This window comes from Janthinobacterium sp. SUN128 (genome assembly GCF_030587275.1).
Classification (GTDB): Bacteria; Pseudomonadota; Gammaproteobacteria; order Burkholderiales; family Burkholderiaceae_D; genus Janthinobacterium; species Janthinobacterium lividum.
The window spans coordinates 568,830-624,148 of record NZ_JAPWHY010000002.1; the positions used below are offsets into that span (position 1 = coordinate 568,830).

At 61.8% G+C, this 55,319-nt stretch carries 42 protein-coding genes, 1 rRNA gene and 1 pseudogene (1 of these 44 only partly in view); 17 read left to right on the forward strand and 27 right to left on the reverse strand.

The features are described from left to right. Both O3297_RS22485 and O3297_RS22490 read left to right on the forward strand, forming a co-directional pair. Positions 1-204: the 3' end of a LysR family transcriptional regulator gene (locus tag O3297_RS22485; RefSeq protein WP_034754583.1), read on the forward strand. Its footprint begins 735 nt before the window's first position; 204 of the gene's 939 nt are visible here — the last part of the coding sequence; its start codon lies off the left edge, out of view; its stop codon occupies positions 202-204. Positions 205-277: 73 nt separating this feature from the next. Further along, a complete protein-coding gene (locus tag O3297_RS22490; protein ID WP_305050197.1) occupies positions 278-2,032 on the forward strand; it encodes an allantoate amidohydrolase in 1,755 nt (584 codons plus the stop codon). A 2-nt stretch (positions 2,033-2,034) separates the two neighbouring features. On the opposite strand, the gene O3297_RS22495 is transcribed toward O3297_RS22490, so the two are convergent. From O3297_RS22495 to O3297_RS22525, 7 genes are all read right to left on the reverse strand, one after another. Then, positions 2,035-3,270, reverse strand: coding sequence for a Zn-dependent hydrolase (locus tag O3297_RS22495; protein WP_305050199.1), 1,236 nt, complete (start codon positions 3,268-3,270; stop codon positions 2,035-2,037). 10 nt (positions 3,271-3,280) lie between these two features. Beyond that, the gene (gene hydA / locus O3297_RS22500; RefSeq protein WP_305050201.1) at positions 3,281-4,672 is read right to left on the reverse strand and encodes a dihydropyrimidinase; all 1,392 of its coding nucleotides are present in this window, start codon (positions 4,670-4,672) and stop codon (positions 3,281-3,283) included. 16 nt (positions 4,673-4,688) lie between these two features. Next, on the reverse strand, positions 4,689-6,173 hold the full coding sequence (locus O3297_RS22505) for an NCS1 family nucleobase:cation symporter-1 (RefSeq protein ID WP_305050203.1): 1,485 nt from the start codon (positions 6,171-6,173) through the stop codon (positions 4,689-4,691). A 143-nt stretch (positions 6,174-6,316) separates the two neighbouring features. Further along, positions 6,317-7,597: an NAD-dependent dihydropyrimidine dehydrogenase subunit PreA gene (preA, locus tag O3297_RS22510; RefSeq protein WP_305050204.1), complete on the reverse strand. Its 1,281-nt coding sequence runs from the start codon at positions 7,595-7,597 to the stop codon at positions 6,317-6,319. Beyond that, positions 7,597-8,964 carry an NAD(P)-dependent oxidoreductase gene (locus O3297_RS22515; RefSeq protein ID WP_305050206.1) on the reverse strand — a complete coding sequence of 456 codons (1,368 nt, stop codon included), beginning with the start codon at positions 8,962-8,964 and terminating at the stop codon, positions 7,597-7,599. Before O3297_RS22515 ends, preA begins: the two co-directional genes overlap by 1 nt. A 46-nt stretch (positions 8,965-9,010) precedes the next feature. Further along, positions 9,011-10,513, reverse strand: coding sequence for a CoA-acylating methylmalonate-semialdehyde dehydrogenase (locus O3297_RS22520; RefSeq protein ID WP_070280891.1), 1,503 nt, complete (start codon positions 10,511-10,513; stop codon positions 9,011-9,013). Positions 10,514-10,556: 43 nt separating this feature from the next. Continuing rightward, a complete protein-coding gene (locus tag O3297_RS22525) occupies positions 10,557-11,873 on the reverse strand; it encodes an aspartate aminotransferase family protein (RefSeq protein WP_151092840.1) in 1,317 nt (438 codons plus the stop codon). A gap of 199 nt (positions 11,874-12,072) precedes the next feature. On the opposite strand from O3297_RS22525, the gene O3297_RS22530 reads away from it, so the two are divergent. Both O3297_RS22530 and O3297_RS22535 read left to right on the forward strand, forming a co-directional pair. Next, positions 12,073-13,530: a PLP-dependent aminotransferase family protein gene (locus O3297_RS22530; protein ID WP_305050209.1), complete on the forward strand. Its 1,458-nt coding sequence runs from the start codon at positions 12,073-12,075 to the stop codon at positions 13,528-13,530. Positions 13,531-13,540: 10 nt separating this feature from the next. Next, positions 13,541-14,239: a TetR/AcrR family transcriptional regulator gene (locus tag O3297_RS22535; protein ID WP_099389594.1), complete on the forward strand. Its 699-nt coding sequence runs from the start codon at positions 13,541-13,543 to the stop codon at positions 14,237-14,239. 13 nt (positions 14,240-14,252) lie between these two features. Here O3297_RS22535 and O3297_RS22540 read toward each other — a convergent pair whose 3' ends face one another. Continuing rightward, positions 14,253-15,188: a choice-of-anchor A family protein gene (locus O3297_RS22540; RefSeq protein WP_305050211.1), complete on the reverse strand. Its 936-nt coding sequence runs from the start codon at positions 15,186-15,188 to the stop codon at positions 14,253-14,255. Between the two features lie 310 nt (positions 15,189-15,498). Here O3297_RS22540 and O3297_RS22545 point away from each other — a divergent pair, with 310 nt between their 5' ends. The 4 genes from O3297_RS22545 (at position 15,499) to O3297_RS22560 (ending at position 18,151) form a co-directional block, all read left to right on the forward strand. Next, positions 15,499-15,981, forward strand: coding sequence for a hypothetical protein (locus O3297_RS22545; RefSeq protein ID WP_034785567.1), 483 nt, complete (start codon positions 15,499-15,501; stop codon positions 15,979-15,981). A 142-nt stretch (positions 15,982-16,123) separates the two neighbouring features. After that, the gene (locus O3297_RS22550; protein WP_305050212.1) at positions 16,124-16,393 is read left to right on the forward strand and encodes a hypothetical protein; all 270 of its coding nucleotides are present in this window, start codon (positions 16,124-16,126) and stop codon (positions 16,391-16,393) included. Between the two features lie 160 nt (positions 16,394-16,553). Further along, complete coding sequence (locus O3297_RS22555) at positions 16,554-16,976, forward strand: VOC family protein (RefSeq protein WP_034785571.1); 423 nt, start codon at positions 16,554-16,556, stop codon at positions 16,974-16,976. An 11-nt stretch (positions 16,977-16,987) separates the two neighbouring features. Continuing rightward, positions 16,988-18,151 carry a dipeptidase gene (locus O3297_RS22560; RefSeq protein ID WP_305050214.1) on the forward strand — a complete coding sequence of 388 codons (1,164 nt, stop codon included), beginning with the start codon at positions 16,988-16,990 and terminating at the stop codon, positions 18,149-18,151. Here O3297_RS22560 and O3297_RS22565 read toward each other — a convergent pair. The 7 genes from O3297_RS22565 to xapA all read right to left on the reverse strand — a co-directional run bounded on the left by O3297_RS22565 (position 18,148) and on the right by xapA (position 26,757). Further along, on the reverse strand, positions 18,148-19,359 hold the full coding sequence (locus O3297_RS22565; RefSeq protein ID WP_099389596.1) for a nucleoside deaminase: 1,212 nt from the start codon (positions 19,357-19,359) through the stop codon (positions 18,148-18,150). The two genes, O3297_RS22560 and O3297_RS22565, sit on opposite strands and share 4 nt — an antisense overlap. Positions 19,360-19,369: 10 nt before the next feature. After that, positions 19,370-19,777, reverse strand: coding sequence for a cytidine deaminase (locus O3297_RS22570; RefSeq protein WP_034785574.1), 408 nt, complete (start codon positions 19,775-19,777; stop codon positions 19,370-19,372). Positions 19,778-19,859: 82 nt separating this feature from the next. Next, a complete protein-coding gene (gene deoA, locus O3297_RS22575; protein WP_099389597.1) occupies positions 19,860-21,182 on the reverse strand; it encodes a thymidine phosphorylase in 1,323 nt (440 codons plus the stop codon). 74 nt (positions 21,183-21,256) lie between these two features. Beyond that, a complete protein-coding gene (locus O3297_RS22580; RefSeq protein ID WP_370385439.1) occupies positions 21,257-23,638 on the reverse strand; it encodes an aldehyde dehydrogenase family protein in 2,382 nt (793 codons plus the stop codon). Between the two features lie 12 nt (positions 23,639-23,650). Further along, positions 23,651-24,610 carry a deoxyribose-phosphate aldolase gene (gene deoC, locus O3297_RS22585; protein ID WP_046685481.1) on the reverse strand — a complete coding sequence of 320 codons (960 nt, stop codon included), beginning with the start codon at positions 24,608-24,610 and terminating at the stop codon, positions 23,651-23,653. Next, entirely contained in the window at positions 24,607-25,800 is a 1,194-nt protein-coding gene (locus O3297_RS22590) for a phosphopentomutase (protein WP_034785578.1), read from the reverse strand. Before O3297_RS22590 ends, deoC begins: the two co-directional genes overlap by 4 nt. A gap of 117 nt (positions 25,801-25,917) precedes the next feature. Further along, a complete protein-coding gene (xapA, locus tag O3297_RS22595; protein WP_034785579.1) occupies positions 25,918-26,757 on the reverse strand; it encodes a xanthosine phosphorylase in 840 nt (279 codons plus the stop codon). A gap of 541 nt (positions 26,758-27,298) precedes the next feature. On the opposite strand from xapA, the gene O3297_RS22600 reads away from it, so the two are divergent. The 7 genes from O3297_RS22600 (at position 27,299) to O3297_RS22630 (ending at position 35,418) form a co-directional block, all read left to right on the forward strand. After that, positions 27,299-28,456 (forward strand): carbohydrate kinase, encoded by a 1,158-nt coding sequence (locus O3297_RS22600; RefSeq protein WP_070260158.1) that lies wholly within the window; start codon positions 27,299-27,301, stop codon positions 28,454-28,456. 2 nt (positions 28,457-28,458) lie between these two features. After that, positions 28,459-29,388 carry a pseudouridine-5'-phosphate glycosidase gene (locus O3297_RS22605; RefSeq protein WP_034785582.1) on the forward strand — a complete coding sequence of 310 codons (930 nt, stop codon included), beginning with the start codon at positions 28,459-28,461 and terminating at the stop codon, positions 29,386-29,388. An 85-nt stretch (positions 29,389-29,473) separates the two neighbouring features. Continuing rightward, positions 29,474-30,376 (forward strand): LysR family transcriptional regulator, encoded by a 903-nt coding sequence (locus O3297_RS22610; protein ID WP_034785584.1) that lies wholly within the window; start codon positions 29,474-29,476, stop codon positions 30,374-30,376. 383 nt (positions 30,377-30,759) lie between these two features. Continuing rightward, positions 30,760-31,755 carry a BMP family protein gene (locus tag O3297_RS22615; RefSeq protein ID WP_034785587.1) on the forward strand — a complete coding sequence of 332 codons (996 nt, stop codon included), beginning with the start codon at positions 30,760-30,762 and terminating at the stop codon, positions 31,753-31,755. Between the two features lie 81 nt (positions 31,756-31,836). After that, a complete protein-coding gene (locus O3297_RS22620) occupies positions 31,837-33,366 on the forward strand; it encodes an ABC transporter ATP-binding protein (RefSeq protein ID WP_070260161.1) in 1,530 nt (509 codons plus the stop codon). After that, positions 33,363-34,442, forward strand: a complete 1,080-nt coding sequence (locus O3297_RS22625) for an ABC transporter permease (protein WP_034785591.1) — start codon at positions 33,363-33,365, stop codon at positions 34,440-34,442. The genes O3297_RS22620 and O3297_RS22625 overlap by 4 nt, the downstream gene beginning before the upstream one ends. 4 nt (positions 34,443-34,446) lie before the next feature. Beyond that, the gene (locus O3297_RS22630) at positions 34,447-35,418 is read left to right on the forward strand and encodes an ABC transporter permease (RefSeq protein ID WP_034754516.1); all 972 of its coding nucleotides are present in this window, start codon (positions 34,447-34,449) and stop codon (positions 35,416-35,418) included. Positions 35,419-35,838: 420 nt separating this feature from the next. Here the strand turns inward: O3297_RS22630 and O3297_RS22635 are convergent. Further along, positions 35,839-36,423, reverse strand: a pseudogene (locus tag O3297_RS22635) (NUDIX domain-containing protein); the annotation flags it as partial. Between the two features lie 75 nt (positions 36,424-36,498). Here O3297_RS22635 and O3297_RS22640 point away from each other — a divergent pair. Continuing rightward, complete coding sequence (locus tag O3297_RS22640; RefSeq protein ID WP_305050221.1) at positions 36,499-37,263, forward strand: DeoR/GlpR family DNA-binding transcription regulator; 765 nt, start codon at positions 36,499-36,501, stop codon at positions 37,261-37,263. Between the two features lie 35 nt (positions 37,264-37,298). Here the strand turns inward: O3297_RS22640 and O3297_RS22645 are convergent, their stop codons facing one another. The 10 genes from O3297_RS22645 to puuE form a co-directional block, all read right to left on the reverse strand. Beyond that, the gene (locus O3297_RS22645) at positions 37,299-38,369 is read right to left on the reverse strand and encodes a S1/P1 nuclease (protein WP_305050222.1); all 1,071 of its coding nucleotides are present in this window, start codon (positions 38,367-38,369) and stop codon (positions 37,299-37,301) included. Positions 38,370-38,371: 2 nt separating this feature from the next. After that, positions 38,372-39,601, reverse strand: coding sequence for a phospholipase D-like domain-containing protein (locus tag O3297_RS22650; protein WP_070280858.1), 1,230 nt, complete (start codon positions 39,599-39,601; stop codon positions 38,372-38,374). Positions 39,602-39,619: 18 nt separating this feature from the next. Next, positions 39,620-41,317, reverse strand: a complete 1,698-nt coding sequence (locus O3297_RS22655) for a bifunctional UDP-sugar hydrolase/5'-nucleotidase (RefSeq protein ID WP_305050223.1) — start codon at positions 41,315-41,317, stop codon at positions 39,620-39,622. Positions 41,318-41,471: 154 nt separating this feature from the next. After that, positions 41,472-44,909 (reverse strand): TonB-dependent receptor, encoded by a 3,438-nt coding sequence (locus tag O3297_RS22660; protein WP_305050225.1) that lies wholly within the window; start codon positions 44,907-44,909, stop codon positions 41,472-41,474. A 793-nt stretch (positions 44,910-45,702) separates the two neighbouring features. Beyond that, positions 45,703-47,190 carry an adenosine deaminase gene (locus O3297_RS22665; RefSeq protein ID WP_305050227.1) on the reverse strand — a complete coding sequence of 496 codons (1,488 nt, stop codon included), beginning with the start codon at positions 47,188-47,190 and terminating at the stop codon, positions 45,703-45,705. A gap of 43 nt (positions 47,191-47,233) precedes the next feature. Continuing rightward, positions 47,234-48,550, reverse strand: coding sequence for a guanine deaminase (gene guaD / locus O3297_RS22670; RefSeq protein WP_305050228.1), 1,317 nt, complete (start codon positions 48,548-48,550; stop codon positions 47,234-47,236). Positions 48,551-48,559: 9 nt separating this feature from the next. Then, positions 48,560-49,627: a xanthine dehydrogenase accessory protein XdhC gene (gene xdhC / locus O3297_RS22675; RefSeq protein WP_305050229.1), complete on the reverse strand. Its 1,068-nt coding sequence runs from the start codon at positions 49,625-49,627 to the stop codon at positions 48,560-48,562. Positions 49,628-49,636: 9 nt separating this feature from the next. Further along, complete coding sequence (gene xdhB, locus O3297_RS22680; RefSeq protein WP_305050230.1) at positions 49,637-51,982, reverse strand: xanthine dehydrogenase molybdopterin binding subunit; 2,346 nt, start codon at positions 51,980-51,982, stop codon at positions 49,637-49,639. Between the two features lie 10 nt (positions 51,983-51,992). Then, on the reverse strand, positions 51,993-53,459 hold the full coding sequence (xdhA, locus tag O3297_RS22685; RefSeq protein WP_305050231.1) for a xanthine dehydrogenase small subunit: 1,467 nt from the start codon (positions 53,457-53,459) through the stop codon (positions 51,993-51,995). 99 nt (positions 53,460-53,558) lie between these two features. Then, on the reverse strand, positions 53,559-54,512 hold the full coding sequence (puuE, locus tag O3297_RS22690; RefSeq protein ID WP_305050233.1) for an allantoinase PuuE: 954 nt from the start codon (positions 54,510-54,512) through the stop codon (positions 53,559-53,561). Positions 54,513-54,633: 121 nt separating this feature from the next. Between puuE and uraH the strand changes: the two genes are divergently transcribed. Then, the gene (gene uraH, locus O3297_RS22695) at positions 54,634-54,987 is read left to right on the forward strand and encodes a hydroxyisourate hydrolase (RefSeq protein WP_034785620.1); all 354 of its coding nucleotides are present in this window, start codon (positions 54,634-54,636) and stop codon (positions 54,985-54,987) included. Positions 54,988-55,206: 219 nt separating this feature from the next. On the opposite strand, the gene rrf is transcribed toward uraH, so the two are convergent. Next, positions 55,207-55,319, reverse strand: a 5S ribosomal RNA gene (rrf, locus tag O3297_RS22700).

A 55,319-nucleotide genomic window follows, 5' to 3' on the forward strand; every position in this document is an offset into this window, starting at 1 on the left:
CAGACGGACCTGGTACTCACCACGGGCCGGCAATTCATGCGCTTCTATGAAAAGACGCTGCCGCTGAAAACGTATACCGTGCCGTTGAAATTCCCGCCGATGCGCTTTTACCAGCTGTGGCACCAGCGCGTACACCAGGCGCCCGAGCACAAATGGCTGCGCGACCAGGTCAGCGCGGCCGCCAAGGCGCTGGTGCAGCGATAGCCGCTATCAGCACGCGCATATAATGGACGCAGGAACGGGGCGCTATCATCACCGCTTGCATGATCGGAAAACCATGACCACCCTTTCAGACCTGAGCGCCGGCAGCCCGGCAGACTTTATCGCACGGCTGCATGGCATCTACGAACACTCGCCCTGGATCGCCCAGCGCGCGGCCCCCGCCCGGCCGTTTGCCAGCCTGACGGCACTCAAGACGGAGCTGCAGCGCGTGCTGGCGCATGCCTCGCCCGAAGAGCAACTGGGACTGATACGCGCCCACCCGGAGCTGGCCGGCAAGGCCGCCATCGCAGGGCAGCTGACGGCGGAATCGACGCGCGAGCAGGCCAAGTCCGGCCTGAACCTGTGCAGTGCCGAGGAATTCGCCACCCTGCAGCGCCTGAATACCGAGTACAACGCCAAGTTCGGCTTTCCCTTCATCCTGGCCGTCAAGGGCCCGACAGGCGAAGGCTTGACGCGCCAGGACATCATCGCCACGTTTGCGCGGCGCCTGAAAAACCGGCGCGCCGATGAACTGGCCGAGTCGCTGCGGCAGATCAAGCGCATCGCCGAGCTGCGCCTGAATGACTTGTTCGACGTGCGCCTGGACTTCGGCCCGGCTATCATGCAGCAGGCCGAAACGCTGGCTGGCTGGAGCGACAGCGATTACAACCTGACGTGCGCCTACCTGACGCCGGCGCACCAGAAAACCGCCGCGCAGCTGGCCGAATGGATGCGGGATGCGGGCATGCAGGTGCACATCGACGCCGTCGGCAATGTCGTCGGGCGCTATCTGTCCGACGCGCCCGACGCAAAAACCCTGATGACGGGATCGCATTACGACACGGTGCGCAACGGCGGCAAGTACGATGGCCGCCTGGGCATCGTGCTGCCCATCGCCGTCGTGCGTCACCTGCATGAGCGGGGCGAAAAACTACCCTTCCACTTCGAGATCGTCGGCTTCGCCGAGGAGGAAGGCGTACGCTTCAAGAGCACGTTTTTGGGCAGCACGGCTGTCACGGGCAAGTTCGACGTGTCGCTGCTGGAACAGGTGGATGCGGATGGCGTGAGCATGCGCGACGCGCTGGCGGCCGCCGGCCACGAGGCAAGCGCCATCGGCGCCATCGCGCGCGATCCCGCCGACTTGCTCGGTTATGTGGAAGTGCATATCGAGCAGGGTCCCGTACTACTGGAACGCGACCTGCCGCTGGGGATCGTCACGGCGATTGCCGGCAGCTCGCGCTATCTGGTCAATCTTGGCGGCGTGGCCAGCCACGCGGGCACCACGCCCATGACCATGCGCAAGGATGCCGCCAGCGCGGCAGCCGAAATCATCCTGCTGGTGGAACAGCGCTGCAACCAGGGCGAGGCGCTGGTGGGTACCGTAGGGCAGCTGCACGTGCCCAACGGCTCCGTCAACGTGATCGCCGGCGCCTGCACCCTGTCGCTCGACATCCGCGCGGCCGTTGACGCGGTACGCCAGGCGGCCGTCGACGATATTCTCGATGGCATCGCCGCCATCTGCGCGCGGCGCCAGATCGACTATCAGCTGGAACTGCTGCTGTCGGCGCGTGCCGCGCCATGCGCGCCATGGCTGATGGCGCAGCTGGCGCAGGCCGTGGAATCGGTCGGCATCGAACCGTATGCGCTGCTGTCTGGCGCCGGCCACGACGCCATGGCCATGGCCGCCATCACCGACGTGGCCATGCTGTTTACCCGCTGCGGCAATGGCGGCATCAGCCACAACCCGCTGGAAACCATGACGGCGGACGACGCCGACATCGCGGCGCGCGCGCTGCTGGCGTTTTTGCGCGGCTTCCAGCCCAAGCCCTGAGCTTACACGGCCACGGCCCGCTCCAGCATCGCGTGCAGCAGCACATTGCAGCCCGCTTCCAGGTGCTCGGGCTTGGCGTCCTCGATTTCATTGTGGCTGATGCCGTCCTTGCACGGCACGAAGATCATGCCGGCCGGCGCCAGCCGGGCCGCGTAGATGGCATCGTGGCCGGCGCCGGACACGACGTCCATCACCGAGTAGCCCAGCTTTGCCGTGGCATTGCGCACGGCGTCCACGCAGTCGGGATGGAACGGGCATGGCGGGTAATAAGAGACTCTTTCCAGTGAAATGCCCAGCCCCGTACTGTCGCGCGTGGCATCGATGAAGGCCGTGATCTCGCCATGCATGGTGTTGAGCAGTTCGTCGTTCACATTGCGCAGGTCGATGCTGAATGTGACTTCGCCGGGGATCACGTTACGGCTGTTCGGGAAGACCTGCACCATGCCCACCGTGCCGCGGCCATACGGCGGGTAGCGGTTGGCAATCGCCACCACTTCCTGCATGATCGTCGTGGCCACCTGCAGCGCATCCTTGCGCAATCCCATGGGGGTGGGGCCAGCATGCGCTTCCATGCCCGTTACCACGCAGTCGTACCACGACAGGCCCATCACGGCCGGTACCACGCCAATGACTTTATCGGCGTCTTCCAGCACGGGTCCCTGCTCGATATGCGTTTCAAAGTAGGCGCCGATGGGATGGTCTCCCGGCACCTGCTCGCCCTTGTAGCCGATGCGCGCCAGTTCCTCGCCCACGGTTTTCCCCTCCGTATCCTTAGCCGCATACGCCGTCTCCAGCGAGAAGGCGCCGCAAAATACGCCGGAACCCATCATCACGGGCACGAAGCGCGAGCCCTCCTCGTTGGTCCAGAAGGCCACCTCGATGGGCGCCTGGGTCTTGATTTTCAAGTCGTTCAGGGTGCGCACCACTTCCAGGCCAGCCAGCACGCCGTAATTGCCATCGAACTTGCCACCCGTGGGTTGCGTGTCGATATGGCTGCCCGTCATCACGGGCGGCAGGCTGTTGTCGGCGCCGTCGCGGCGCATGAAGACATTGCCGATCTGGTCGATCGTGATGCTCATGCCCGCTTCGCGCCCCCATCCCACCACCAGGTCGCGGCCCTGCTTGTCCAGGTCCGTCAGGGCCAGGCGCTTGACGCCGCCCTTCGCTGTCGCGCCGATCTGCGCCAGCTCCATCAGCGCAGCCCACAGGCGCTCGCCATTGATACGCAATGCATCCATCGTCAACTCCTTATGCGGTGGTGGCGGAAAAGGCGGGCCGTTCGACATAGCGCCCAGCCCCTTCGACGGCCGTCAGTTCGCCCTGGTGGAAGACCACCTTGCCGGCGGCAATCGTGGTGCTGGGGATGCCGCGCACGGTGCGCCCTTCGAAGACGTTGAAGCCTCCCCTGGCGAACTGCGTGGCGGCGGAAATGGTGCGCGTGCCTTGCGGATCCCACAGCACGATGTCGGCATCGCTGCCAGCGGCGATGACGCCCTTGCGCGGATACATATTGAAGATCTGCGCCGCATTGGTGGAGCTCACCTTGACGAATTCGGAGGGCGTCAGCATGCCGGAATTGACGCCGGCGTCCCACACGACTGCCATGCGTTCCTCTACGCCGCCGCAACCGTTCGGGATGCGCGTAAAGTCCTGCTTGCCCGCCGCCTTCTGTTCGGCGCAAAAGGTGCAGTGGTCGGTGGCCGTCGTCTGCAGGTTGCCGCTTTGCAGGCCGTGCCACAGCGCCGATTGATGGTGCTTGTCGCGAAACGGCGGGCTCATGACGTGGCCCGCCACGTAGTCGAAATCGCCGCTCTGGTAGACGCTGTCGTCGATCACCAGGTGGCCCGCCAGCGCTTCGCCATACACGCGCTGGCCGTTGGCGCGCGCCCGCGTGATGGCGTCGAGCGACTCGGCGCACGAAACGTGCACGATGTACACGGGGGTATTGAGTACGTTGGCAATCGCGATGGCGCGGTTGGCGGCCTCCGCTTCCACGGCCGGCGGTCGCGACCGCGGATGCGCCTGCGGCCCGGTAATCCCCTTCTTGAGCAAAGCTTGCTGCAATTGAAAAACCAGCTCGCCGTTTTCCGCATGCACGGTGGGCAGCGCCCCCAGTTCCAGCGAACGGGTAAAACTTTTCACCAGGGTTTCATCGTCGGCCATGATGGCGTTTTTATACGCCATGAAATGCTTGAAGCTGTTCACGCCATGCTCGCGCACGAGGGTGCCCATCTCTTCATGTACCTGCTCGCTCCACCATGTGATCGCCACATGGAAGGTGTAGTCGCCAGCCGCCTTGGCCGACCATTCGCGCCACTGGTGATAGGCCTCGATCAAGGATTGCTTGGGTGCCGGGATGACGAAGTCCATGATGGTGGTCGTGCCGCCGGCCAGTCCCGCCGCCGTGCCCGTGAAAAAATCGTCGGACGTCACGGTACCCATGAAGGGCAGGTTCATGTGCGTGTGCGTGTCGATCCCGCCCGGCATCACGTACAGGCCGCCCGCGTCGATTACCGTGGCGCCGGCGGGTGCCAAAAGGTTCTCGCCGACGGCGGCGATGGTATCGCCCTCGATCAGCACATCGGCGCGGAAGGCGCGGTCGGCGTTGACGACGGTACCGCCACGTATCAGTGTAGCCATCTTGTCTCCTTTGTGATTACGACTGCGGCGCCTGCTGCACGTGCGCCACGGCCTTGCCCTTCATCATGACGCCGTACACGACGGCGGCGATGGCCACGCCCACGAACCAGGCGTAGGTGTAGATGGTTTTAAAGCCTTCGGCCACGTCGGGAAACGCCGTGGGAAAGGCCGCGTTCAAAAAGCCCGGGATATTCGGCAGCACGGCGATGACAAAGGCGATCAGCGCCGCCATATTCCAGCCATTGCCATACGAGTAGACGCCGTCGTCGCGGTACAGCTGCCTGACGTCGAGCTGCGTCTTGCGCACAAAATAATAGTCGACGATGAGGATGCCGGCGATGGGGCCCAGCAGGGCCGAGTAGCCGATCAGCCATGTGAAGATATAGCCCTGCGTCGACTCGAGCACCTTCCACGGCATCATGACGATGGCGATGAAGGCCGTGATGTAGCCCCCCATCTTGTAGGAAATCTGCTTCGGCGCCAGCGAGGAAAAGTCGTACGCCGGGCCCACCAGGTTGGCGGCCAGGTTGACGCTGACCGTGTCGATCAGGAGGATGATCAAGGCGATCAGCACGGCGGCGCCCGTCATGCGGCTGGCCAGGTCGACCGGGTCCCAGATGGCCTTGCCGTACATGACGACGGAGCCGGCCGTGACGATCACGGCCAGCATGGCCAGCAATCCCATAGGCACCGGCAAGCCGATCGACTGGCCGATCACCTGGTCGCGCTGCGTCTTGGCAAAGCGCGTGAAGTCGGGGATGTTCAAGGCCAGGGTGGCCCAGAAACCCACCATGGCCGTCAGCGACGGCCAGAAGACGCTCCAGAACTGGCCCGCCTTTTTACCGCCGGGGATGAATTGCGATGGCTGGTCCAGCAGGCTGGCCACGCCGCCGGCCTTGCTGTGCACCCAGTACAGCAGTACGAAGCAGATGAGGATTTTCAGCGGCGCAGTGTAGGTTTCGAGTTTGCGGATCGACTCCATGCCATGCAGGATGTAATAGAACTGGATGGCCCAGAAAGCCAGGAAGCACAATAGCTGGCTGCCGTTGATGCCCAGTCCTGCGATCTTATCGCCGCCCAGTTCATGGCCTACCAGCACGCCCATCAGGGTATAGATCATCTGCCCGCCGAACCAGGTCTGGATGCCATACCAGCCACAGGCGACGATGGCGCGCATCAGGGCCGGCAACCGCGCGCCCATGGTGCCGAACGAGGCACGCGCCAGCACGGCATACGGGATGCCGTACTTGGTGCCCGCATGGCCGATCAGCAGCATCGGCAGGAGCACGATGGCATTGGCGAGAAATACCGTGAGCACGGCCTGGTAACCGGACATGCCGCTGTCGATCAGGCTGGCCGACAGGGTGTAGGCGGGAATGCACATCACCATGCCGACCCACAGCGCGGCGAAGTGATACCAGCGCCAGGTGCGCTGCGCCGCCGTGGTGGGCGCCAGGTCTTCATTCCAGAGTTGCGTGTTGCCTGAATAGTCGTGGTTCACAGGGTTGCTCCATCGGTTAGACCGCTGGCACGCGAAGGCGCCAGGGATACGGCAATGTGGAAACGGCTCGGCTTTTAAGTAATCTAGCTTACTGCAAAGACGCGCCGCTGTTTATAAAAATAAACGCACGCAATAACCGTGCCCTATGCTGTCTCCGCCAACGCGCGGGGATTCCTGGGATCCTGCGTCCAGTTCATGTACGGCTTGCCCGTGGCCTGCGGCACCATCGTGATGCAGCCCTGCACCGGACAGGTGATTTCGCACAGATTGCAGCCCACGCACTCCTCCTTGATCACCTCATACGTGCGCGTGCCGGCGGCGTCGATCAGTTGTGCAATCGACTGGTGCGAGGTGTCTTCGCAAGCCACGTAGCACTTGCCGCATTTGATGCAGTCGTCCTGGTTGATCTGCGCGATGACCTGGTAATTCATGTCCAGGTATTTCCAGTCCGTCGTGTTGGCCACGGCCTTGCCGGAAAAGTCGCTGATGCGCTCGTAGCCCTTCTCGTCCATCCAGCGCGACAGGCCATCCTTCATCTCCTCGACGATGCGGAAGCCATGCAGCATGGCGGCCGTGCACACCTGCACGCAGCCCGCGCCCAGGGCGAGGAATTCGGCCGCGTCGCGCCAGTTGCCGATGCCGCCGATGCCGGAAATGGGCAAGCCGCGCGTCTGCGGATCGCGAGCGATTTCCGCCACCATGTTCAGCGCGATCGGTTTGACGGCGGCCCCGCAATAGCCGCCGTGCGTGCTGGCGCCGCCGACAATCGGCAAGGCCACCATGCGGTCCAGGTCCAGCGAGGTGATGGAATTGATGGTGTTGATCAGCGAGACGGCGTCCGCGCCGCCCGCCTTGGCCGCGCGCGCCGGCATGCGCACGTCCGTGATGTTGGGCGTGAGCTTGACGATGACGGGAAGACGGCTGTGCTTCTTGCACCAGGCGGTCACCATCTGCACGTACTCGGGCACCTGGCCCACGGCCGCGCCCATGCCCCGCTCCGGCATGCCGTGCGGGCAGCCGAAATTGAGCTCGATGCCGTCCGCCCCCGTCGCCTCCACCTTGGGCAGGATATCGGCCCAGTAGTGCTCTTCGCAGGGCAGCATCAGGGAGACGATCATGGCGCGGTCGGGCCAATCCTTTTTCACCTGCGTGATTTCGCGCAGGTTGATCTCCAGCGAGCGGTCGGTGATCAGCTCGATGTTATTGAAACCGACCACTTCGCGGTTCTTGCCATACAGGGCCGAGTAGCGCGACGAGACGTTGACGGCGGCCGGGTCTTCACCCAGGGTTTTCCACACGACGCCGCCCCAACCCGCTTCGAAGGCGCGCACCACGTTGTAGGCCTTGTCGGTCGGCGGTGCGGACGCCAGCCAGAAGGGATTCGGCGCCTTGATGCCGCAAAATTCGATGCTGAGATCAGCCATTATGCAGCCTCCACTTTATTCAACAAATCGGAATGGATGGCCAGTGCGGCCAGCTTGCCATGCTGGACGGCTTGCACCGTCAGGTCCTGTCCCGGCGCCACGCAGTCGCCGCCCGCGTAGATCCCCGGCAGCACCGTGCGAAAACCCGCATCGACGGCGATCTTGTCGCCTTCGCGCTGTAGCAGCGACGCCATCGGATCATGCAGCACGTCGGTGTCGAGGCTCTGGCCGATGGCCTTGAAGATGGCGTCGGCCGCCACGTCGAACGTTTCACCCGTCCCCGCCAAACGCGTGCCCTGCATGCGCGTCTTCTCGAAACGCATGCCGGCGACCTTGCCGTCAGTATCGAGCAGCACCTGCTGCGGCTGGGCCCACGTCAGCATGCGCACCTGGTTGGCCTTGGCGATGTCCTGTTCATGGTGGGTGGCCGTCATGGCGTCGAAACCGCGCCGGTAGACGAGGGTGACTTCCTCGGCGCCCAGGCGTTGGATCTGCACGGCCATGTCGATGGCCGTATTGCCGGCGCCAATCACAATCGCCCGTTTCGGCACGGGCAGCGCGGCCAGGTCGTCGGCCTGACGCAGCGCGGCGATGTAATCGACGGCGGCCAGCAAGCCCGGTGCGTCCTCGCCCGTCAGCCCCAGCTTGCGGCTGGCGCCCAGGCCCAGGCCGAGGAACACGGCGTCATACTGCGCGTGCAAATCGCGCAGCTGCAGGTTCTCGCCCAGCGTCTGGCGACATCGGATCTCGATACCGCCGATATCCAGCAGGAAGTCGATTTCCTTTTGCGCGAAATCGTCCGTCAGCTTGTATTTGGCGATGCCGTACTCATTCAGGCCACCCGCCTTGCCTTCCTTTTCAAAGATCACCACGTCGTGGCCCAGCATGGCCAGGCGGTGCGCGCACGACAGGCCCGCCGGTCCCGCGCCGACGATGGCTATCGTCCTGCCGGTGCTTGCCGCCCGTTTGAACGGGTGGCTTGCGAAATGCATGTGGTCGACGGCGTAGCGCTGCAAGAGGCCGATCTTGACGGGCTGCCCCTCCGCGTCGTGGTTGCGCACGCAGACATCTTCACACAGGATTTCCGTGGGACAGACGCGGGCGCAGCTGCCGCCCAGGATGTTCTGTTTCAGGATGCCTGCCGCGGCACCGTTGATGTTTTTGTCGTGGATATTGCGGATGAAGCTGGCCACGTCGATTTCCGACGGACAGATGCGGCTGCACGGCGCGTCATAGCAGTACAGGCAGCGGGCGCTTTCGATGGCCGCCTGGCGCGCGCTCAAGGGAGGTGCCAGGTCGGTGAAATGGCCTGCCAGTTCCTCGTTGGGCAGGGCGGGATGCGGCAAATAGTTCAAAGACTCGATCATCGCGTATTCCTCTTGTTATGTGCGGCCGGCTTGTAGTTTGAAACCTTTACTTCATCTGGGGAAAAGCAAATTCCACACCAGCACTTGCCGTATTCGGCCAGCGCTGCATCACGGCCTTGTGGCGCGTGTAGAAACGCACGCCTTCGGGGCCATAGGCGTGGTGGTCGCCGAACATGCTGCGCTTCCAGCCGCCGAAACTGTTGAAGGCCATCGGCACGGGCAAGGGGATGTTGACGCCCACCATGCCGACCTGGATCTGGCGCACGAATTCACGCGCTACGCCGCCGTCGCGCGTGTAGATGGCCACGCCGTTGCCATACTCGTTGGCGTTGATCAGCTCCACCGCATGCACCACGTCAGGACACCGGAGCACGCACAGCACGGGACCGAAAATCTCTTCCTTGTAGATGCTCATGTCGCGCGTCACATGGTCAAATAAAGTACCGCCGACAAAGAAGCCATTCTCGCGTCCCGCCACCACATGGTTGCGGCCATCGACCACCAAAGTTGCGCCTTGCTCCACACCCGAGGCGATGAGTTTTTCGATGCGCTGCTTCGCGGCCAGCGATACGACCGGCCCCATTTCCGCACCGTCGGCCATGCCGTCGCGCACTTTCAGTGCGGCCGTGCGCGTTGCCAGTGCATCGATCAATTTGTCGCCCGCGTCGCCCACGGCCACGACGACGGAGATGGCCATGCAGCGCTCGCCCGCCGAACCGTAGGCCGCGCCGATCAGCGCATCGACCGTCATGTCCATGTCCGCATCGGGCATCACCACCATGTGGTTCTTCGCTCCGCCCAGCGCCTGCACGCGCTTGCCGCTGGCGCTGCCGCGCGCATAGATGTATTCGGCGATCGGCGTGGAGCCGACAAAGCTGATCGCCTGCACGACCGGGTGGTCGAGCAAGGCATCGACCGTGACCTTGTCTCCCTGTACCACGTTGAAGACGCCGTCGGGCAAGCCCGCTTCTTTCAGCAGTTTCGCGTGCAGCAGGGAGGCCGATGGATCCCGCTCGGACGGTTTCAGGACAAAGGTATTGCCGCAGGCGATGGCAACGGGGAACATCCACATCGGCACCATCACGGGGAAATTGAATGGCGTGATGCCGGCCACCACGCCGAGCGCCTGGCGCATGGACCAGGCATCGATGCCGCGCGAAATCTGGTCCGTGAATTCGCCCTTTAACAATTGCGGAATGCCGACGGCAAATTCCACCATCTCGATGCCGCGCGCCACCTCGCCCTGCGCATCGGCAAAGGTCTTGCCATGCTCGCGCGTGAGCATGGCGGCAAAGTCGTCCGTGTGCTGCTGGCATAACTGCAGGTAGCGGAACAGCACCCGCGCGCGCGTCAAGGGCGGCGTGGCCGACCAGGAAGGAAAGGCGGCGGCGGCGGCCTGCACGGCCGCGTCCACGTCCTCCACGGTGCCCAGCGCGACGCGGGCGACGGGTTCGCCGAGCGCGGGGTTATACACGTCGCCATAGCGGCCGCTCTGCGTGTCGACCTTGGCGCCGTTGATGTAGTGAGTGATGGTGTCGAGAGTGTTCATGGTATTCCTTTGTCAAACCCAAAAACAAGTGCCGGGTCACAGTTCAATCAAGATTTTTGAGTACCTTGGCCAGCTTGCCAAACAGCTCGTCGACATGCTGTTTTTCCAGCACCAGCGGCGGCGACAGGGCGATGATGTCGCCTGTCGTGCGTATCAGCACGCCGTCGGCGAACGCCTGCTTGAAGGCGTTGAAGGCGCGCGTGCCGGGTTTGCCGGCGATGGGATCGAGCTCGATGCCGGCGATCAGGCCGATGCTGCGCAAGTCGATCACATGCGGCAGGCCCTTCAGGGAATGCACAGCGTCGCTCCAATACGCCTGCATCGCTTTAGCGTGGCCCAGGATGTCCTGTTCCTCGAACACTTGCAGGGTCGCCAGCGAGGCGGCGCAAGCCAGCGGGTGGCCGGAATACGTGTAGCCGTGGAACAGTTCGATGCCGGCCGGCGCGTCCATGAAGGCGTCGTGGATGTATTGTTTGCTGAACACGGCGCCCATGGGCACCATGCCGTTGGTCAGGCCCTTGGCCGTCGTCATCAGGTCCGGCTCGACATCGAAATAGTCGGCAGCGAACGGCGTCGTCATGCGGCCGAAACCCGTGATCACCTCATCGAAGATCAGCAGGATGCCGTGCTTGGTGCACAGTTCGCGCAAGCGTTTCAGATAGCCTTTCGGCGGGATCAGCACACCCGTGGAACCGGCCACCGGTTCGACGATGACGGCGGCAATCGTCGAGGCGTCGTGCAGGGCGACGATGCGTTCCAGTTCATCAGCCAGGTGGGTGCCGTATTCGGGCTCGCCCACCGTGTAGGCGTTCTTGTCCAGGTTATGCGTGTGCGGCAGGTGGTCCACGCCCGGCAGCAGCGGGCCGAAGGTCTTGCGGTTGCCGCCGATGCCGCCCACGGAAATGCCGCCAAAACCCACGCCGTGGTAACCGCGTTCGCGGCCGATCAGACGGGTGCGCGCGCCCTCGCCGCGCGCCCGGTGATAGGCCAGCGCGATCTTCAACGCCGTGTCGACGGCTTCGGAACCGGAGTTCGTATAAAACACGTGGCCGAACTTGTGGCCCGTGTAGTCCATCAGCTTTTCCGCCAGGTCGAAGGCGGCCGGATGGCCCATCTGAAAGGTCGGCGCGAAGTCCAGCTGGCCCACCATGTCGCGGATGGCACCGACGATTTTCGGCTGCGCATGGCCGCACGGCACGCACCACAGGCCGGCCGTGCCATCGAGGATGGCGTTGCCATCGACGTCCTTGTAGTACATGCCTTCAGCCGACACGAGCAGGCGCGGGTTGGCCTTGAAATCACGGTTGTTCGTAAACGGCATCCAGAATGCCGACATCGATTCCGGCCTTGTTTCGTTCATGACCTTCTCCTTGGGATGGGCTGGCGCGGAGCCAGGATCGTTTTTGACGAAGCGTAAAATAATTTACCAGTTGGCAAAAAGCTGATGTAATAATAGACAGGCCATCCCCAATGGCACAGATACACAAACGGCAAAGTACCCCAACCGTACAGGTCGGAAAACCACTACAGTTTTGTGCAAGGCAGCATAAGGAGCCACCGTGAAGCACAGCGACAGCACAGACGATGCCCCCGAGCAAGCAAGCGGCTGGCCCGTGCTGGACATCGACCGCCAGAAAAAGGGCGGCCTCGTCGAGCAGATCGTCATCGCCATCAGCGTCATGGTGGGCAGCCGCGCCCTGCGCATCGGCACGCGCATGCCGTCCGTGCGCCAGTTCGCCCGCTGCAATGGCGTGTCGACGTTTACCGTCGTCGAATCGTACGACCGCCTGGTCAACCTGGGCTTGCTGTCGTCGCGCCGCGGTTCCGGCTATTTCGTCGCGCGCCACGATGTCGCCGCCTCGCCGCAGGCGGCCGTACACGCGAGTCCCACCGCCATCGATGCCCTCACGCCGGACCTGTATTCGGGCGTGTCCGATGCCCTGCCCGTGGGTGCGGGCTGGCTGCCGCCCGAGATGTATGGCGAAGCGACCGTGCTCGATGCCGTGCGCCAGGCCATGCGCATTCCCGCCAGCAGGCTGCGCGGCTATGGCCATCCTCTCGGTTTTCCCTCGCTGCGCCAGCACCTGGCCGCCAGCCTGTCGGAAGAACTGTTCCAGGTGGAGCCGGACCAGATCTTGCTGACGCATGGCGCCACGCATGCCTTCGATTTGATCCTGCGCAGCCTGACCAAGCCGGGCGACACGGTGCTGGTGGAAGACCCCGGCTACAGCAATCTGCAGTCGCTGATCCGCCACCACGGCTGCATCCCCGTCGGCATCAGCCGCGGCGAGGCGGGCCTCGACCTCGATGCGCTGGCCAGCGAGGCCGCGCGCACCCAGCCCAAGCTGATGTTCGTCAACACGGTGCTGCAAAACCCGCTCGGCACCTCGCTCAGCCAGGCGCAGACGCACCGGCTGCTGGCACTGGCCGAGCAATTCGATTTCTGGCTGGTGGAGGACGATATCTACCGCGAACTGGCGGCGCGCGGCGACGCATCGCTGGCGGCCATGGATGGCTTGCGCCGCGTGATCCGCGTGGGCAGCTTTTCCAAGACCCTGTCGCCCGTGCTGCGCGTGGGGTCGATTTGCGCCTCGCCTTCGCTGGTGGCCGAACTGGTACGCGTGAAAATGCTGGCGGGACTGACGACGTCGGAAATCAACGAGCGCGCCGTCTACCACGCCATCTCCGCGCGGCCCTACAAGCGGATGGTCGAGCGGCTGGTGGCGCAGCTCGATGCGGCCCGCGAGCGCAGCATCGACTGCCTGGCGCAGGCGGGCATGGCGCCCGTGGCACGGCCCCGCGGCGGCATGTTCGTCAGCGCCGGCTGGCCCGACGTGCAAACACCGGAATGGAATGGCAAGATCATCGCCGACATGGCCTTGAAGGCCGGCATCCTGCTCTCGCCGAACGAATTTTTCATGCTGCGCGCGCCCGAGACGGTGTGGTTCCGCTTCAACGTGGCCTACACCGATACCCCCGTGCTGCAAGCGTTCCTGCAATCGATCCGCCCACGCTAAAGAACTTGCCATGGCCAGCGAAAAATCCCCTGCCCTTCCCGTGAAAAATGCCGGCGGCCGGCGCCTGCAAAACCGCGACCGCCTGGAAGCGGACATCCTGGAACAAGCCGTGCGCGCGTTCGCGGAAAGCGGCTATGAGGGCGCGTCGATCGCCACCATCGCCGAACGGGCCGGCCTGTCGAAGCAAAACCTGATGTATTACTTCCCGTCCAAGCAGCTGCTGTACCAGCGCGTGCTCGACGATGTGCTCGACGACTGGCTGGCGCGCATGGAGTCGCTGGCCAATGAACACGACGAACCGCGCGACGTGCTGCGCGCCTACATCGGCGCCAAGCTGCGTTTTTCGCGCGAACAGCCGTGGGCTTCGCGCGTGTATGCGCTGGAAGTGATCAATGGCGCGCCCCTGTACGGCGCGCAGATACGCGACCGGGTCGTGCCCCTGCTGCGCAAGGATATCGCCGTCTTCGAAGCCTGGATCGCGGCCGGCAGGATAGCACCCGTCAACGCCACGCACTTGATGTTCGCCATCTGGGCCATGACGCAATCGTATGCGGATTTTTCAGCGCAGATGGCCCTGGTGCTGGAGCGCAAGCAGCTCACGCGCAAGGATTACGAGGATGCGGAAATCCTGATCGCGCACATGGTGCTGGCGGCCGTGTCCATGCCGCCCGCAGGCGAAAAAAAACCGCCTTGCAAGGCGGTTTCCTGAACAGCGCAAACGCTTATGCTGCCGTCTTGCCCTTGCGGCGGCGCGCCATGAAGCCAACCAGGCCCAGGCCTGCCAACAACATCGCATAGGTTTCCGGTTCCGGCACGGCCGAAACATAACCGGCCACGTTGGTGGCGTTGAAATAATGGTTGGCGTTGACCTGGATGTTCGAAGCCCAGTTACCCACCACCACGTTGCCGTTGATCTGGCCATTGCCGCCGGCCAGGGTCGCCAGCGGCGCCAGAATGCTGCCATACAGGCCCACACCGTTCAAGGTGATGTTTTGCGCTTCATAGAAGTTGTACAGCACATTGTATTTGCTGAAATCGCCGTAGCCGCCGGACAGGTTCACATTCTTGCCGCTGATATTGAGGATCAGGGTGTCGTTCGTGTGCAGGTTGCTGAACTTGAAGTTGTTCACCGAGCCCAACGCCGCGGAAGTCAGATCGAACACTTGCACGCTGCCCGTGCCGCCCTTCAGGGTCATGCCGCCGTAGGCCACGGAGCTGCTGCCCGTGGACGCCACTTTCGCCAGCGAGGTCGAGGTGTTTTTCAGTTGCGCCGAGGTGGAGACAAACGATACGGGCGACGCCGTGGTCTTGCTCGCCGTGTTCAGGCCCACGCTGCTCGTCGTCGTGTTGCCGCCCACAAAATAGTTGCCGTTCTTGATCGAACCGGAGCTGTAGTTCAGGTTGCCGCCAACGACCAGCGCATAGCCGGTATTACCGTGCGTGACGTAGGCGTCCTTGTTCTTGTCATTGATCGAATAGCTCGATGCGGACAGGTTACCGGCAACCAGTACGCCGCCTTCGACATCGCTGCCGGATGCGCTGAAGTTGCTCAGGGAATACAAATTGGCGCCACCGATACCCAGATCGACAACACCGGCTTGCGCGGCGCCGGCAGCGAACACGGTCGACAGAACGAGAAGGAGTGGCAATTTAGGCATGCTTGACATTTTTATTTCCAAAAAGAAAATTAACTTGACGCCAGAATATCATATCTAGTTGATTTGAGATGTCGCAAATCAACAACTTTTGTAACGATTATGCAAACATAGTTGCATAATGGAAATTGTTTTGCTGTCGCTGCCCGGAGAACGCCTTAGCCATCCGGATGGCGCTTTGAACAGATGGGAAAACAGCCGTCTGTTCTGCTGTTTCAATATTGCTTAGAAGCGCAGCCAACTTGGTGATACGATCGCGGCAGCGCCAGACAGGCCAGGCCACAGAATACGAAATCATAAGGATGAAGCACGCATGAAACGATTGTCCCTAGGCGCACTGATGCTGGCATATGCCTGCGGCGCACACGCCGATGTTGTGAACATGATCGATAACCAGCCGCTGAGCGAAACCTGGCTCAACGCGGGCTTTTATTCGTACCACTTTCAGCGCGACAAGAACCTGAATGACAGCAATCCGGGCCTGGGCGCCGAATACCGCTTTTCCACGGTCGCGTCGGTCACGGCGGGCCGCTTCTACAATAGCGACCGTGCCTACTCGAACTACCTGGGCGTGTACTACCAGCCGATCAAGGTAGGCCCGCTGCGCGTCGGCGCCGTCGTTGGCGGCTTCAGCGGCTATCCGAAGATGCGCGATGGCGGCTGGTTCCCGGCCCTGGTCCCCACCATCAGCTATGAATACCAGCGCGTGGGCGTGAATATCGCCATCGTGCCTTCCTACAAGGACCGCCTGTATGGCGCCCTCAGTTTCCAGCTGAAACTCAAGGTGTTTGAATAACCGTTTGTCCTGATTTGTCGCCGTTCGGTCCGCCATTCCTGCCATTCGTCGCATACGCGATGCCCGGCAGCATGGTTCTGCCTATAGTGGACTCATCGCCAGCATGCATACGGCAGCGGCACCCACACGACAGGAGAACGGCATGAAAGACATCAATTCGGCACCGGGCAGCACTTCCTTCAGCGCTTTCTGGAACGAGCTGTGCGCTTACACGCGCCAGGGCCTGGCCGCCTTGCGGGCCATGTCGTGGCCCATGCTGCTGGCGTGCTGCCTGGGCCTGGCGTTCCTGATTACCATCTTGCCGCTGGCCATCATGCTGTTTGCCCTCGTCATGCTGCTGAAATGGGCAAGCAACAGCGATGATGCCGGCGCAGACGAAAAAGCGCCGGGCTCGCAGCAGTCGCCGCAATAAAAATTTGCGTCGTGGCAGGAGTGCAATGATTGTTCTATGGCACTATGGATGGGCACAGCACTGACAGGCATCAAACCCATCCCGATGGACGGTATGGGTACGGAACGCCAGGCAGTATCCATGATCGAAGCTACTCCCCCACAGCCATAGGAGTTTTCTGATGACCACGACAGCAAAAGCTACAGCAGCGACGACCATTCCCTGCCTGCGCTACCGAGACGCGCCCGCCGCCATTGAATGGCTGTGCAAGGCGCTCGGCTTTGAAAAACAATTGATCGTGCCTGACGGCAATGGTGGCGTCGCCCATGCGCAGCTGAGCTTTGGCAATGGCATGGTCATGGTGGCGCCAGCCATCGACAGCGACTATGGCCGCCTGATGAAACTGCCCGGCGACGTCGGCGGCGCCAATACGCAAAACTGCTACCTGGTCGTCAGCGATGCCGATGCCGTCTACCGCAGTGCGCGCGAAGCCGGCGCCGAGATCGTACTCGACATCAAGGATGAAGATTACGGCGGACGGGGCTTTACCTGCCGCGACCCGGAAGGCCATATCTGGAGCCTGGGCACCTACGATCCATGGTAAAACGGAGAACAATGATTATCAGTACCCTCGCCGCCGCCAGCCTTGCGCTGATCGGCGGTTTCCTGTCCGCTCCCGTCCTCGTCGACGAGCACCTCAACCGTGTCCACCCTCCGTCCGGCAAGGCGCCATCGGCAGCCACCGTGGCCCTGCACCAGAGCCTGTGGATCGCCGACCTGCATGCGGACAGCCTGCTGTGGCAACGCAACCTGAACCGCGACAGCCAGCGCGGGCATGTCGACTTCCCGCGCCTGCAACGGGCCAACGTGGCGCTGCAAGCCTTTTCTGTCGTGACCAAGACGCCGCGCAGGATGAATATCGAGCGCAACAGTAGTGACACGGACAACATCACGGCCCTGGTGGTGGCACAAGGCTTGCCGCCCGCTACCTGGAACAGCCTGCTGGCGCGCGCCACCTGGCAGGCCGACGAGTTGCGCCAGCAAGCGGCCAAGAGCCATGGCAAGGTCCGGGTGATCGGCAGCCGCGCCCAGCTGCGCAGCTTCATCGCCGCGCGCGAAAAAGACCCCGCCCTGCTGGCCGGCTGGCTGACGCTGGAAGGCGCGCATGCGCTCGAAGGCAAGCTGGACAACCTCGATACCCTGTACCGGGCCGGCTACCGCATGGCCGCGCCCACGCATTTCTTCGACACGGAACTCTCCGGTTCCCAGCACGGCATGAAAAAAGGCGGCCTGACGCCGCTGGGCCGGCAATGGCTGCGCGCCATGGAGCAGCGCAAGATGATCGTCGATCTGGCGCACGCCTCGCCGGCCACCATCGACGACGTGTTAACGATGGCGAAACGCCCCGTGATGGTGTCGCACACGGGCGTGCGCGGCACTTGCGCCAACGGCCGCAACCTCAGCGACAGCCAGTTGAAACGCATCGCCGCCCAGGGTGGCCTGGTGGGCATCGGCTTCTGGAACACGGCCGTCTGCGGCAAGGACGTGGCGTCCATCGCGCGCGCCATCAAGTACACGGTAAGACTGATCGGCGCCGAACACGTGGCCTATGGCTCGGACTTCGACGGCGCCGTCACCACGGCCATCGATGCGACGGGCTTGCCGCGATTGACGCAGGCGCTGCTCGACGCTGGCCTGTCGGAAGCGCAGATCCGCCGCGTGGCGGGCGAAAACGTACGCGACTTCCTGCTGAAGAACCTGCCGGACGACGACGCCTAGCCCAGTACGCTGATCAACGCATGGTCCGCCACCTGGCGTGGCCGGATGCGTATCAGCTTGCGGTACAACGGCGGCATCGACTCGCACAGCGCCAGCAGCACGTCTTCATCCATGGCCGGGCGCACATACTGGAATTGCGCGGGATTATTTTCCGGCAGCGCCCCCTCCATGGTGGAGCCGTAGGCGCCCAGGGTCATGAAGCTGGCGGCGCTGTCGTCCGGGCCGATGGCCAGCACGAAGGTGCCATGCTTGGGATGCCCCAGGTAGCTTTTAATTTCTTCCTGCAGCGCCGGCTCCGCGTTCGCCATCAATTCAAAGCGCAGTTGCGCGTACTGGCGCGTGCATTCCATGAATGGCGTGCGGATGACCGACTGCGCCAATTTTCCCGGCATGCACAGCAGCAGGTTGCCAAAGGAATCGAGCAAGGCGGCCGCGTCGCCCTGCCCGCCATCGCGCACATCCTGCTCCATGGCCGCCTGCAAAAATGGCGCCAGGCCGGCATCCGGCGCATGCGGCGCGCAGCGGTAAGTGAGGGCATCAGGATAGCGGCGGCGCAGGGCGCGCACCACGGCATGCTCGGACGGCAAGGTGGCGGGATCGCGCAAGTACACGTCGTCGCCGGCGTTCAGCAACTGCATCACCTGCGCCGATGTCGACTCGAACACGAGCGAGCACAGTGCCTGCGTCGCCTCGTGGATGCTCTTGCCGATGAAAAAAGATTTGGGCGCGGCGCCGGAAGGCAGGCGCGCATACTCGGTGGCGCCACGCACGGCCGGATAGCAAAAGCTGCGGCCGGCCTGCGCCTGCAGCGGCGCCGGCAAGGCGGTAAAACTGGCGCTGCCATCGTAATTGATGCCCGCCTTGACATCGGGAGCGGCCACCACCACGTTGAAACCGGCCGCCAAAATCGCCCCCGTGCACATGCAGCACGGATCGAGCGAGGTGACGATGGTCAGTTCGCCCGGCGGCGGCAAGGGCGTGCCCTTGGCCCGTTCGGCGAAATACCAATCCACCAGCTGGCGCTCGCCATGCGCGGTGGGGTCGAACACCAGGCCCTGGCGCACGACGTTGTTGTGCATCGATTGCAGCACGTTGCCGGCGCCATCGAGCAGCACGCCGCCCACGCCAAATGTACCCTGCGTCTTGGCTGCCATGGCTTCTGCCGCGGCAATCGCCACGGCGGCCTGGATGTCGATCGTCTTGTTCAAGCGGATCCTGTTACTTCATGTCCAGGTCGGAATTGCCGAAGCCGTGCGGCAGCAGCCAGCCCGCCGTCACTTCCATGACATCGTTTTTCAGATTGGTGAGGATCACCGGCAGGTCGGCGCCGCCCATCTCGAAGATCACCTGGCGGCAGGCGCCGCATGGCGAGATCGGTTCCGCCGTGTCGCCCGTGACGGCCAGCCTGGCAAAGTCGCCCGGCTTGCAGCCATGCGCGATGGCGCTGAAAAACGCCGTGCGTTCGGCGCAGTTGCACAGGCCATACGCGGCATTTTCCACGTTACAGCCACGGAAGACGCGGCCATCCTTGCACAGCAGCGCCGCGCCCACCTTGAAACGCGAGTATGGCGCGTAGGCCAGTTCGCGGCCAGCGTTGGCTTCGGCGATCAGTTCTTGGTTGTTCATTTGCTTATCTATCTGTAAAACCCGCGAAAGACCGGGGTCAGACCCTCAGGGTCTGACCCCAGATTTTGCTTCTAGGGCTAAGTTATGGTCGAATGGTACGGTAAATCACCGGATTGGCCTCCAGCGCCACCGCGCTGATGGCATACGCTTGCTGGATTTCCCTGACAGCTTGCTGCGCCGCCGCTTCCGTGCGCGCGTGCACCATGGCCAGCGGCTGGCCGACAGCCACCTGCTCGCCCAGGCCCACGAGGTCCGTCAGGCCGACAGCGAAATCGATGCTGTCGGTCGGACGGCGGCGGCCACCACCCAGGGCCACCACGGCCAGGCCAATGGCGCGGCAATCGCGCACGTTGGCAAAACCGGCGGACAGCGCCGGCGCCGGCACGATGAATGGTGCCTGTTCCAGGTGTTTGTCCGGATGTTCGACCAGGTCGCCCGGGCCGCCCAGGGCAGATACCATGCGCGAAAAGCGCTCGGCCGCTTCACCCGAATCGAGGGCCGCCATCAATTTCACGCGCGCTTCTTCTTCGGTGGCAGCCAGGCCGCCCAGCACCAGCATCTCGGCGCACAGCGCCAGGGTGACTTCATGCAGGCGCGCGGGACGCGAACGGCCCGTCAGGTAATCCATGGCGCCGCGCACTTCCAGCGCATTGCCCGCATACGGCGCCAGCGACTCGTTCATGTCCGTCAGAATCGCCGACGTCTGCATGCCCGCGCCGTTGCCGACGGCGACGATGCTCTCGGCCAGTTCCACCGACTTGTCGTAGGTCGGCATGAAGGCGCCCGTGCCCACTTTCACGTCCATCACCAGCGCATCCAGGCCAGCCGACAGTTTCTTCGACAGGATGGAGCCGGTGATCATGGCCACCGACTCCACCGTGGCGGTGACGTCGCGGATACTGTAGAAACGCTTGTCGGCCGGCGCCAGCTGCGCCGTCTGGCCGATGATGGCCACGCCGATCTCCTGCACCACCTTGCGGAACAGTTCATTGTCCGGCACCGTGCAGTAGCCGGGAATGGCGTCGAACTTGTCCAGCGTGCCGCCCGTGTGGCCCAGGCCGCGGCCCGAGATCATCGGCACGTAGCCGCCGCACGCGGCGACCATGGGCCCCAGCAGCAGGGAGACGACATCGCCCACGCCGCCCGTCGAATGCTTGTCGACGATGGGGCCCGGCAGGTTCAGCGAGCGCCAGTCCAGCACCTGGCCGGAATCGCGCATGGCCAGGGTGAACGCCACGCGCTCGTCCATGTTCATGTCGTTGAAATAGACGGCCATGCCCAGCGCCGCGATCTGGCCTTCGCTGACGCTGCCGTCAGTAATGCCGCGCACAAAAAACTGGATTTCCTCGGCGCTCAGCACGCCCTTGTCGCGTTTCTTGCGAATGATTTCCTGGGTTAACAACATGGAATAACTCCAATCATGAGATCTGGGGTCAGTCCCTGCGGATCTGACCCCAGCTTTGTAACGCTAGTTACCTATCAGACGCCGTAAGGAATCCACACGTTTTTCACTTGCGACGCATGCGCCAGCACGGCACGGCCGCCGCTTTGCGCGGCGCTGTACCAGTCGCGGCCCTTCGCGCCGCCTACCCAGGTGCGCTTCAGGGTGCCGGCCGACAGGCGCTCGACTTCCGCGCAACCTTCGGCGGAACCGTCATGGCGCCAGACGGCGTCGATGTCGGCGTGTGTGGCCAGGGTACGCGCCAGTTCATCGGCGTTGCCGCTGATGATGTTGACGACGCCGCCCGGCAAGTCGGACGTATCGAACACCTGGTACAGGTCCATCGCGGAGAGCGGATGCGCTTCCGACGGCACCACCACCACGCGGTTGCCCAGCGCGATGGCCGGCGCCACCAGCGAAATGAAGCCGAGCAAAGGCGCTTCATTCGGGCAAACGATGCCGATCACGCCGACCGCTTCGTTCAGCGCCACGGTGATGCCTTTTGTTGGCGGCTGGTGCGCCAGGCCGTCGTACTTGTCGGCCCAGGCAGCGTAGTAGAACAGGCGTTCGATCGATGCCTGTACTTCCTTCTCAGGATTTTTACTGCCCGTCATGGCGGCGATGCGGGCGGCAAATTCGTCGGCGCGCGCGGCCAGGTTTTCAGCGATGTAGTACAGCACTTGCGCGCGGTTGTGCGCCGTGGCGCCGGTCCAGCCGGACGCTTTATGGGCCGCTTCGACGGCGTTGCGGATATCCTTGCGGCTGCCCACGCCCACTTCGGCCAGCAGGGTGCCATTCGCGCCGAACACGGGGGTGCTGTAGGCGCTGTCAGGGCGCGCCTGCTTGCCGCCGATGTACATCTTGGCCGTGCGGTCGATGGCGAACGGATCGGCTGCCGCCGGCTTCACATTGCCCTTGGCTTTCGCTTCCACCACCGGCAAGGCCGGACGCGCATCTTCGGCCAGGGCAGTCATGTATTCCAGCATGCCTTCGCGGCCGCCTTCGCGGCCGAAGCCCGATTCGCGGTAGCCGCCGAAGCCGCACGCGGCGTCGAACTGATTCGCGCTGTTGATCCACACCACGCCAGCCTTGATGGCGGGAGCGATATCGAGCGCCAGGCTGATCGACTCGGTCCACACGCTGGCGGCCAGGCCGTACACCGTGTTGTTCGCCAGTTGCACCGCTTCAGGCGGCGTGCGGAAGCTCATGGCCACCAGCACGGGGCCAAAGATCTCAGCCTGCGCCACGGCGGCCGAGGTCGACGCGCCCGTGATCAGGGTGGGCGGGAACCACGAACCGTCGGCAGGCAACTCGCACGCCGGCTGCCATACATCGCAGCCTTCGGCACGGGCCGAATCGACCAGCGCGGCGATGCGCTGGCGCTGCACGGGGTCGACCAGCGCGCCCACGTCCATCGATTTGTCCAGGGGCGAGCCGAGACGCAGGTTTTCCATGCGCGCGCGCACCTTGTTCAGGAAGCGCTCCTGGATCGATTCCTGCACCAGCAGGCGCGAACCGGCGCAGCACACTTGCCCCTGGTTGAACCAGATCGAATCGACCAGGCCTTCCACGGCGCCGTCCAGGTCCGCGTCCTCAAAGACGATGAACGGCGACTTTCCGCCCAGCTCCAGCGACAGCTTCTTGCCGCTGCCGGCCGTCGCTTCACGAATGAGGCGGCCCACTTCGGTGGAACCCGTAAACGCGATCTTGTCGACGCCAGGATGGTTGACGATGGCCGAGCCCACGCGGCCGTCGCCGGTGACGATGTTGACCACGCCGGCCGGCACGCCCGCCTGCACGCACAGTTCGGCGAACAGCATGGCGGTCAGCGACGTGAATTCGGCCGGCTTGAAGACGACCGTGTTACCGGCAGCCAGGGCCGGGGCGATTTTCCACGACAGCATCAGCAGGGGGAAATTCCACGGCACGATCTGGCCCACCACGCCCACGGCGCGGTAGTCGGCGAACTCTTCCGACTGCAGCTGCGCCCAGCCGGCGTGATGATAGAAATGGCGCGCGGCCAGCGGCAGGTCGATATCGCGCGTTTCGCGGATGGTCTTGCCGTTATCCAGGGTTTCCAGCACGGCGAACAGGCGCGAATGCTTTTGCAGCAGACGGGCCAGCGCGTACATGAATTTCGCGCGGCCGTGGCCACCCATGCCTTGCCATACGGGCAGCGCGCGGCGCGCCGCTTCCACGGCGCGTTCCACGTCTGCATCGCTCGCTTGCGTCAGTTCCGCCAGCTGCGTGCCGTCGGCAGGATTGGTCGAGGCGAACAGTTCCGCAGGCTCGCTCCAGGCATTGTCGATGAACAAACCGAATGTGCGCTGGTGGCCATCAAGCCACGCCTGCGCTTCTTTTTGACTTTCGGGAGCAGGGCCGTAGTCCATAGTATTGAGAATCTCGTTAATTGTTGGCATGACGATTGTTCTTTAAGGTTGTGCGTGACGATGATTGGCCGAGTAGCTGCCGGTGACGTAGTGCTCAAGCTGGCGCTCGATGTCGGTCAGCAGGCTGGAAGCGCCGATGCGGAACAGGTGCGGCTGCAGCCATTCGTTGCCCAGTTCTTCCTTCATCAGGGTCAGGTATTGCAGCGCGCTCTTGGCCGAGCTGACGCCGCCGGCCGGCTTGAAGCCCACCTGGAAGCCCGTCTGCTCGTGGTATTCGCGGATCGTGCGCACCATCGTCAGGGCCACGGGAATGGTGGCGTTCACGCCCTCCTTGCCGGTGGAAGTCTTGATGAAATCGGCGCCTGCCATCATGCAGACCCACGAAGCCTTGGCCACGTTTTCCATGGTCAGCAAGTCGCCCGTGGCGAGAATCGCCTTCACGTGCGCTTCGCCGCAAGCCTTGCGGTAAGCGAGCATTTCGTCGTACAGCACTTGCCAGTTGCCGTTCAGGACGTGCTGGCGCGTGATGACGATATCGATTTCCGAAGCACCGGCGGCGACCGACAGTTCGATCTCGCGCAGCTTCGTTTCCATGCTCGTCAGGCCGGCCGGGAAACCCGTCGACACGGCAGCGATGGGCAAACGGCCCTGGATGACCTTCACGGCCGGCTGGATCATCTCGTGGTACACGCACACGGCGCCGGTGCTCAGTTCCGTCAAACCCAGTGCGTCCATCAGGTCGGCGCGCAGCGGGCGCATGGCCTTCATGCACAGGCGTTCCACGCGGCCCGGCGTATCGTCGCCGCCCAGGGTGGTCAGGTCGATCATCTGGATGGCTTTCACCAGCCAGGCGGCCTGGTATTCCTTTTTCACGGTGCGGCGGTTCGCCAGGCTGGCCGCGCGGCGGTCTGTCGCGGCGCGGTTGACGCGGATCTGGTTGATCCAGCCCAGGTCGAGGCCGACGGCCTCGTTACGCTTGAATTCGGGGTGCATGAGTGTCATAACAAGCTGGTTCCATTAGCAAGTGGTGGTACGCCAAGGTGCTTGGCGAGGGTTTGGCCAATATCGGAGAAGGTCTCGGAAATACCCAGTGCGCGCGGGGCGACGCCGGGGCCGAAGAAGATCATCGGTATATGTTCGCGGGTGTGGTCGGAGCCGTGCCAGGTCGGGTCGCAGCCATGGTCGGCGGTGATCACGACCAGGTCGCCTTCCTTGAGCTTGGCCATGAATTCCGGCAGGCGCGCATCCATTTCGCGCAGCGCGTCGGCATAGCCCTCGACGTTGCGGCGGTGGCCGAAAGCCTGGTCGAAATCGACGAAGTTCACAAAGGTGAGCGACTTGTCCTGCACTTCATCGGCCGTTTTCAACAGCGCTTCGAACAGCGCCATGTTGTCGACGCCCTTGACGACTCTGGAGATGCCCTGGGTAGCGAAAATGTCGCTGATCTTGCCCAGGCCGACGACTTCGCCGCCCGCATTCTTGACGTGGTCGAGCAGGGTCGGCGCGGGTGGCGCGACGGCGTAGTCGTGGCGGTTGGACGTGCGCGTGTAGTTGCCATTGCTGCCGGTGAACGGGCGGGCAATGACGCGGCCGATGTTGTACGGCTCGACCAGCTTGAAGGCCATTTCGCATACCTGGTACAGGCGCTCGAGACCGAACGATTCTTCATGCGCGGCGATCTGCATCACCGAGTCGCCCGAGGTATAGATAATCAGCTTGCCGGTGGCGACGTGTTCATCGCCATGCTTGTTGATGATGTCCGTGCCCGAGGCATGGCAGTCACCGAGGAAGCCCGGCACGCCGGACATGGCCTTGAGCTTGTCGGTCAGGTCGGCGGGGAACGATGGCGTGGTACGGGGGAAATATCCCCAGTCGAATTCGACGGGCACGCCGGCGATTTCCCAGTGGCCGCTCTGCGTATCCTTGCCGGTGGAGCGCTCGCGCGCCGCACCGTAGGCGCCGGTAAAACCGTCGCGCTGGTCGAAGCCCGTGGCCCATTCGCCGCTGGCCAGTTGCGCCGCGGCGCCCAGGCCCAGGCGTTCCATGTTCGGGAGTTTCAAGGTCTTGCCGCTTTTGGCGACAGTGCTGGCAATGTGGCCAAAGGTATTGGCACCTGCGTCGCCATACTTGGCGGCGTCTGGCGTCGCGCCAAGGCCGAAGGAATCAAGCAGGAGGATAAATGCGCGTGACATGATAAGGCTCGCTTTATGGATTGATGCGGGATGATGCGGACAGTGTAGGCCGGTTTTTCCCGGCCTGCCGCGCGGCAGCGCCGGTGGCCGGCGTGCCGCTACTGCATAAAAAAGTGCTTAGGCTTGCGGTTTTTCAGCGACTTTGGCCAGGAAAGCCAGGATCAGCTTGACCAGGTCTTTCGCGCCGATGGCCGCGTATTTCAGGGTTTGCTCGTGCGACAGGGCGAATGGCGACATGCCTTCGGCCAGGTTGGTGATGACGGACACGCCCACCACTTTCAGGTCGCAATGGCGGGCCGAGACCACTTCCGGCACCACCGACATGCCGACCGTGTCGGCGCCCAGGCGGGCCATCATGCGGATTTCGGCGGCCGTCTCGAAGTTCGGGCCAGGGTAGGCGACGAACACGCCTTCGTGCAGGGTGATGCCGTTCGAGGCAGCCGTGTCCGCGACGAGCTTGCGCAAGTCCGCATCGTAGGCGTTGGCCATGCTGAAGAAACGCGGACCGAAGCGGTCGTCGTTCGGGCCGACCATCGGCGTGCCTGGCAACAGGTTGATGTGGTCGCTGATGGCCACCAGGCTGCCGGCGTCCACTTCAGGGCGCAGGGAACCGGCGGCGTTGGTGACGAACAGCATTTCGCAGCCCAGCAGTTTCAAGGTGCGGATGGCGCTCGTCATCACGCCCATGCCATAACCTTCGTAGAAGTGGCCACGGCCTTTCATGCAGACGACGGCGACGCCCGACAGGGTGCCGATCACCAGTTCGCCGGCGTGGCCGTGCACGGTGCTGATCGGGAAGCCTGGCAATTCGTCAAAGCTGATGCTGACGGCGTCCGTCATCTGCTCGGCCAACACGCCCAGGCCGGAGCCGAGGATCATCGCCACGCGCGGCTTGAAATTTTCAGGAGCGCGGGCACGGATGATTTCGGCGGCGTGGAAAGGGGTGTTGTTCGACATGGTTATCCTCTGATTGACTAATGATGATGGGTTGCTGCCTGCACGGCCGTGCCCGGTGAAGAAGTACGGCCCAGGTTACGGGTATGTATATGGGTGCTGCTGGTATATCCAGATGCGTATTGCCATTGAGGCTATTCCAGTAGATGAATACATCCCCTGCTGGCGCACCTCAGAAGCGGGGACTGCGTTGATCGTCGTCGCGTGGCTCGCCACGCTTCCTCCTCACGCCTTATCCGCGCTCCTGATGCACTGCCAGCAGAAGACGCTCCCTACTGGGATAGCCTCCATTTGCCGCCACTATGCATCAAACGGAATATGTATGGCAAATACCATTTTTCTTGCCCATTTATACAATTCAAATATAAATGGCCGATATTATAGTCGAGACAAGCCCAGGTTCGCCATGCCCGGGAAATGCTTGCATACAAGCTCCATACGACCACTTTTGGCGCACGTCCGATACGAACGTCACACACGCTTGACACCGACAAGACAAATGTTTACAGTTTCAGACAAATGTTTAAACCTCAGCGAAAACCTTGTGACCGATACCAATAAAAAAGACCAGCTGTATACGCTGATCCGCAACAACCCCTTCATCTCGCAGCAAGACCTGGCGAGCGAACTGGGCTTGTCGCGCTCGGCCGTCGCCGGCCACATCGCCGGCCTCATCCGTGAGCGGCGCCTGCTGGGACGCGCCTACGTGCTGCCCGACAGCCGCCCCGTGCTGTGCATAGGCGCCGCCAACCTCGACCGCAAGATGCGCACCCTGGCGACCTTGCAGATGGGCACCTCGAATCCCGTGCGTTCGGAAGAAGTATTTGGCGGCGTGGGCCGCAACATCGCGGAAAACCTGGCCCGATTGTCGATCCCCGTGGCCCTGCTGACGGCGCTGGGCGACGATGCGGCCGGCCACGCCCTGCAGACGCACGCGGAAGACGCCGGCATCGACATGCGCGGCAGCTTACATCTGAGCAATACCAGCAGCGGCACCTACACGGCCGTGCTCGACGAACATGGCGAAATGCTGCTGGCGATGGCCAACATGCAACTCTATGAACAGCTGACACCGGCCTTTTTGCATAGCCGCCAGCCGCAGCGCGCCGCCGCCGCCCTCACCGTCTGCGACCTGAACCTCGGTCACGACAGCGTGCAGGCACTGCTGGCCGACGCGCGCCAGGATGCGGCCCACGCGACGCCGCTCGTCATCGTCGCCGTCTCGCAGCCGAAGATGGCGCACCTGCCGCAAGACCTGACGGGCTTGTACCTGCTGATCCTGAACCGGGGCGAACTGGAAACGCGCGTGGCGCGGACCTTGCCCACGGCAGCGGACCTGCGCGCCGCCTGCCGCGAAGTACAGCGCCAGGGCGCGCGCCAGGTGATCGTCACCTGCGGCGGCGAAGGCGTGTACTTCACGGATGGCGACAGCCCGGACGCGCCTATCGTCCACCTGGCCGCGCGCGAAGTGGACGCCGTCGACGTGACGGGCGCCGGCGACGCGTTTTCCGCCGCCGTCTGCTGGTCGCTCTACCACGACAGCAGCGATTTGAAACTGGCTTGCCGGCGCGGCCTGAAGCTGGCCGCCATGACCCTGGAATCGGCTGCCACCGTCTCCCCCCAGATTTCCGCCGGCGCGCTCGACAGCATTGACGACGCCGACCTGGCGCCGCCTCCCCCTACCCTCTTTCAACAGGATTAAACATGACCCAATTACAGAATTTCCTCTTGTTCTCGCAAGAAGTGCTCGACGCGCGCGCCGCCGGCAAGGCCATCGTGGCGCTGGAATCGACCATTATTTCGCACGGCATGCCGTATCCGCAAAACGTGGAAATGGCGCGCGAAGTGGAGCAGATCATCCGCGACGGCGGCGCCGTGCCGGCCACCATCGCCATCATCGACGGCAAGATCTGCGTGGGCCTGTCGCCCGAACAGCTGGAATTGCTGGGCACCTCGCCCGACGCCATGAAGGTCAGCCGCCGCGACCTGCCGTTCGTCCTGTCGCAGCGCAAACTGGGCGCCACCACCGTGGCCGCCACCATGATCTGCGCGGAACTGGCCGGTATTTCCGTGTTCGTCACGGGCGGCATCGGCGGCGTGCACCGCGGCGCGGAAACGAGCTTCGACATTTCCGCCGACCTGCAGGAACTGGCGCAAACCTCGGTGGCCGTCGTCTGCGCGGGCGTGAAATCCATCCTCGACATCGGCCTGACCCTGGAATACCTGGAAACCCACGGCGTGCCCGTCATCAGCGTGGGCCAGGAAGGTTTCCCGGCATTCTTCACGCGCGAAAGCGGCTTCAAGGCCGATTTCCGCCTCGACACGGCCGCCGAACAAGCCGCCTTCATCGGCACCAAGTGGCAGCTGGGCTTGACGGGCGGCGTGGTCGTCAGCAACCCCGTGCCAGCCGCGCAAGCCATGCCCAAGGAAGAAATCGATGCCATCACCACGCAAGCGCTGCAGGAAGCGGACGCGGGCGGCGTGAAGGGCAAGCAAGTCACGCCATTCCTGTTATCGCGCATCAAGCAACTGACGGATGGCCGCAGCCTGGCGACGAATATCGCGCTGGTCAAGCACAATGCCCAGGTCGGCACCGCGCTGGCCATTGCCATGCAGGCGGTCGTGGCACGATAATAGGACTGCTGTAAAGAAAGCGCGCGCGCCTTCACGGGTTCGTGCGCCGTTCCATCGCCTAGCAACACGCAACGCCAAGGAAAGCATGTCCATCGATCTGAAACAGTTAAAGTATTTTCTTGCCGTTGCCGAGGAGAAAAGCTTCAGCCGCGCCGCCGAGCGCCTGCATATCTCGCAGCCGCCCCTGAGCCAGCAGATCATGAAACTGGAAAGCGAACTGGGCGTGCGCCTGTTTGCCCGTACCACGCGCACGTTCGAGCTGACCGTGGCGGGCAAGGCGCTGATGAACGAGGCCGCCGACCTGCTGGCCAAGATGCGCATGACCATCGACACCATCCGCCAGATCGACCGCGGCGAAGTGGGCCGCTTACGCGTGGGCATCGTCGGCTCGGCCATGTGGGGGCCCATCCCCAGCCTGCTGGAAGAATTCCAGACCAAATTCCCCCGCGTCACCTGGACCATCCATGAATTCGGTCCCACGGTGCAATACGAAGCCTTGCGCGCCAAGCAGATCGACGTGGGCTTCTGGCGCGAACCCAAGCTCAACGACGACGACTTGCGTCACGATAATCTGCGCCAGGAACTGTGCTTCCGCGAAAATGTCTGCGTGGCCGTCAATGAACACCATCCGCTGGCGAAAAACACGGCCATCGAGCTGATCGACATCGCCCACGAGCCGATGCTCACCCTGAACCTCGATAAATCCGCGTTTCCCCGCTACCTGGTGCAATGCTGCATCAATGCCGGTTTCGAACCCGTGATCTTCCAGGAAGCGAGCGAGCCGCAAACCCTGCTGGCCATGGTCGGCGCAGGCCTGGGCGTGACCCTGGTGCCGGAAACGACAAGCCGCATCGGCTGGCCCGGCGTCGTGTTTCTGCCGATCAAGACGAATCCCCCATCGGCCAACCTGTACATCAGCTACACCACGCTGGACGACGCTCCCGTCGTGCGGGCCTTCCTGAATATCCTCAATCCCCCGGCCGTCTAAGCTGCGGCACCACCTATTTATATGCACTGCGTATAAATACATAAACAAAAACGTATTTGTCATACATATCTGGCATGATGCATAGTGATTCGGACGCCCATCGCGGCGCCGGTCCCGTGCTTGCCCTGCCCGTCAACTGACGGCGCATCCCAGCCCGCTCCGGCAGCCCCATTCGATGTTGTACCTATAGACGGGGCGCGACTGTTGCATGAGCATCACACTGACGACATAAAAGCACACGAGGCCAGCAATGATCTTGTGCAATACAGTGCAATGTTGATAAGGAATTATCACCTCGTGCATCAAAAACAGGCTAAATCGGCCCCAAATTATATGTTTCACCTATAAAAAATATACAATATCGATCTTCCAGGAGCCAATTCATGAAACTTACACAATTTAGTTTGACGATCGCAGCCGTATTTCTGACTGCTCAAGCGTCCGCGGCTACCCCAAAACTGGGTGTCGTGTATGACGCGGGCGGCAAGTTCGACAAGTCGTTCAACCAATCCGCTTTCGAAGGCGCATCGCGCTTCAAAAAAGACACGGGCATTTCCTTCATCGAAGTGCAGGCATCGAGCGATACGCAGGCTGAACAAGTCATGCGTGGCCTGGCCCGCAAGAAACTCGACATGATCGCCGCCATCGGCTTTGCGCAAACGCAAGCCGTGCAAAAGGTCGCCAAGGAATTCCCGAACGTAAAATTCGTGCTGATCGACGGCCAGGCCGCCGGCAGCAACGTCAATTCCGTCGTCTTCAAGGAAGAAGAAGGTTCCTACCTGGTGGGCGTGGCAGCGGCCATGGCCAGCAAGAGCAAGAAAGTCGGTTTCATCGGCGGCATCGATATTCCACTGATCCGCAACTTCGCCTGCGGCTACGCGCAAGGCGCGAAGGCCGTCAATCCGAAGATGGAAATCACGCAAAACATGGTCGGCACCACGTCCGGCGCCTGGAATGACCCGGCCAAGGGTGGCGAACTGGCCCGCTCGCAATTCGAGCGCGGCGTCGATGTCGTCTTCGCCGTTGCTGGCGGCAGCGGCATGGGTACCCTGCAAATGGCCAAGGAAAAAGGCAAGCTGGCCATCGGCGTCGATTCGAACCAGAATCATCTGTATCCAGGCAGCATCCTGACCTCGATGGTCAAGCGCGTCGACAACACGGTCTACGACAGCTTCATGCAAGTCAAGGATGGCACCTGGAAGGGCGGCGTCAGCTATAAAGGCTTGAAAGAAGGCGGCGTGGATTGGGCGCTCGACGCGAACAACCGCAAGCTGATCACGCCGGAAATCGAAAAGCGCGTGTTGGGTGCGCGTAAGGACATTATCGATGGCAAGATCAAAGTGATCGATTACCGCGTCGGCAGCAGCTGCCCGGTTTAATTTTTCTCCGTATCTTTTAGCGCGCCGCCGGGGCCAGTCTCCGCGCGGCGCGTTTCCATGAAACTATCCAGTTATGAACCTATGCAGCCAGCAGTAGAATTTCGCAGCATTTCCAAGCAGTTTGGACATGTGAAGGCGAACGCCGACGTCAGCTTCTCCATCGCCAAGGGCAGTATCCATGGCCTGGTGGGGGAAAATGGCGCAGGCAAATCGACCTTGATGAGCATCCTGTACGGGTATTACCGTGCCGACGGCGGAGAAATCCTGCTCGACGGAAAAGTACAGCCTATCCGCAACAGCCAGGAAGCGATCAACCTCGGCATTGGCATGGTGCACCAGCATTTCATGCTCGTCGAGAACTTCACCGTCCTCGACAATATCATGCTGGGCACGGAAGGCGGCTTTCGCCTGGCCAGCCACCGCACGGAAGCGGAAGCCAAGCTGCGCGAGATTTGCGCGCGCTACCGCCTCGACGTCGACCCGCTGGCAAAGATCGAAGACCTGTCAGTCGGCGCGCAGCAGCGCGTGGAAATCCTCAAGCAGATTTACCGCAGCGCCAATATCCTGATCCTCGACGAGCCGACGGCCGTGCTGACGGCCCAGGAAACGGCCTCGCTGTTTGAAATCCTGCGCCTGTTCAAGGAACAGGGCAAGACCATCATCCTGATCACGCACAAGCTGCAAGAGATCCTGGAAATCACCGACAACGTCACCGTCATGCGCGGCGGCACGGTGGTGGGCGCCGTTGCCACGGCAACTACCTCGAAAGAGGAACTGGCCAACATGATGGTCGGCCGCCCCATCCAGAGCCACTTGCCGCGTGCCCCATACAATCCGGGCGCCACGGTGCTGGAAGTGGACGGCCTGCAACTGGCCGACGAGCAACAGGTCAAGCTGCTGGCCGACATTGGTTTCAACTTGCGCGCCGGCGAAATCGTCGCCATCGCGGGGGTCTCGGGCAATGGCCAGAGCGAGCTGCTGGAAATTCTGTCGGGCATGCGTTTGCCTACCTCGGGCAAGCTGCGTTTTCTCGACAAGGACTTGCCGTTTGCCAAGCGCCACGATGCCGACGGCTTGCCGCTGGCCTTCCGCGAGCTGGGCATCGCCCACATTCCGGAAGACCGCTTGCGCGATGGCGTGGTGAAAAATTTCTCCGTCATGCAGAACACCATCCTCGGCTACCAGGATCACCTGAAAAACCGCTGGGGCCTGTTCAACTTCAAGGCCATCGGCGCCCGCTGCGCGGAACTGCTGAAGACTTTCGACGTGCGCCCGGCCAATCCGGACCTGCGCATCGGCCTGCTGTCGGGCGGTAACCAGCAAAAGGTGGTGATCGCGCGCGAAGTGCTGGCCAAGCCGAAACTGATGCTCGTGGGCCAGCCCACGCGCGGCGTCGACATCGGCACCATCGAAAGCATCCATACGCAATTGCTGGCCCTGCGCGACGCGGGCGTGGCGATCCTGCTGGTGTCCGTTGAACTGGAGGAGGTGCGGGCGCTGGCCGACCGCATTCTCGTCATGTGCGGCGGACGCATCACCGGCGAACTGAAAATTGAAGAATTCGATACCACCCGCATCGGTCTGTTGATGGGGGGAATGCATAAATCATGAATAACGACTTGCCACGCTGGGCGACAGCCTTTGTCATGCCCATGTTAAACCTGCTGTCGGCCTTGCTGGTCGCAGCCCTGGTGATTTATATGCTGGGCGAAGATCCCGCCGAATCGCTGGGTATCCTCGTCAACAGCGCCGTCCTCAATCCGGAAGGCTTGAGCTACACCCTGTTCTACGCCAGCACCTTCATCTTCACGGGCCTGTCGGTGTCCGTGGCGATGCAGGCCGGGCTGTTCAATATCGGTTCCGAAGGCCAGATGTATATCGGCGGCCTGGGCTTGACGGTGGCCATGCTGGCCTTCGACCAGACCCTGCCCGCATGGCTCCTGATTCCAGCCGCCATGATCGGCGCGGCCCTGTTTGGCGCGCTGTGGGGCTTCCTGCCCGGCTACCTGCAAGCGAAGCGCGGCAGCCACATCGTCGTCACCACCATCATGTTCAACTTCATCGCCGCCAGCCTGATGAACTTCGTGATCGTGAAATACCTGATCCCGCCTGGCGAGCAGAACACGGCCAGCCGCGTGTTTGCGGAAAGCGGCGAAATGCCGCGCCTCTCCACCTGGTTCCCGTCGCTGGGCGACACGCCGCTGAACATCAGTTTTATTTTGGCGATCGCCGCGCTGGTGATCTATGGCGTGATGGTGTGGCGCTCGTCGTGGGGCTTCAAGCTGCGCGCCACGGGCTTGAACAAGCATGCGGCCCACTATGCGGGCGTGTCGATCAGCAAGATGATCATCATCGTCATGCTGATCTCCGGCGCGCTGGCGGGCCTCGGTTCCGTCAATTCGATCATGGGTTCGACGCATTATCTGTCGCTCAACTTCGTCGGCGGCGCCGGTTTCATCGGCATCGCCATCGCCCTGATGGGCCGCCAGCATCCGGTCGGCATCTTTTTGTCGGCCGTGCTGTTCGGTGCGCTGATCCAGGGTGGCTTCGACCTGTCGCTGGAAAAACCGAATATCCCGACGGAAACTTTCATTTTCATCCAGGGCTTGATCATCCTGTTCTGCGGCGCCATGGAAAACTTCTACGCACCGGCCATTTCCGCCCTGCTCAAGCGCACCAAAGGCTAACACCATGACACTCGACGACTTTCAATTCGCCAGCATCCTGGTATCGACCGTGCGCAATGCGCCCGTCCTGATCTTTGCCGCCATGGCCGGCCTGTTTGCCGAACGCAGCGGCATGATCGACATCGGCCTGGAAGGCAAGATCCTGGCCAGCGCCTTCGCTTCCGCCGCCGTGGCCTACACGACGCAAAACCCGTATTACGGCATGGCTGCCGGCATGCTCGTCTGCGTCGCCCTGGCCCTGCTGCAAGCGTATGTCAGCATCACGCAAAAGGGCAACCAGCTGGTGGCCGGCATGGCGATCAATATCGCCATGAGCGGACTGACGTTCGTGCTGGCGCAGTTCTTCTTCCAGCAAGGCGGCCGCACGCCCGACCTCGGTTCGGCGCGGCTGTTCGACGTGGTCTTGCCGGGCACACAGTACGTGGAGCACATTCCCTTCATCGGCTGGGTATATGCCCACCTGATCGGCGGCCATTCCATCCTCGTCTATGTGGCGTTCCTGCTGATCCCGCTCGTGCACTGGCTGCTGTACCACACGCGCTTCGGCCTGCGCCTGCGCGCCTGCGGCGAAAACCCGCATGCGGCCGACTCGGCCGGCGTGAGCGTGGAAGCGACGCGCTACCTTGCCATGCTGGTGGCCGGCATCCTGTGCTCGTTCTCGGGCGCCTACCTGGCCATCGTGCAAAGCGGCTTCTTCCTGCGCGACATGTCGGCCGGCGCCGGCTACCTGGCCCTGACGGCCATGGTGTTCGGCAACTGGCGCCCCGTCTACACCTTCCTCGGCTGCCTGATGTTCGGCTTCTTTGCCGCCATCCAGATCCAGATTGAAGGCGTGGACTTGCCGGTCGTGGGCCGCATCCCCGGCTCGCTGATCCAGATGGTGCCATACGTCGTCACCGTGATCGTGCTGGCGGGCTTGATGGCGAAATCCATCGCGCCAAAAGCCATTGGTATCCCGTTCGTCAAATCGCGTTAGATTTCAACGAGCGCATGACAAAAGCGAAGCCCGCGGGCTTCGCTTTTTTTACGCCTGCGAAATCTCATCCAGCGAGAAAAACACAGGCAGACCCAGGCTGCGCGCCACCGCCACCATCTGGTCCGCCCCAGCCGATGCGCCACCGAGACGCAGCACGGCATCGCAATGGCTCAATAAACGCGTCGCATGCGCGTGGAACAACTCCTCATACACGGCGTCGCCCACCCGGGTGGAACCGGCCAGCGCCAGCATGGGCAAGGCCAGCCATTCACCGAGCACGGGCATGTGTCCCATGGCATACAGGGGCAGGCAAACGGCTTGCATGGCGTCCACATTGCGCTGCATCAAGAGCGGATCGTCGCCCGTTCCCGAACGGTAGGGGCCGGCAACCAGTATCTGCATGCCCTGATTCACCGGCATCAGTTGCAATTGAGCATGCTGCAGCAGCATGATGGTCTTGCCATCGCAGATGCGCCCATCGGCCACCATCTGCAGCGCCTGCGCCAGGGGCAGTTCCAGCACTTCGATATCCTCGCCCTCGTGCGCCAGGCCGCCGCCGTCGCCGATGCAACTGGCGGGGTCGTATTCGCCGACAAAAAAATGCAGGCGTTCCGTCACGGAACCGGGACTCATGAAGGCCTGGAATATCTTGTGCACCTGCCCCACCCGGTAACCGGTTTCCTCTTCCACCTCGGCGCGGATGCGCTGTTCGGCGCTGGCCTCTTCCAGCAAGCCGGCCGCTGATTCGATCAGGAAACCGTCGTGACCTTCGCGGTAGGTGGGAAAACGGAACTGGCGGATCAAAATCACCGTGCGCTTTACCTTGTTGTAAAGCAGGATGGTGGCGCCATCGCCGCGGTCATAGGTTTCCCGCGTCTGCGTCTGCCATTCGCCATCGTGGCGCAGATAGTCGAACGTGGTCTTTTGCAATAGATACCAGTCGTGCGACAGGGTCTGCACCTGCTGTATGCGTACCCTCTCCTGCCCCAAATTGTCTTCGCGCATATCGTCTCCTTGTGCTTGTATTTTCCGACTTTATCATGCAAACTCGTGCAATATCAAGAATTAACAAGAAAAACCATGCTGACACATCAACGCAAACAATATCTGCTGGATTTGCTCCAGCGCGAAGGGCAGATCGTCGCCAAGGCCGTCAGCGATAGCCTGGGCTTGTCGGAAGACACGATACGGCGCGACCTGCGCGAGCTGGCAAAAGAAGGACTATTGGAGCGTGTGCATGGCGGCGCCCTGCCCTTGCTGCCGCGCTCGCCCGCGCTGGCGCCGTTTGCGGGACGCGAACAGATCTCCCCCGAAGCCAAGCCCGCCATCGGCCGCGCGGCGGGCGCCATGATACAAACGGGACAAGTGGTATTCCTCGATGGCGGCACGACCGCCGTGCAGCTGGCGCGCCAGCTGCCGCGCGACTTGCGCGCCACCATCGTCACGCACAGCCCGTCGATTGCCGTCGAACTGGTGAATCACCCATCGATCGAAGTGCTGATGCTGGGCGGGCGCCTGTACAAGCACTCGATCGTCGGCGTCGGCGCGGCGACCGTGGAAGCCATCGGCCGCATCCGCGCCGACCTGTATTTCATGGGCGTGTCCAGCCTGCATCCGCAAGCGGGCATCACCACCGGCGATTATGAGGAAGCATGCGTGAAGCGCGCACTGAGCGCGGCGTCAAGCCGCACTGTCGTGCTGGCTTCGCCGGAAAAGTTCAATACGGCCTCGCCGTTCCAGGTAGTCCCCTTGAGCCAGGTCAACGACATCATCGTGCACCGCGACGTGGATGATGCGCTGGTCGCGCCCTACCGCGAGATGGGAATCGCCGTCATCCTGGCATGAAAAAAGCGGCCCGCAGGCCGCTTTAGAATGCCATCTTACTGCGGCCAGATCGCCTGCAGCACGGCCGCCAGGTGATAGCCGCCCTCGATCAACTGCTGCTTCGCCAGCGCCGAGCTGGGCACCGGATAATTATCGGGCACCGTCAAGGCCCACACATTGTAGACCTCGCCCTTGCGGCTGGTCTGCCGGGTGGCAGGGCCGGCCACCACGTCCGTGAAAGCAATCTTTGACACCGCCAGCGAGGCATCGGCCCACTGATACGGCCAGGTGGCGGGGTCGCCGCTATTGGCGCTCACCACAGGCGCGCTGGCGATCACCGTGCGGGCGAACTGCTGCGGCGTGCGCGTGCTCAGGCGGCGCATGGCGTAATCGACGACGGTCGTGTCCCAATACGAATGCAGGGGCTTGGTGGGCGACTTCGGATACGCACTGGCTGGCTTGGCCGTGCCCTCATCCGCCGGCAGCGGCGCGGGAATCACGGCGTCGGACAGCGCCGTCATCTTCGCATCGTCGAGCAGCAAATCGTTGCCGCCGCGTGCATTGAAAATGGCGATATCGTCGATCTGCGCCTGCGTGGCGGGCACAAAGAACTGGCCATCCTTGCCGAGAAACGCATTGCCAACATGCAGTGGCTGATGGATATCGCCCACCAGGTGCGTGATCAGGATCAGGGCTTCGCGCTGGCTGAAGCCGTGCGGATTGCTGGCCGCATCAGCCTTGCCTTGCAATACCAGGATCGCCTGCTTGAGCGTTTGCACGATATCGTCGTCGGCCGTGCCTACGCCATGGTCATGGTAGTGCGCGTTCTGGAACGGCACATTCGTGTAATGGTATTCGCCATGCTTGGGGTTGGCCGCCACATAGGTCAGCATTTCCGGCGATTGCGGACCGCAATACGTGCCCTTCACGCAATCGGGCCAGTTGGCGATCTTTTCCAGGCTTTCGCCAGGCAACAGCAACTTGGCCACCTGTGTCTGGGCCGCGCTCCCCTTGAGCAATTGATCGGCGATGGCGCCCACGGCGCGGTGGCCGTCATTGCCCCACGCCAGCACATTGCCGGAAGCGAAAGCGGCACCCAGCGCCAGCACGCACAGTAATTTTTTCATGTTCACTCCTTGCCTTGCGGCGCGGCCTTGGCCGGTTTCGGATACTGCTTGTTGATGTCGATGGGCTGCGCATACGCCGAGCTCCACGTCTGCTCATGCAGCGCGGCAATGCGCTGCGCCATCTGTTCGTTGCGCAGCACCACTTCCAGGTTGCGCGACAAGTCGAAATAACCGCCCGCCCAGTTGCTCGTGCCGACCCAGGCCAGCTTGCCGTCGATGCTCATGGTCTTGCTGTGGATCACGCGCGCGAACGGGATAAAACCCGTCGACGCCGTGGGTATCGTCACGATGCGGATTTCCACGTTCGGCACCAGGGCCAGGCTTTTCAGGTAGGCGATGGCCGGCGCTTCCGTGTTCCAGGCGGACACCATCAGCTTGATTTTCACGCCGCGCTGGGCGGCTGCGCGCACGGCGTTGTCGATCACGGCGTAGTACGGACGCGTGCGGTTCGGGCCGTAGGACAGCGGCGCATAGTCGAGCAGCTGGATGCGCACTTCGCTTTTCGCTTCCGCCAGCAAGGCGGGCAAGCCTGTTTCCGAGTCACCCACGCCGGCCGGGTTGTAGGCATTCGGGCTGGCCAGCAGGAAAGCGTTTTGCGCGTAGTTGGCCGGCACGACCTTGCTGTTGAGCACCGTGGCGCGGCTGCCTTGCGACGTCAATGCCTGCGCCTGCCAATCCTGCTCGAAAATCGCTTGCACCTGGCTCACCATGGCCGGATCCGTGATCTTCAAGCCCGTCTCATGGATGTGCTCGAACGAGCGCCAGTCGAAATTCTGGCTGCCGATGTACGCCACCTGGCCATCGACGGCCAGGTATTTCGCATGCACGATGCCGTTGCCCGTGATTTTATTGAAGTCGATGAGGCGCAAGTCCAGGTTAGGAATCGCCTTGATTCGGGCGATGGTGGCCGCTTCCGACAGGCCCACGCCCTTCTGGTCCAGCAGGAAACGGATCTTCACGCCGCGCTGGCCGGCGGCCGTCAGGCTGGCCAGCACCTTTTCAAAAGCCGTGCCCGGCTTGCTGACGGCGTAGAACTGGGCGATGACGATTTCTTTCTTGGCCGAATCAAACAGCTCGCTCCACACGGCGACGGGTTCGCGCAGGTCGGGATTGGTCAAGCTCGTTTCCACGGGCGAGGTGTGCACCAGTTCAAAGCCGGGAATGGTGAAATCCGCGTGGGCCGTGCCCGCGAACAGGGTAGTGACGAGCAGGGAAACAAATAAACGACGCATGGTTTTTCCTTGTAAAGATTATTGGACGCGCACGATGCGGCCGGCCGCCGTGGCGCTGCCAGCCGGTTTGCCGACGCGCGCGCGGTCGATCAGGTAATTGCTGAAGGCGTCGATATCGCGCACGCCCGTGTCGAGCCGGCGCGTACCGGCCGCCAGCACGGTGAAGCGATCGCCGCCACCGGCCAGGAAACTGTTGGCGGCGACACGGTATTGTTGATTGTCATCAATGGCGACGCCATTGAGCATGATGCTGCCCGGCAGCACCCGCTGGCCCTGCGGCCGCGTGCTGTCCCAGCGGTAACTAAAACCTTCGGACACTTGCAACAGGTTGCCCTCGCCTGCCTCTTCGCCCGGCCATTGCTGCTCGAGCAAGGTACGGATTTGCGCGCCGGAAAGACTCACGACGATCAGGGTATTGCCGAACGGTACCACGGCCTGGTTCTGGCCCACGTTCGTCATCAGGTCGGCGCCCGCTTCCAGGTCCTTGCGGATGCCGCCATTGTTCATCAGGCCGATTTGCGCACCGGCAGCGCGCGCGCCGAACAGGGTGCTGTCGGCCACCAGGTCGCCCAGCGGGGAAGCGCCGCCGCCCTTGGTGCTGCGGCCCACGTTCGGCACGGCGATACTGGCCACGGGACGCGACAATTCGGCCGCACTGCGCTGCTTGACCGACTCCAGGTAGGCTGCCACGGCCGGGTCCGGCTCATACATGCCTGGCAGCATGACGACGTTTTTCGCGCTGACATCGATCAGCGCATTCTTGACGGGATCGACCTTGAGCTTGATGCGCGTCAACATGTGTCCGCCCATCTGCGCCTGCGTCACCAGGCGGCCATCGACACGGCACAGATAACCCTGGTGCGAATGGCCGCTGATGACCAGCTGAATCGCTGGGTCGAGACGTTTCACGACATCCACCACTTCGCCCTTCAGGTGGCTGCAATCGGGCTGGTCGACGGCTTCCTTGGTCTCGCCGCCCTGGTGCAGCAGCACGACGAACACGCCCACGCCCTGCGCGCGCAATTGCGGCAAGGTGGCGTTGATGGCGTCCGCTTCATCGCCGAACCGCAAACCGGCAATGCCGGCGGCCGTCACCACGGACGGCGTATCCTTCAGCACGGCGCCGATCAAGCCCACCTTGACGCCATGCGCCTCTTCGATGCGGTAGGCGGGCAGCAGGGGCTTGCCCGTTTGCGTATCGATGACATTGGCCGCCATATAAGTGTAGCTGGCGCCCTTGAAGTCGGGCGTGAACTTGCACGCCTTGTCGGCGCGCGATGATTCACAGCCGCCGCGCTGCTGGCGCAGCAATTCCGCCTTGCCCTGGTCAAATTCATGGTTGCCGACGGAACTGGCCTTCATGCCCAGCATGTTCATGGCGACGATGCTCGGCTCGTCCGCCCACAGCGCCGACATGGCGGGACTGGCGCCGACCAGGTCGCCATTGCCGACAAAGATCAGTTGCGCATCTTCGCGCCGCCACGCCGTCAATGCGCCGGACAAGGTATCGATGCCGCCGGCCTGCACCGTCTTGCGCTCGGCATCGGCGACGCTCGTGTAGGTAAATTTGCTGCGGTCGAGATTGCCGTGAAAATCGTTCAGGGCAACCAGGTTGATATCGACGGGCGCCACGGAAGGCGTGGGAGGCATGGCGCAGGCGGCCAGCAGCAAGGTCAGGGCCGCCGCTGTGGCGAGTGGTGTCAGATGATGTTTCATGGTCCCCACGTAGTCATCGTTGTCAAAAAAACTGTCTCATCCGGGGGGCGCCGCACGCCGCATGCCCATCCGAGCATTACAAGAAAGCAGAACATAAACGAAAAAACGGCCGGTGTCGCCACCAGCCGTTTGCAACTTCAATCAAGCGTCGAGATTAGAACTCGTACTTGACCGTAGCCTGGATCGCCCATTGGGACTCACCCTTTTGTTGACGCACGGTGTAGTCCTCTACCTTGTCACGCACTTGGTAGATATAACGGCCTTGAGCATCGAGACCCGCAAAATCAACAAAGTTACGCGTTTGACCACCAGCCGAGCGGAAAGCCATTTCATTGATACGGCCCCACTTGCGGTTGATCATGTTGCCCACGTTGAAGAAGTCCATCGTGAACACGCCTTTGTTGCCTTTGAAGAAGCCTGGGACTTCCTGGCTGACACGCATGTCGAAGCTGTTGGTCCAAGGCGAGAAGCTGTCGTTACGCTTCACCACGCCGCCTTTCGCGCTGCGCAGGTCACCGTTTGCGTTAACAAATGACCAGAAACGGTCTTCGTTGGCGTGATTGGTTGCCGTATCACCACGGAACACCACTTCGCCCGAACCCGGTTTCGATGGGATGTACATCAAATCGTTGCCGCTGACGCCGTCACCGTTCAAGTCATTGCTGTAGGTCCAGCTGAATGGCTTGCCCTTGCGGCCTTCATAGAACAGACCGAAGCTGGTCTTGTAATTGTCGAAGAAACGCTTCTGGAAGTTCAACACTGCATTGAAGCGGTCTTTTACCAAGTAGCCGGAATTGGCGGCAACGTTTTCGTTCGGATTGAAAATCGAACGGGCATTGAAGTTCGACGTCGATACCGACGAGGTCAAAGGTGACACTTCCGTTGCATCCGTGTAGGTGTAGGCAACCGACCAGCCGAAGCCTTTGGTCATAGGCTGGCTAACCGACAGGGTTACCAAATTGCCTGCGCCCTTGTCCGTTTTCTGGGCAACCATGACGTTGTTGAAAGCAGGATTCTTGAGTGCCTTGGCAACGATGGAACCGGAGCAGCCCGTGTTCGTCGCCGACAAGCCACCGGTGGAAGTCCAGCAATTCGTATTGTAAGCACCGGCACCGTAGTACAGCTCACGGCCATCGGTACCCTTACGCGTCGCCGCGCCCAAGTTCAGATGCTCATAGTAAATGGCATCCTTGTTTTGCGTGCGCAGGTATTCCGCGCCGAAAACCAGGCCCATCCATGGCAACTCGTGTTCGAATGCCAGGTTGCCCTTCCAGATCGATGGCTGACGCAAGCTAGGCGACAGGAAGTCCACGTTAGCCGCAGGCGCGGCATCAGCGAAGTTCGTCGGCTGCATGGTCGGATCAGGATTGAACAAGCCACCGACGGTTGGGCAAGCCTTGAAGCCGCTGGTGCCGCAACCGACGATACGGGTCGCCACGCCAGGATTGGCGAACGGATTCGACATCCAGACCGTGGCTGCCGCGCCCTGGAACAGGCCGAAGCCGCCGCGCAACTGGGTAGGACGGGTGCTCTCAAACTTGTAGTTGAAGCCCACGCGTGGCTGCCACAGCGTCTGGCCATCGATGGTTTGCGTATTGTTCAAGCCAAAACCGCCGCTTTGTGCCTTGCCAGTCTGAGCGTTGCCAGCAACCAAAGGTGCAGCTGCCGCGGCGTTGTACAGCGGACGGTCGCTGATGCCGGCCTTGTCCACGCGCACGCCATATTGCACGGTCAACTGTTTGTTGACGGTCCATACGTCCTGAGCGAAGAAGCCATAGTTTTTCAGGCTGAAATCAGCAATGGCGTTTTCCAGGGAGCCGCCTGCCAACGGTACCTGAACCTGATAAGAGCTCGGGCGTCCAATGCGGAAGTTTTCCAGGATGGCTTGTTGCTGAAGCGTCGGTGAATTGTTGCAGTTGAAACTAGTGCTGCCATCCGGGTTCGGTTTGACGAACGAGTAGCCAACGTTATTGATACAACCGAAGGTGTAGTTACCGTTCACGTTTTGCAGGAACGCATTGTAGACATCGTTCTTGCTAAAGTCGGTACCAAACTTGACTTCATGGTCACCCAAGGCCCAGTTGGCGCCCAGGTAGGCATCTTTGGTCTTGGTGCGCAAGACGTTGAACTGGTACGACTGGTCGGTACCAAAGTTCAGGTAGCGGTCTTTGGTCGAGATACCTGCAGGCGATCCCGCTGGCACGTCCCCCGTAAACTTGAGGGACATCGTTGGCAGGGTGGAATTGTTCTTCGGCAGACTTTCATAGTCGCGCGACGACACCTTGAATTCCGTCGAGAAATTCGGCGTCCAGTCGGCAAACCACTGGCCAACGATGGTCTCGATCGACTTGTTTTGCGAACGCCATGCCGAGTTCAGGGCGATGCCGCTATCCGATACACCGGTAAACATCGGCTCGGACTGATCGGTTTTGGAGTAGCGAACCATCGCGCGATGGTTATCGTTGATGTTCCAGTCCAGTTTCAGCAAGACATCATCAACTGTCAACTTCGTGCCTGCGGGAACTGCCGTGGTACCGACTGGCAAGTTGTACTTATCCTTGGCAATCGTCTGTAAAGCCGAAATAGCGGATTCGGTAATACCGACGTTCGTCATCGAGCTGCCAATTGGACCAAAGTTTGGCGCAGTGCGAGTGCTTTCCAGCTTTTCCTTGTTGGCGAAGAAGAACAGTTTGTCCTTGATCAACGGGCCGCCGACGGAAACACCCTTGGTCGTTTCGCGGAACGGCGCTGGCGCGTAATAGCTGTCTTTGACGTTGTCGTAACGGTCACCGGCCATCCGGTCATTACGGAACACGTAGTAGACGCTGCCCTTGATATCATTGGTACCGGACTTGGTCACGGCGTTGATATTGGCGCCCGTATAGCCTTTTTGCGTCACGTCGTAGTTGGCGACGTTCACTTGCACGGACTGGATGGCATCGATCGAAATCGGTTGCTTGGCAGTCGGGCTGCCGTTCGATTCCAGGCCGAAAGTGTCGTTCACCGCCACGCCATCGATGGTCATCGAGTTGTAGCGCGAGTTTTGACCGGCAACGGACAATTCGCCGCGCTCTTTGTCGGTTTGCGAAACACGCGGGTCGGAACGGGCGTAATCTTGCAGATTGCGCTGGATCGACGCTTGCATGGCCAGCTCATTGGCGCCAATGTTGGTGCCGGCACCCATGTTGCTGCGGTTAAAGATCTGTGCGCGTGCACCTGTACCCGTCACGTTCACAACTTGCATCTGGGCGCCCAGGGTGGCGTCCACATTGGCCGTTTCGGCCAGTTCCAGGAACACGCCTTCGCGTTTTTCAACTTCACCATTCTTGGTGATGGTGATGGTGTAGGGACCGCCAGCGCGCAAGCCGCGGGCGACGTAACGGCCTTCCGCATCGGTCGTCACATTGCTGACGGAACCCGATTCGGTGTGCACGATGGTAACAGTGGCGCCAGCTGCCGGCTTGCCGTCGGTGGCCGAGATACGGCCGCCAATGGAAGACGTAGTGTTCTGTGCGAACGATGGTGCCGCCGCCAGTGCAATAGACAGGCTGAACGCGATTTGCGTTAGCCGAAGTCGCTTGTGATTGATCATCTTTAACCCCAGAAAAGACTATTATTTTTGAAAATCCTGGATTGCCCCACCATCCGGCTGCGCCGCACAGCAACACAAACACAACATTTCCTCTTTACGATGCTGCAACTGTTACGCCGGCGGGACTGGCTGCGGTCCTGACAAGACCATCACAAAATGCCGCTCCACACATCACAACCATTCCTATTCAGACAATAACGGCGGAAAAAACTGCGACCGATCCGTACGACCCAGGGCGCTAGCTCCTGTGTCATTCACCCGACAGGCTTACCCGGCGAACATGGCAAGCCGCGAGTGTAATTGTTAAATATTTCAAGACTGTGACACGGCGGCAAAATGCAGAGAAATGTCGTCATTTAGTTGCGCGACTGTTTGTTTCACTCTGCATCTCACCTTTATTTACTGCAAATACCCGTCTTCATACGCTATCAGCCATACGAATTGTGACTTTTTAATATCACACTCATCCCACTATGCATCATCAAAAAATGGATGACAAATACGTTTTTTTTTACATATTTATATATTTTAAGTATAAATAGCGTGAAGTAACTAGCTGGATTGATATCGTGCTGACAGCGTCCGGGCTTATGGCGCGTGATTATAAATGAGCAATATGTACTTGAAATTGATTCATCCAAGAAATTGGACAAAGTCGTGCATCTGCCGTCAATTGTGTCGCATGGCCGCCACAAAATTAACAAAAATACATTGCCGTGATTTGAGGGGGAGAAATGAAAACGGCCGGAATATCCGGCCGTCCTGAGAGTATCAGTTGTGAACGTCGCGCAACTTACGGTTTGCTGCTTTTGCCTGCCTTGTCGGCCGCGGCAATTTGCGCTTCAAAACGGGTGAAACGGGCATCGAGCGCTTTCAGCAAACGTTGCTTGTCCGCTTCCGCCAAGAAGGAATAGCGCAGGCTGTTGTAGGACAGCTTTTTGATTTCCGCATAATCCGTCTTGTACTGGCTGGCAAACAGCACGTATTCATTCGACAAGGTATTGCGCGAGACGCCCGCGTCATCGGTGGAAATCACGAATGGCACGCCATATTTGCGGTACAGGGTGATCGGATGCGCCTGGCCCTTGATACCGAGAATGTAATCGTTGCTGGTCAGGTTCACTTCCACGGGAATGTTACGCTCGCGCATTTTCTGCATGGTTGCCAGCGCATTGTTTTCGTACGCGATATCCATGCCGTGACCGATACGGTCGGCGCCTGCCACATCGACGGCTTCGGCGATATGGAACGTCATGCCTTCCGGCGGCACCATGCCCAGCGCCAGCTCGCCGGCGTGCAGTGCGATCTTGACGTTTGGATACTTTGCCTTGAGGAACTTGAACATTTCCATGTGCAGGCTGTAATCGCGCATCGACACGTTCACGCTTTCCTGGCCCACGATGTTCACGCCCACCAGCAGCGGATTCAGGCTCGCTGCCTTGAACGCGGCCACCATGGACGAGAACACTTGCGATGGCGACAGGAAACGCAGCACATACGCCTGGTAACGCATGGTGAAGTTCGCATCGTCGATGCCGGCGCTGCTGGCGTTGACGTTGTCGTTGTAGGCAGTGATGCTTTTCTGGAAGCTGGCATCCTGCTCCAGGCTGCCGGTCCAGTTGGCCAGCACGGCTTGCAACGCTGCCGGCTGCAAGCCCGGCGCCAGCACCTGCTGGTCGAACTGCGCGTTCTGCACGAATGGCGACAGTTCGAAAATCGTCTCGATATAGCTGAGGTTTTCCGCGATGGCGCGCTGCTTCAGGGTTTTCAAGCCGTCAGCCGTGTTGCTCGACGCCACGGGACCGAAGTAGCCGAAGGTATCAAAAAAAGTGCGGTCCGGCGGCGTCTGGATGGCGCCGTGATTATAGAAATCCTTGGTCGACCAGCGCTGCAGCAATTCCGCATACAGGCTCGCATCGGCAAACACTTCCGTGGACGACAGGCATCCACGCTGCGCGGCGGGCTTGGCGCGCTCGGCCGCCACGACATCCTTGTTGCTTTCGATGCGGTACGTCGTCTTGTTGACGCAATAGTTTTCCTTGTCGACCCAGTCGAGGAATTGCTCGGCGTAAATGGCGCCCGAGTAATGGTGATGCAGATCACCGCCCTTGGGCATCATGGAAAAGAACAGGCTCAACTCGGCTGTCTTCGGCTGCGCACCGGCAACCAGGGCGGCAAAGTGGCGCGCGGTGGCCGCTTCATTGGAAGACGGGGCGGCCTGCGCCGTTCCGGTCAATGCCAGCGCGGCGCCAAGCGCCAGGCCAGTGAGTTTCTTATGCATTCGCGTTCTCGCTCAGGATAATTCGTGTTGAACCACGGGTAGGTCAGCCCTGCCCCCGCACATGCACGCATTGCCCGCCTGAATAGGTGGCGGCCACGGCGCGGTCGTCGCCCAGCAGCGCAAAGGCAAACAGCAATTCCTCCAGGCTTTGACAGCCGGCCGTGCGGCGCTCGAGCAACGGCGTCGACTGCTTGTCGAGCACGATGAAGTCCGCTTCCGTGCCTGCCGTAAAATTGCCGAGGGTGCCTTCCAGCTGCATGGCGCGCGCGGCGCCCAAGGTCGCCAGGTAAAACATGCGCAAGGCGGGCAGATAGCTGCCTTTCAAGCGTGCTACTTTATAGGCTTCGTTCATGGTTTGCAACATCGAGAACGAGGTGCCGCCGCCCACATCGGTCGCCAGCGACAGCAGCACTTTCGCCGCATCGGCCCGCTCGAAATCGAACAGACCGCTACCGAGGAACAGGTTTGACGTAGGACAAATGGCGGCCGCCGACGACGTTTCCGCCATGCGCGCGCGGTCGCGCTCGTCGAGCCAGATGCAGTGGCCAAACATGGCGCGCGGGCGCAGCATGCCGTACTGGTCATACACATCGAGGTAGCTGCGCGCCTGCGGATGCAGTTCGCGCACCCAGCGGCATTCATCCTCGTTTTCCGATACGTGGGTCTGCAAATACGTATCCGGATAGGCGCGCGCCAGCTCGCCCGCCAGGTGCATCTGTTCATTCGTGGATGTCGGCACGAAACGGGGCGTGATCGCATACAGCGAGCGGCCGTGCTTGTGCCAGCGCCGGATCAGCTCTTCGCTTTCGCGCGCGCCGGACTCGGCCGTGTCGCGCAGGAACTCGGGGCAATTGCGGTCCATCATGACCTTGCCCGCCACCATGCGCAAGCCGCGCGCCTCGCTGGCGCCAAAGAAGGCATCGACCGATTGCGGATGCACGCTGCCATACACCATGGCCGTGGTGGTGCCGCAGCGCAGCAGTTCGTCGAGGAAAAACTCGGCCACGTTGCGCGCATGCTCGGGATTCTCAAACGCGCGTTCGGTAGGAAACGTATACGTTTCCAGCCACGGCAGCAAACCGGGAGCGGGCGAGGCGATCATTTCCGTCTGCGGGAAGTGCAGATGGGTATCGATGAAACCCGGCACGATCAGCTTGCCGCGGTAATCGACGATCTCGGTACCTGGCGGCAAAGTCGCTTGCAGCGATGCATAATCGCCGGCCGCCACGACCTTGCCGCCGGCCACGATCAGCAAGCCGTCCGCATGCCAAGCGTGCGCCTCCTCGGTGAAAGCGGGATCGGCGTGAAAGTGCAGCAAGCTGGCACGGTAAGCTTGCAATGTGGCAGGAACTATCGGCATGACTTCTTTCTATAACGGGTGAATGGCGGCGCGTTTCTCGCGTCGCGGTGGCGCACTGGCAGTAGCCAGCCGCAGCGGTGCGGCCAGGGCGGCCGCGGCCGCTTCCTCCCACACCATGAGTAATTGACAGGCAACGGAAGCGGCGATCACGGCCGGCGCCTTGTTGCGGATGCCGGGCATGCCGATCGGACAGACCATGGCGGCAATGCGCTCATCCGGTACGCCGCGCGCCTGCAGTCGGTGCTCGAATTGCTTGCGTTTCGTGTGCGAACCGATCAAGCCGAACCAGCCCGCATCCTTGCGCTCCATGATGGCTTGCGTCAAGCGTTGATCGAGCGCATGGCTGTGCGTCATGACGAGAAAACTGCCGCCCGGCGGCGCCATGGCAACGAATTCCTCGGGCGTGTCGGTGGCGGCGATGCGCACGTTATCCGGTAGTTGCGCGGGAAACATGTCTTCGCGTTCATCGACCCAGGTGATATTGCAGGGCAAGTGGGCCAGCGCGCGCACGATGGCGGCGCCCACGTGACCGGCGCCAAACAAGGTCAGGTGCTCGCGCGGCGCCAGGCAGGGGTCGACCAGCCAGCGCCGCCCCTTGCCATCCTGAGCGACATGGGTACTGCGTTCGCGCGCGAACGTATTGGGTGCCTGGCTTGGCGCGCCGGCAATCAGTTTACCGGCGGCATCGAACAGGGCCGACGCGGCATCGCCGTCAAGCGCCGTGACTTTCCAGCTGTCATGCTGGCGCCGTTCGCGCAAGGCGGCCAGCAATGCTTTCAAGCTGGCATCGACATACTCGAACGCCAGGTGGACGACGCCACCGCAGCATTGTCCCAGGCTGGGGCCGAGCGCAAAACGCTCGAGCCGCGCATGGGTATCTGCCGTGGCCAGCATGGTCTTGGCAATTTCCACGGCGCGCAATTCCAGGTGGCCGCCACCGATGGTGTCCACCTGGCCTTCAAGGATGACGCGCATCTTCGCGCCCGCCTCGCGCGGCCCCGAGCCTTCCACCAGGGCGACCGTCACCAGCACGGATGCCTGCGTGTCATTCTCGATTGCTGTCAGCCAGTCGCTCATTCTCTGCTCCTAGGCGCCGGCATGCGCCGCTTGCACGGCCATGACCGCCTTGAGGATTTCCTCGCTGGTAGCGGGGGCATTCAGCGGTGGCTGCACGGCGTGATGACCCACGCTGGAAATGGCGTCGCGGATGGCAAAGAAGACGGAGAACGGCAGCAGCAACGGCGGTTCGCCCACGGCTTTGGAACGGTGGATGCTGTCTTCCACGTTGCGGTTCTGGAACAGCTTGACGCGAAAATCTTCCGGACAATCCGAAATGCCGGGAATCTTGTACGTCGATGGCGCGTGCGTCATCAGCTTGCCCGCCGCGTTCCACCACAGCTGCTCCGTCGTCAGCCAACCCATGCCCTGGATAAATGCGCCTTCCACCTGACCCAGATCAATCGCGGGATTCAATGACTGGCCAGCATCGTACAAGGCGTCCGCACGCAGCAGCTTCCATTCCCCCGTCAAGGTATCGACCACCACTTCAGCCACTGCCGCGCCATACGCATAGTAGGAAAACGGATGGCCCTTCATCGTCTTCGCATCCCACGACAGGCCAGGCGTGGCATAAAAGCCGTCCGACCACAGTTGCACCCGGGCCAGATAAGCCTTCTGCACCAGCTCGGCAAACGCGACGACATGACCATGCACGTGGATATGGTTATTGAAGAAGCGCACTGCAGCAACGTCGCCGCCGTACAGTTTGACCGCGTAATCGGCCAGGCGTTCACGGATCTGGCGCGCCGCATCCTGCGCTGCCTTGCCATTCAGGTCGGCGCCGGTGGACGCAGCCGTGGCCGACGTGTTCGCCACCTTGCTGGTATCGGTGGCCGTGGCCCGTACGCGCTCCAGGTCCAGCCCCAGTTCGTGCGCCACCACTTGCATCACCTTGGTATTGATACCCTGCCCCATTTCCGTGCCGCCATGGTTGACCAGCACGGAGCCATCCACATACACGTGGACCAAGGCACCGGCCTGGTTCAGATGCGTGACGTTGAAGGCGATGCCGAATTTCAGCGGCGTGAACGCCAGGCCCTTCTTCAGGATCGGGCTGGCTTCGTTGAAGGCGTCGATGGCGCGGCGGCGCGCGCGGTAGTCGCTGCTCTCCTCTAGCTCAGCGACGAGCTCGTGGATGACGTTGTCGACGATGGTCTGCCCATACGGCGTGACATTGCGCCCCTCGGCATCGTTGCGCCCATAGAAATTGAGCAGGCGGATATCGAGCGCATCGCGTTGCAAATGGCGGGCGATTTCATCGATCACGTACTCGATGGCAATGGCGCCCTGCGGCCCGCCAAAGCCGCGGAAAGCCGTATTCGACTGGGTGTTCGTCTTGCCGCAGGCGGCGCGGATATCCACGTCGGACAGGTAATATGTGTTGTCGAAGTGACAGACGGCGCGCGTGGCGACGGGGCCGGACAAGTCCGCCGAGTAACCGGCGCGCGTGGTCATATCGACCTTGGCGGCAAGTATCCTGCCCTCATCGTCGTAGCCCACTTCGTATTCATAGTAGAAACAGTGGCGCTTGCCCGTCACCAGCATGTCGTCGTCGCGGTCGGCGCGCAGTTTCACGGGGCGCTTCAGTTTGGCCGCCGCAATCGATGCGGCCGCCGCCCACAGGGCCGACTGCGATTCCTTGCCGCCAAAACCGCCGCCCATGCGCCGGCATTCGACGGTGATGTTGTGCGAATGCACGCCCAGCGCATGCGCCACCACGTGCTGCATCTCGCTCGGATGCTGGGTAGAACACAGCACCAGCATGCCTTGCGCTTCCTTCGGGATGGCGTAGGAAATCTGTCCTTCCAGATAAAACTGTTCCTGGCCGCCCACATACAGCTGGCCCTTGACCACATGCGGCGCCTTCTCGAACGCCGCCTGATAATCGCCGCGTGTCAGTTGCATCGGCGGCAGCACGTACGATTGTGCGGCCTTGGCCGCTTGCGGCGTCATGATCGCGGGCAATTCCTCGTACGATACCTGCGCCAGGCGGGCGGCGCGGCGCGCATGGTCGTGCGTATCGGCCACCACGATGAAGATGGGCTGGCCCACGTATTGCACCAGTTCCGCAGCCAGGATGGGATCGTCATGGATGATCGGGCCGCAGTCATTGGTGCCGGGAATGTCCTGCGCCGTGTAGACGGCGACAACCCCTTGCGCGCCGCGCACGGCCGACAAATCCATGGCTGTGATGCGCGCGTGCGGCTTTTGCGACAGGCCCAGCGCCGCGTGCAAGGTGCCTTGCAACTCGGCGATATCGTCCGTGTATGTGGCTTGCCCCAGCACATGCAATTGCGCCGATTCATGCGGACTGGGCTTGCCCACGGCGGCCCAGGCGGCCGCTTGCAGTTCGGGCGTGGCAGGATGGTTCATGCTGGTCCTTTCAGGCGCGGCAAGCGTAGGCGTTGACGGCAGTGCGCAACAGCGGCGCACCGGGGCGTGTTTCCAGCCAGAAGCGGCGCAACAGATTTTGCGCCGTCGTCATGCGGTAGGTATCCGAGGCGCGCATGTCCGACAGGGGCGCGTAATCGTCGGCCAGCAAGCGCATGGCGATGAGCAGATTGTCTTCCGTCCATGCTTGTCCGCGCAAAAACGCTTCCGTTTGCGCGGCGCGCTGCGGCGTGGCCGCCATGCCGCCAAAGGCGATGCGCGCATCGATGATGCGCTCGCCATCGAGCTGGAAGACAAACGCGGCGCATACGGCCGAGATATCCTGGTCGAAGCGCTTGGCCAGCTTATACGTGCGGAATTGCACCTCGGCACGCGGCAAGGGCACGCGCACGGCTTCGACGAACTCGCCGGGCTGCAGATCTTTCTTTTGGTAAGCCAGATAGAAGTTTTCCAGCGGCATGATCCGCTGGCCGCCTGGGCCGCGCAGCACGATCTCGCTGCCCAGCGCAATCAGCCACGGCATCGAGTCGCCGATGGGCGAGCCATTGGCCACATTGCCGCCCAAAGTGCCTGCGTTGCGGATCGGCAAGGAAGCAAAGCGTTGCCATAGTTCAGACAATTCCTGCGGATAATGCCCGCACAGCGCCGCATAGGCATCGTTGAGGCTGGCTCCGGCGCCGATGTGCAACTTGCCATCGTCCACCATGATGGTTTTCAGCGCAGCGACGTTGCCCAAATAAATGATGTCGCCCAGGTCACGCAATTGCTTGGTCACCCACAAGCCCACATCGGTGGAGCCGGCCAGCAGGCAGGCTTGCGGCTTTGCCCCGCGCAGTGCCACCAGTTCATCGATGCTGCGCGGCGCGTGAAATTGCTGGCCGCCATGTTCATACGTAGTCAGGCTGCTGCGCTGCAACGCCTGCAATTGCTGCGCCACGGCATCGCGGTCGAACGTGACGTGCGGTAGTTCGCCCATGCGCTTGGCTGCGTCGATGATGGGCCGGTAGCCCGTGCAGCGGCACAGATTGCCCGACAGGGTATCGTCGATTTCGCCGCGCGTGGGTGTCTCTCCGTTTTTCTCCAGATACATGCCCCACAAGGACATGACAAAACCGGGCGTGCAAAAACCGCACTGGGAACCGTGACACTCGACCATCGCCTGCTGCACCGGGTGCAGGGCGCCGTCGGGCTGTTGCAAGTCTTCCACGGAAAACAGGGCCTTGCCATCGAGGGTAGGCGTGAGCTGGATGCAGGCGTTGACGGCTTTCATCTCGATTTGCCCATCCACCAGGCTACCGATGACGACGGTGCAAGCGCCGCAATCGCCTTCGGCGCAGCCTTCCTTGGTGCCCGTGCAATGCAAATCCTCGCGCAGGTGCTGCAACACAGTCTGCGTAGGGGCGGCGTTGCGTACTTCCTGTACGGCACCACGGTAGTAAAAGCGGATCGGTTCTGACATGCTGGCCTCGGTATAGTCCCAGTATAGGAGATTAACACCGGCATATGGGACAACTATATGCAAAGACTGATTTTACTTATCATCCAATATCAATACCTATCAAACGCTACAGGGATGCGTCGCGTGCCAATGTTCGGCAATATCGATGCGGCGCGTGATCCACACATGCTCATGGCCTTGCACATAGTCGAGAAAGCGCGCCAGGGCGGCCGCGCGGCCAGGCCGTCCTACCAGGCGGCAATGCAAGCCCACGGACAGCATCTTCGGCTGATTCAAGCCGTTCGGATCGCCTTCCGCATACAGCACATCGAAGGCATCCTTCAAGTAATCAAAAAACTGTGTGCCCGAATTAAAGCCCTGCATGGCGGCAAAGCGCATGTCGTTTGTATCCAGAGTGTAGGGCACGATCAATTGCGGCTGCACGGCAGGCATGCCGGCGGCATCCGTGTACGCCACCTTGTCCCAGAATGGCAGATCATCGCCGTAATAATCGGCGTCGTAGCGGAAACCGCCATGCTCGACCACCAGTTTGCGCGTATTCGGAGAATCGCGCCCCGTGTACCAGCCTTGCGGGGCGGAACCCGTCAATTCGCGGATGATCTGCACGGCTTCGCGCATGTGTTCGCGTTCCGTCGCCTCGTCCATGTTTTGATAGGAAATCCAGCGCAAGCCATGGCAGGCGATTTCATGCCCCAGTTCCTGGAAAGCCGCCACCGCCTCCGGATTGCGTTTCAAGGCCATCGAGACGCCGAATACGGTCAGCGGCAGGCGCCGCTCCTCGAACATGCGCAGCAAGCGCCACAACCCGGCGCGCGAGCCGTATTCATAAATCGACTCCATGCTGAGGTGGCGCGCGGGAAAAGCGGCTGCGCCGATCATTTCCGATAAAAACGTTTCCGAGGCGGGATCGCCATGCAGCACGCTGTTTTCCGCCCCTTCCTCGTAATTGAGGACGAATTGCAGCGCGATGCGGGCCTTACCCGGCCATTGCGGATGGGGTGGCGTGCGGCCATAGCCGATCAAGTCGCGTGGATAATGTTCGTAATTGTTCATGCGGAGGCGCGCCTATAGGAGGACAATGTTGGCTATATGTCCAATCATATAGCCCGGCGCAGTCACCGGTATATGATTTGCACGATAAGCACATTCACTCACCCTATATACAGGATAGCAAATGGGAAAACTCAGCACGCATGTACTCGATATCGCCCACGGCAGGCCGGGAGCCGGCGTCAAGGTGGCCCTGTTTTCAGTTGCGCCGGAAGGCAAAGTGTTATTGAAGATGGATATGACGAACAGCGACGGCCGTTGCAGTTCACCCTTGCTGGAAGGCGACAGCATGAAGGCGGGCCAGTATGAACTGGTCTTCAATGCAGGAGACTATTTCGCCGCCCAGGGCGTGGAACTGCCCTCCCCCCGCTTCATCGACCTGGTCACCCTGTCCTTCGGCATTGCGCATACAGACGAGAACTACCACGTACCGCTGGTAGTATCGCCGTGGTCGTATTCGACTTATCGCGGGAGCTAAGCGACGTTAAGTAAAAAAGGCAGCGCGCAGCGCTGCTTTTTTTTCGCCTGTTGAACCGAGCCACCGGGGTCAGACCCTCCACACCGCCAACGCCAGATTCGACGCCAACGCGCGAGGGGGTCTGACCCCAGCCTTCGTTTGGGGTTCGCCATCACAAACCGCCAGACGAAAAAAAACCCGACCATTTCTGATCGGGTTTTTCTCTACTACGAATAACAAGCCTGACGATAACCTACTTTCACACTGGTTGCAGCACTATCATCGGCGCAAAGTTGTTTCACGGTCCTGTTCGGGATGGGAAGGGGTGGGACCAACTTGCTATGGTCATCAGG

What these genes read in the sequence shown, in the direction of transcription:
- deoA (WP_099389597.1), bottom strand. Translation starts at nt 21,182, where the DNA reads ATGTTGTTAACCCAGGAAATCATTCGCAAGAAACGCGACAAGGGCGTG.
- preA (WP_305050204.1), bottom strand. Translation starts at nt 7,597, where the DNA reads ATGGCTGATCTCAGCATCGAATTTTGCGGCATCAAGGCGCCGAATCCC.
- xdhA (WP_305050231.1), bottom strand. Translation starts at nt 53,459, where the DNA reads ATGTCAGAACCGATCCGCTTTTACTACCGTGGTGCCGTACAGGAAGTA.
- O3297_RS22630 (WP_034754516.1), top strand. Translation starts at nt 34,447, where the DNA reads ATGACACTCGACGACTTTCAATTCGCCAGCATCCTGGTATCGACCGTG.
- xdhB (WP_305050230.1), bottom strand. Translation starts at nt 51,982, where the DNA reads ATGAACCATCCTGCCACGCCCGAACTGCAAGCGGCCGCCTGGGCCGCC.
- O3297_RS22650 (WP_070280858.1), bottom strand. Translation starts at nt 39,601, where the DNA reads ATGCGTCGTTTATTTGTTTCCCTGCTCGTCACTACCCTGTTCGCGGGC.
- O3297_RS22620 (WP_070260161.1), top strand. Translation starts at nt 31,837, where the DNA reads ATGCAGCCAGCAGTAGAATTTCGCAGCATTTCCAAGCAGTTTGGACAT.
- O3297_RS22555 (WP_034785571.1), top strand. Translation starts at nt 16,554, where the DNA reads ATGACCACGACAGCAAAAGCTACAGCAGCGACGACCATTCCCTGCCTG.
- O3297_RS22535 (WP_099389594.1), top strand. Translation starts at nt 13,541, where the DNA reads ATGGCCAGCGAAAAATCCCCTGCCCTTCCCGTGAAAAATGCCGGCGGC.
- O3297_RS22520 (WP_070280891.1), bottom strand. Translation starts at nt 10,513, where the DNA reads ATGAACACTCTCGACACCATCACTCACTACATCAACGGCGCCAAGGTC.
- O3297_RS22580 (WP_370385439.1), bottom strand. Translation starts at nt 23,638, where the DNA reads ATGCCAACAATTAACGAGATTCTCAATACTATGGACTACGGCCCTGCT.
- O3297_RS22515 (WP_305050206.1), bottom strand. Translation starts at nt 8,964, where the DNA reads ATGATCGAGTCTTTGAACTATTTGCCGCATCCCGCCCTGCCCAACGAG.
- O3297_RS22560 (WP_305050214.1), top strand. Translation starts at nt 16,988, where the DNA reads ATGATTATCAGTACCCTCGCCGCCGCCAGCCTTGCGCTGATCGGCGGT.
- xdhC (WP_305050229.1), bottom strand. Translation starts at nt 49,627, where the DNA reads ATGAGCGACTGGCTGACAGCAATCGAGAATGACACGCAGGCATCCGTG.
- guaD (WP_305050228.1), bottom strand. Translation starts at nt 48,550, where the DNA reads ATGCCGATAGTTCCTGCCACATTGCAAGCTTACCGTGCCAGCTTGCTG.
- O3297_RS22550 (WP_305050212.1), top strand. Translation starts at nt 16,124, where the DNA reads ATGAAAGACATCAATTCGGCACCGGGCAGCACTTCCTTCAGCGCTTTC.
- O3297_RS22570 (WP_034785574.1), bottom strand. Translation starts at nt 19,777, where the DNA reads ATGAACAACCAAGAACTGATCGCCGAAGCCAACGCTGGCCGCGAACTG.
- O3297_RS22605 (WP_034785582.1), top strand. Translation starts at nt 28,459, where the DNA reads ATGACCCAATTACAGAATTTCCTCTTGTTCTCGCAAGAAGTGCTCGAC.
- xapA (WP_034785579.1), bottom strand. Translation starts at nt 26,757, where the DNA reads ATGTCGAACAACACCCCTTTCCACGCCGCCGAAATCATCCGTGCCCGC.
- O3297_RS22490 (WP_305050197.1), top strand. Translation starts at nt 278, where the DNA reads ATGACCACCCTTTCAGACCTGAGCGCCGGCAGCCCGGCAGACTTTATC.
- O3297_RS22625 (WP_034785591.1), top strand. Translation starts at nt 33,363, where the DNA reads ATGAATAACGACTTGCCACGCTGGGCGACAGCCTTTGTCATGCCCATG.
- O3297_RS22540 (WP_305050211.1), bottom strand. Translation starts at nt 15,188, where the DNA reads ATGCCTAAATTGCCACTCCTTCTCGTTCTGTCGACCGTGTTCGCTGCC.
- O3297_RS22665 (WP_305050227.1), bottom strand. Translation starts at nt 47,190, where the DNA reads ATGCATAAGAAACTCACTGGCCTGGCGCTTGGCGCCGCGCTGGCATTG.
- O3297_RS22645 (WP_305050222.1), bottom strand. Translation starts at nt 38,369, where the DNA reads ATGAAAAAATTACTGTGCGTGCTGGCGCTGGGTGCCGCTTTCGCTTCC.
- O3297_RS22495 (WP_305050199.1), bottom strand. Translation starts at nt 3,270, where the DNA reads ATGGATGCATTGCGTATCAATGGCGAGCGCCTGTGGGCTGCGCTGATG.
- uraH (WP_034785620.1), top strand. Translation starts at nt 54,634, where the DNA reads ATGGGAAAACTCAGCACGCATGTACTCGATATCGCCCACGGCAGGCCG.
- O3297_RS22545 (WP_034785567.1), top strand. Translation starts at nt 15,499, where the DNA reads ATGAAACGATTGTCCCTAGGCGCACTGATGCTGGCATATGCCTGCGGC.
- O3297_RS22660 (WP_305050225.1), bottom strand. Translation starts at nt 44,909, where the DNA reads ATGATCAATCACAAGCGACTTCGGCTAACGCAAATCGCGTTCAGCCTG.
- O3297_RS22590 (WP_034785578.1), bottom strand. Translation starts at nt 25,800, where the DNA reads ATGTCACGCGCATTTATCCTCCTGCTTGATTCCTTCGGCCTTGGCGCG.
- deoC (WP_046685481.1), bottom strand. Translation starts at nt 24,610, where the DNA reads ATGACACTCATGCACCCCGAATTCAAGCGTAACGAGGCCGTCGGCCTC.
- O3297_RS22610 (WP_034785584.1), top strand. Translation starts at nt 29,474, where the DNA reads ATGTCCATCGATCTGAAACAGTTAAAGTATTTTCTTGCCGTTGCCGAG.
- O3297_RS22615 (WP_034785587.1), top strand. Translation starts at nt 30,760, where the DNA reads ATGAAACTTACACAATTTAGTTTGACGATCGCAGCCGTATTTCTGACT.
- puuE (WP_305050233.1), bottom strand. Translation starts at nt 54,512, where the DNA reads ATGAACAATTACGAACATTATCCACGCGACTTGATCGGCTATGGCCGC.
- O3297_RS22655 (WP_305050223.1), bottom strand. Translation starts at nt 41,317, where the DNA reads ATGAAACATCATCTGACACCACTCGCCACAGCGGCGGCCCTGACCTTG.
- O3297_RS22525 (WP_151092840.1), bottom strand. Translation starts at nt 11,873, where the DNA reads ATGAACGAAACAAGGCCGGAATCGATGTCGGCATTCTGGATGCCGTTT.
- hydA (WP_305050201.1), bottom strand. Translation starts at nt 4,672, where the DNA reads ATGGCTACACTGATACGTGGCGGTACCGTCGTCAACGCCGACCGCGCC.
- O3297_RS22640 (WP_305050221.1), top strand. Translation starts at nt 36,499, where the DNA reads ATGCTGACACATCAACGCAAACAATATCTGCTGGATTTGCTCCAGCGC.